Annotated in this window: 40 protein-coding genes (1 of these 40 only partly in view); 18 read left to right on the top strand and 22 right to left on the bottom strand. The window is 71.9% G+C overall.

The genetic code is table 11. From position 1 onward, the window contains the following. Nucleotides 1-574: 574 nt before the first annotated feature. Nucleotides 575-1,381: a DeoR/GlpR family DNA-binding transcription regulator gene (locus ABD481_RS29970; RefSeq protein ID WP_344669145.1), complete on the bottom strand. Its 807-nt coding sequence runs from the start codon at nucleotides 1,379-1,381 to the stop codon at nucleotides 575-577. A 239-nt stretch (nucleotides 1,382-1,620) separates the two neighbouring features. Between ABD481_RS29970 and ABD481_RS29965 the strand changes: the two genes are divergently transcribed. The 11 genes from ABD481_RS29965 (at nucleotide 1,621) to ABD481_RS29915 (ending at nucleotide 15,935) form a co-directional block, all read left to right on the top strand. Then, nucleotides 1,621-3,474, top strand: a complete 1,854-nt coding sequence (locus ABD481_RS29965) for an ABC transporter substrate-binding protein (protein ID WP_344669144.1) — start codon at nucleotides 1,621-1,623, stop codon at nucleotides 3,472-3,474. A 5-nt stretch (nucleotides 3,475-3,479) separates the two neighbouring features. Then, entirely contained in the window at nucleotides 3,480-4,547 is a 1,068-nt protein-coding gene (locus ABD481_RS29960; protein WP_425559319.1) for an ABC transporter permease, read from the top strand. Continuing rightward, nucleotides 4,544-5,383 (top strand): ABC transporter permease, encoded by an 840-nt coding sequence (locus tag ABD481_RS29955; RefSeq protein ID WP_425559318.1) that lies wholly within the window; start codon nucleotides 4,544-4,546, stop codon nucleotides 5,381-5,383. The genes ABD481_RS29960 and ABD481_RS29955 overlap by 4 nt, the downstream gene beginning before the upstream one ends. Then, entirely contained in the window at nucleotides 5,380-6,405 is a 1,026-nt protein-coding gene (locus ABD481_RS29950) for an ABC transporter ATP-binding protein (RefSeq protein WP_344669143.1), read from the top strand. The genes ABD481_RS29955 and ABD481_RS29950 overlap by 4 nt, the downstream gene beginning before the upstream one ends. A gap of 122 nt (nucleotides 6,406-6,527) precedes the next feature. After that, entirely contained in the window at nucleotides 6,528-7,571 is a 1,044-nt protein-coding gene (locus ABD481_RS29945; protein WP_344669150.1) for an ABC transporter ATP-binding protein, read from the top strand. A 62-nt stretch (nucleotides 7,572-7,633) separates the two neighbouring features. Next, nucleotides 7,634-9,733, top strand: coding sequence for an N-acetylmuramoyl-L-alanine amidase (locus ABD481_RS29940; protein WP_344669142.1), 2,100 nt, complete (start codon nucleotides 7,634-7,636; stop codon nucleotides 9,731-9,733). A 179-nt stretch (nucleotides 9,734-9,912) separates the two neighbouring features. Continuing rightward, complete coding sequence (locus tag ABD481_RS29935; protein ID WP_344669141.1) at nucleotides 9,913-10,995, top strand: N-acetylglucosamine kinase; 1,083 nt, start codon at nucleotides 9,913-9,915, stop codon at nucleotides 10,993-10,995. A gap of 686 nt (nucleotides 10,996-11,681) precedes the next feature. Beyond that, a complete protein-coding gene (locus tag ABD481_RS29930; protein ID WP_344669140.1) occupies nucleotides 11,682-13,082 on the top strand; it encodes an N-acetylglucosamine kinase in 1,401 nt (466 codons plus the stop codon). 184 nt (nucleotides 13,083-13,266) lie between these two features. Next, nucleotides 13,267-14,016, top strand: coding sequence for a lysozyme (locus ABD481_RS29925; protein WP_344669139.1), 750 nt, complete (start codon nucleotides 13,267-13,269; stop codon nucleotides 14,014-14,016). An 18-nt stretch (nucleotides 14,017-14,034) separates the two neighbouring features. After that, nucleotides 14,035-15,012 (top strand): GH25 family lysozyme, encoded by a 978-nt coding sequence (locus ABD481_RS29920; protein WP_344669138.1) that lies wholly within the window; start codon nucleotides 14,035-14,037, stop codon nucleotides 15,010-15,012. Between the two features lie 218 nt (nucleotides 15,013-15,230). After that, a complete protein-coding gene (locus tag ABD481_RS29915; RefSeq protein WP_344669137.1) occupies nucleotides 15,231-15,935 on the top strand; it encodes an RNA polymerase sigma factor in 705 nt (234 codons plus the stop codon). A 160-nt stretch (nucleotides 15,936-16,095) separates the two neighbouring features. On the opposite strand, the gene ABD481_RS29910 is transcribed toward ABD481_RS29915, so the two are convergent. Further along, nucleotides 16,096-17,217, bottom strand: a complete 1,122-nt coding sequence (locus ABD481_RS29910; protein ID WP_344669136.1) for a lactonase family protein — start codon at nucleotides 17,215-17,217, stop codon at nucleotides 16,096-16,098. A gap of 95 nt (nucleotides 17,218-17,312) precedes the next feature. Further along, the gene (locus ABD481_RS29905) at nucleotides 17,313-17,558 is read right to left on the bottom strand and encodes an anti-sigma factor family protein (protein WP_344669135.1); all 246 of its coding nucleotides are present in this window, start codon (nucleotides 17,556-17,558) and stop codon (nucleotides 17,313-17,315) included. A gap of 166 nt (nucleotides 17,559-17,724) precedes the next feature. On the opposite strand from ABD481_RS29905, the gene ABD481_RS29900 reads away from it, so the two are divergent. After that, the gene (locus ABD481_RS29900) at nucleotides 17,725-18,372 is read left to right on the top strand and encodes a nitroreductase family protein (RefSeq protein WP_344669134.1); all 648 of its coding nucleotides are present in this window, start codon (nucleotides 17,725-17,727) and stop codon (nucleotides 18,370-18,372) included. A 42-nt stretch (nucleotides 18,373-18,414) separates the two neighbouring features. On the opposite strand, the gene ABD481_RS29895 is transcribed toward ABD481_RS29900, so the two are convergent. Then, nucleotides 18,415-19,326, bottom strand: a complete 912-nt coding sequence (locus ABD481_RS29895) for a transglutaminase-like domain-containing protein (protein WP_344669133.1) — start codon at nucleotides 19,324-19,326, stop codon at nucleotides 18,415-18,417. Nucleotides 19,327-19,772: 446 nt separating this feature from the next. On the opposite strand from ABD481_RS29895, the gene ABD481_RS29890 reads away from it, so the two are divergent. After that, nucleotides 19,773-20,705 carry a hypothetical protein gene (locus tag ABD481_RS29890; protein WP_344669132.1) on the top strand — a complete coding sequence of 311 codons (933 nt, stop codon included), beginning with the start codon at nucleotides 19,773-19,775 and terminating at the stop codon, nucleotides 20,703-20,705. 326 nt (nucleotides 20,706-21,031) lie between these two features. Here ABD481_RS29890 and ABD481_RS29885 read toward each other — a convergent pair whose 3' ends face one another. The 3 genes from ABD481_RS29885 to ABD481_RS29875 all read right to left on the bottom strand — a co-directional run bounded on the left by ABD481_RS29885 (nucleotide 21,032) and on the right by ABD481_RS29875 (nucleotide 23,990). Then, the gene (locus tag ABD481_RS29885) at nucleotides 21,032-21,934 is read right to left on the bottom strand and encodes a PAC2 family protein (protein ID WP_344669131.1); all 903 of its coding nucleotides are present in this window, start codon (nucleotides 21,932-21,934) and stop codon (nucleotides 21,032-21,034) included. A gap of 350 nt (nucleotides 21,935-22,284) precedes the next feature. Next, nucleotides 22,285-23,592: a hypothetical protein gene (locus tag ABD481_RS29880; RefSeq protein WP_344669130.1), complete on the bottom strand. Its 1,308-nt coding sequence runs from the start codon at nucleotides 23,590-23,592 to the stop codon at nucleotides 22,285-22,287. Beyond that, nucleotides 23,589-23,990: a hypothetical protein gene (locus ABD481_RS29875; protein WP_344669129.1), complete on the bottom strand. Its 402-nt coding sequence runs from the start codon at nucleotides 23,988-23,990 to the stop codon at nucleotides 23,589-23,591. The genes ABD481_RS29880 and ABD481_RS29875 overlap by 4 nt, the downstream gene beginning before the upstream one ends. Nucleotides 23,991-24,118: 128 nt before the next feature. Between ABD481_RS29875 and ABD481_RS29870 the strand changes: the two genes are divergently transcribed. Then, on the top strand, nucleotides 24,119-28,507 hold the full coding sequence (locus ABD481_RS29870) for a CHAT domain-containing tetratricopeptide repeat protein (RefSeq protein WP_344669128.1): 4,389 nt from the start codon (nucleotides 24,119-24,121) through the stop codon (nucleotides 28,505-28,507). 9 nt (nucleotides 28,508-28,516) lie between these two features. On the opposite strand, the gene ABD481_RS29865 is transcribed toward ABD481_RS29870, so the two are convergent. The 11 genes from ABD481_RS29865 to ABD481_RS29815 all read right to left on the bottom strand — a co-directional run bounded on the left by ABD481_RS29865 (nucleotide 28,517) and on the right by ABD481_RS29815 (nucleotide 43,321). Continuing rightward, nucleotides 28,517-30,694 (bottom strand): tetratricopeptide repeat protein, encoded by a 2,178-nt coding sequence (locus ABD481_RS29865; RefSeq protein ID WP_344669127.1) that lies wholly within the window; start codon nucleotides 30,692-30,694, stop codon nucleotides 28,517-28,519. Between the two features lie 65 nt (nucleotides 30,695-30,759). Then, a complete protein-coding gene (locus ABD481_RS29860; RefSeq protein WP_344669126.1) occupies nucleotides 30,760-32,010 on the bottom strand; it encodes a cytochrome P450 family protein in 1,251 nt (416 codons plus the stop codon). A 169-nt stretch (nucleotides 32,011-32,179) separates the two neighbouring features. Next, complete coding sequence (locus ABD481_RS29855; RefSeq protein WP_344669149.1) at nucleotides 32,180-33,349, bottom strand: cytochrome P450 family protein; 1,170 nt, start codon at nucleotides 33,347-33,349, stop codon at nucleotides 32,180-32,182. 47 nt (nucleotides 33,350-33,396) lie between these two features. Then, on the bottom strand, nucleotides 33,397-33,990 hold the full coding sequence (locus ABD481_RS29850; protein WP_344669125.1) for a GTP-binding protein: 594 nt from the start codon (nucleotides 33,988-33,990) through the stop codon (nucleotides 33,397-33,399). Beyond that, nucleotides 33,968-34,315, bottom strand: coding sequence for a DUF742 domain-containing protein (locus tag ABD481_RS29845; protein ID WP_344669124.1), 348 nt, complete (start codon nucleotides 34,313-34,315; stop codon nucleotides 33,968-33,970). The genes ABD481_RS29850 and ABD481_RS29845 overlap by 23 nt, the downstream gene beginning before the upstream one ends. Next, complete coding sequence (locus ABD481_RS29840; protein WP_344669123.1) at nucleotides 34,312-34,722, bottom strand: roadblock/LC7 domain-containing protein; 411 nt, start codon at nucleotides 34,720-34,722, stop codon at nucleotides 34,312-34,314. The genes ABD481_RS29845 and ABD481_RS29840 overlap by 4 nt, the downstream gene beginning before the upstream one ends. A gap of 2 nt (nucleotides 34,723-34,724) precedes the next feature. Beyond that, nucleotides 34,725-36,215 carry an ATP-binding protein gene (locus ABD481_RS29835; RefSeq protein WP_344669122.1) on the bottom strand — a complete coding sequence of 497 codons (1,491 nt, stop codon included), beginning with the start codon at nucleotides 36,213-36,215 and terminating at the stop codon, nucleotides 34,725-34,727. Nucleotides 36,216-36,436: 221 nt separating this feature from the next. Continuing rightward, on the bottom strand, nucleotides 36,437-39,541 hold the full coding sequence (locus tag ABD481_RS29830) for an SAV_2336 N-terminal domain-related protein (protein ID WP_344669121.1): 3,105 nt from the start codon (nucleotides 39,539-39,541) through the stop codon (nucleotides 36,437-36,439). Continuing rightward, nucleotides 39,538-40,740, bottom strand: coding sequence for an AAA family ATPase (locus ABD481_RS29825; protein ID WP_425559317.1), 1,203 nt, complete (start codon nucleotides 40,738-40,740; stop codon nucleotides 39,538-39,540). Before ABD481_RS29825 ends, ABD481_RS29830 begins: the two co-directional genes overlap by 4 nt. 56 nt (nucleotides 40,741-40,796) lie before the next feature. Then, nucleotides 40,797-42,884, bottom strand: coding sequence for a VMAP-C domain-containing protein (locus ABD481_RS29820; RefSeq protein ID WP_344669120.1), 2,088 nt, complete (start codon nucleotides 42,882-42,884; stop codon nucleotides 40,797-40,799). Beyond that, complete coding sequence (locus ABD481_RS29815; RefSeq protein ID WP_344669119.1) at nucleotides 42,881-43,321, bottom strand: CU044_2847 family protein; 441 nt, start codon at nucleotides 43,319-43,321, stop codon at nucleotides 42,881-42,883. The genes ABD481_RS29820 and ABD481_RS29815 overlap by 4 nt, the downstream gene beginning before the upstream one ends. A 143-nt stretch (nucleotides 43,322-43,464) precedes the next feature. Between ABD481_RS29815 and ABD481_RS29810 the strand changes: the two genes are divergently transcribed. Beyond that, nucleotides 43,465-45,093: a tannase/feruloyl esterase family alpha/beta hydrolase gene (locus ABD481_RS29810; protein WP_344669118.1), complete on the top strand. Its 1,629-nt coding sequence runs from the start codon at nucleotides 43,465-43,467 to the stop codon at nucleotides 45,091-45,093. Between the two features lie 61 nt (nucleotides 45,094-45,154). Here ABD481_RS29810 and ABD481_RS29805 read toward each other — a convergent pair whose 3' ends face one another. After that, nucleotides 45,155-45,730, bottom strand: a complete 576-nt coding sequence (locus tag ABD481_RS29805; protein WP_344669117.1) for a TetR/AcrR family transcriptional regulator — start codon at nucleotides 45,728-45,730, stop codon at nucleotides 45,155-45,157. A 34-nt stretch (nucleotides 45,731-45,764) separates the two neighbouring features. Then, complete coding sequence (locus ABD481_RS29800) at nucleotides 45,765-46,781, bottom strand: aldo/keto reductase (RefSeq protein WP_344669116.1); 1,017 nt, start codon at nucleotides 46,779-46,781, stop codon at nucleotides 45,765-45,767. Nucleotides 46,782-46,891: 110 nt separating this feature from the next. Here ABD481_RS29800 and ABD481_RS29795 point away from each other — a divergent pair, with 110 nt between their 5' ends. Beyond that, complete coding sequence (locus ABD481_RS29795; RefSeq protein ID WP_344669115.1) at nucleotides 46,892-47,524, top strand: TetR/AcrR family transcriptional regulator; 633 nt, start codon at nucleotides 46,892-46,894, stop codon at nucleotides 47,522-47,524. Nucleotides 47,525-47,609: 85 nt separating this feature from the next. On the opposite strand, the gene ABD481_RS29790 is transcribed toward ABD481_RS29795, so the two are convergent. Together ABD481_RS29790 and ABD481_RS29785 are read right to left on the bottom strand one after the other, a co-directional pair. Continuing rightward, a complete protein-coding gene (locus ABD481_RS29790; RefSeq protein WP_344669114.1) occupies nucleotides 47,610-47,780 on the bottom strand; it encodes a hypothetical protein in 171 nt (56 codons plus the stop codon). A 418-nt stretch (nucleotides 47,781-48,198) separates the two neighbouring features. Further along, complete coding sequence (locus ABD481_RS29785; RefSeq protein ID WP_344669113.1) at nucleotides 48,199-51,486, bottom strand: AfsR/SARP family transcriptional regulator; 3,288 nt, start codon at nucleotides 51,484-51,486, stop codon at nucleotides 48,199-48,201. Between the two features lie 242 nt (nucleotides 51,487-51,728). Here ABD481_RS29785 and ABD481_RS29780 point away from each other — a divergent pair, with 242 nt between their 5' ends. Continuing rightward, nucleotides 51,729-52,034 (top strand): hypothetical protein, encoded by a 306-nt coding sequence (locus ABD481_RS29780; RefSeq protein WP_344669112.1) that lies wholly within the window; start codon nucleotides 51,729-51,731, stop codon nucleotides 52,032-52,034. Nucleotides 52,035-52,316: 282 nt separating this feature from the next. After that, on the top strand, nucleotides 52,317-54,053 hold the 5' portion of the coding sequence (locus ABD481_RS29775) for a non-ribosomal peptide synthetase (protein WP_344669111.1). 1,458 nt of this gene lie beyond the right edge of the window; only the first 1,737 of its 3,195 coding nucleotides appear in the window; it begins with the start codon at nucleotides 52,317-52,319; its stop codon lies off the right edge, out of view.

Genomic DNA, 54,053 nt, shown 5'->3' with positions numbered 1-54,053 from the left:
AAAAGACATCATGCGCTGCCTCAAACGCTACATAGCCAACGAAATCCACCGCATCCTCACCCACCAAAACACCACACAACCAACCCCCACACCTTGACATAGGAGCATCGGAAAGACCGGAACCGAAAACCTAACTTTGGCAGAAAGCGAGGCGGCCAGTCGCGATGACCACCGGTTTTGCTGGCCGCTGCCGGTTGTGGAGGTGGCGAGGCGGCCGGTCACGATGATGGTGCGGCAATGCTGGCCGCCGCCGGTTGTGATGTCGGCCCGGCGGCCAGTTGTAATGGCGATCCGTTCTGCTGGCCGCCGCCGGTTGTGGAGGTAGCAGGGCGGCCGGTCGCGATGACCACCGGTTTTGCTGGCCACTGCCGGTTGTGATGTCGGCCCGGCAGCCGGTTGTGATGGTGACCGGTTCTGCTGGCCGCCGCCGGTTGTGGTGCGGGCGGCGGCGCGGATGGCGTGGTGGTGGTGGGTTCTGCTGGCTGCTGGCCGGGCGTGCGTCTTTTCGCTCCCGGTGTGGTGGCGTTCCGAAACAGCGCTGAAATTGGGCCGATCGTGGTTGGTGCGCTGTGTCTCAGTCCAGTTCTGACCCCAGTGGGGCGATGATCACGCGGACTCCGGTTTGCTCCAGTGCGCGGATGGCTTCTGGGTCGGCGCCGGCGTCGGTCACTACTGCTGTCACTGCGGAGAGGGGGCAGACTCGGCCTACTGCTACGCGGCCTAGTTTGGTGGCGTCGGCGAGGATGTAGGTTTCGGCTGATTGGGCGAGGATTGCTTGGCGGATGGGGATTTCTTCGAGGTTGGCGCCGGTGATGCCTGCTTTGGGGTGGATGCCGGAGGCTGCTAGGAAGGCTCGGTCGGCGAAGAAGCGTTCGAAGAACTTTTCGGTGCCGGTGCCTACGCAGGCCAGGTCGGCGCGGCGGATTTGGCCGCCGGGGAGGTGGACTTCGACGCCTTCGCGGCCGGCTAGTTCGGCGGCTGTGGGGAGGGTTAGGCAGAGGGCTCGGCCGCTGAAGGTGGCGGGGAGGGCGCGGGCGGTTTCGGCGACGGTGGTGCCCGCGTCGAAGACGAGGGTTTCGCCGGGTTCGACCAGGGCGGCGGCTGCGGCGGCGATGGCGCGTTTGGGGTCCAGGCGGGCTATCGCGCGGTCGTCGGTGCCGGGTTCCCAGCCTCGGGTCTCCTGGGCGACGGCGCCGCCGTAGACGCGGCGGAGGATGCCGCGTTCTTCCAGGACCTGGAGGTCGCGGCGGATGGTCTCGCCGGAGACGCTGTAGCGCGCGGCCAGGTCCTCGACGCGTACCCGGGTGTCGCGGCGGAGCTGGGCGGCGATGCGCAGGCGGCGCTCCTCGGGGAGCACCGCGTCGAGCAGTTCTTCCTTCATCGGTGGGGACTCCACAGCCGGCCGCAGGGGGTGCGCGCGGGCGCGCGCTGGGACCAGCGTAGTGGGGAGCGCGGTGGTGGGTGGGTGTGGGCGGGAGGGGGTGGGAAATGTGTGGCTTCTTGGGCGAACAAGTCGTGGAGTCTTGACGACTTGTCGGGGAATTGCCACACTCGGCGCCACGACGACGCGCCAGACCACAACATCGCAAGGGACCACCCACACCTTGGAGTGAGGAAGCCATGTCCAGCCCGACCCCTCGACGACGCGCTTTCGCCCTGGCCGCGGTACTGGCCGGGGCGGCGGTGCTGAGCGCTCCGGCGGCCAGTGCCGCCGGGCGGGCCGACGCCGCGCGGAGTGCGTTACTCCAGCAGGCGCCGGTTTCCGGCCAGACGTTGACCGTGGCCACCAACGGCAGCATCGACTCGCTGTCGCCGTTCCTGGCCCAGCGCGCCCTGCCCACCGCGGTGCACCGCCTGATGTACGACTTCCTCACGAACTACGACGCCAAGGACGACCACGCGATCGACGCGCTGGCGAGCAAGTGGACGACCTCGCCGGACAAGCTGACGTGGACCTTCACCATCCGCGACGGGATGAAGTGGTCGGACGGTCAGCCGGTGACCGCCGACGATGTGGCGTGGACCTACAACCTGATGATGACCAATGACGACGCGGCCACGGCCAACGGCAACTTCGTCGCCAACTTCAGCAAGGTGGCCGTCGACGGCGGCAATGTCGTCATCACGTTGAAGCAGGCCCAGTCCACGATGCTGGCGCTGGACATACCGATCGTGCCCAAGCACGTGTGGGAGTCCCATGTCGCGGACATCGGCAAGTTCAACAACGACACCCAGTTCCCGGTGGTGGGCGACGGGCCGTTCATCCTGACCGGTTATCAGAAGGACCAGTACCTGACGCTGGACGCCAACCCCAACTACTGGCGCGGCAAGCCCGGCTTCGACCACCTGGTGTTCAAGTTCTACAAGGACGCCGACGCCGAGGTGGAAGCGCTGAAGAAGGGCGAGGTCGACTTCGTCTACGGCCTGACCCCGGCGCAGTACGACTCGCTGAAGGGCCAGTCGAACATCGCCACGAACAAGGCCCCCGGCAAGCGGTTCTACGCGCTGGCCGTCAACCCCGGCGCCACCACGAAGGACGGCCAGGCGTTCGGCGACGGCAATCCCGCTCTGCAGAACCAGCAGGTCCGGCAGGCGATCATGTACGCGGTCGACACCAAGACGCTCGTCGCCAAGACCCTCGGCGGCTACGGCACCGTGGGCGGCGGCTACATCCCGCCGATCTTCGGCACCTACCACTGGGACCCGGACTCGGCCGGCGCCTACTCCTACAACCCGGACAAGGCCAACCAGCTGCTGGACGCCGCCGGGTACAAGAAGGGCTCCGACGGGATGCGCACCTCCCCCGACGGCAAGCCGCTCTCCTTCCGGATCCTCGGGGAGACCAACCGGCCCGACGACACCCAGAATGCCGCCTACCTCACCGAGTGGCTCAAGGCCGTCGGGATCGGCTCCAGCACCACCGTCGTGGACCAGGGCAAACTCGGCGACACCGAGACCGCCGGCACCTTCGACCTGGCCTTCGACAGCTGGACGGTGAACCCCGACCCGGACTACGTGCTGTCCATCCAGCAGTGCGACCTGCGGCCCAAGACCGCCGGCAAGAGCTTCGCAGGGGACGACTTCATCTGCGACAAGGACTACGACGCCCTCTACCAGAAGCAGATCACCGAGTACGACCCGGCGGCGCGCGCCGACGACGTGAAGCAGATGGAGCAGAAGCTCTACTCCGACGCCTACATCAACGTCCTGTACTACGCGAACGCGCTGGAGGCCTACCGCTCCGACGTGATCGGCAGCTGGGACAAGCAGCCGCAGCCCGAGGGCGCCTACTGGGGCCAGGACGGGTACTGGGCGTTCTGGTCGGCCAAGCCGGCGTCCGCCTCGTCCTCGTCGTCGAGTTCGAACACCGGCCTGGTCGTCGGCATCGTCATCGCGGTGGTGGTGGTCGTCGGCGGCGGCGGGGTGTTCCTGATGCGCCGGCGGCGTACCGCGACCGCTGAGGAACGCGAGTAACAACAGTGTCGATCTCCCTCCCCGCTCTGCCGGACGCCGCGACCCCGCCCCCTCCCCCCGACGGGGCCGCGGTGGTCCGGCGGCGCGGCCTCGCCATCTCGCCGCGGTACGCCGCCGGCCGGATCGGCGGGGCCGCGGTGAGCATGCTCGCCGTCGTCTTCATCGGTTTCTTCCTGTTCCGCATCGTGCCGGGCGATCCGGTGCGGGCCATGACCCGCGGCCGTCCGGTCGACGCCGACCAGCTGGCGGCGCTGCGGCACCAGTTCGGCATCGACAAGCCGCTGCTCTCGCAGTTCGCCGACTACGCCTCGCGGGTGGCCCGGGGCGACCTGGGCACGTCGTATCAGTACAAGAGTTCGGTCAGCGCACTGATCGGCAGCCACGTGTGGCCGACGGTCTACCTGGTGGGCACCGCGACCGTGATCGCGGCGGTGCTGGGGATCCGGATCGGGATCCGGTCGGCGTGGCGGCACGGGAGCCGCGCGGACCGCGCCAACAGCGGGATAGCGCTGGTGCTGTGGTCGATGCCGACGTTCTGGCTCGGGCTGATCCTGATCGTGGTGTTCTCGGTCGGGTTCGGGCCGATCCCGGGGCTGTTCCCGACCGGCGGGATGAGCGCGCCGGACGTGCACGGCTTCTTCCCGGTGGTGTGGGACCACCTGCGGCACCTGGTGCTGCCGTGCCTGACGCTGGTCGCGGTGCTCTATGCGCAGTACCTGCTGACCATGCGGGCGACGCTGCTGGAGGAGCTCGGCGCCGACTACCTGACCACGGCGCGCGCCAAGGGGCTGCGCGACGACGACGTGCGGCGCCGGCACGCGGTGCCGAACGCGATGCTGCCGGCGGTGACGCTGGTGTTCCTGAACCTGGGCACCGCGGTGTCCGGCTCGATCCTGGCCGAGACCATCTTCTCCTGGCCGGGGCTGGGGTCGCTGTTCTACGAGGCGCTGACGGTTCCGGACCTGCCGCTGCTGGAGGGGTTGTTCATCTTCTTCGCGGCGGCGGTGATCGTGATGAACCTGCTGGCCGAGCTGCTCTACCCGATCCTCGACCCGAGAGTGCGGACCACGTGATCGCCGACTTCCGCCGGCTGCGCGCCGGGATGGCCGGCCTGGCCTTCCTGGTGCTGACCGCCCTGGTGGCGGTGGCGGCCCCCTTGTTCATCTCCGGGCACGATCTGTCCGCGGCGTTCGCGCCGGGGGCGCCGCGGCAGGCGCCGTCGAGCGACTTCCTGTTGGGCACCGACGCGTTCGGGCGGTCGATGGTCGACGTGACGATCTGGGGCGCCCGGATCTCGCTGACCGTGGGGCTGCTGGCCACGCTGCTGGCGGTCGGGATCGGGGCGCTGGTGGGCATCACCGCCGGGCACTTCGGCGGCTGGGCCGGCACGGTGCTGATGCGGGTGACCGACTGGTTCGTGGTGCTGCCGGTGCTGGTGCTGGCCACGGCGCTGGCCTCGGTGCTCAGTCCGGGCATGGGGACGGTGGTGGTGGCGATCGGCGTGACGTCGTGGCCGCGCACCGCGCGGGTGGTGCGGGCGCAGACGCTGTCGGTGGAGGCCCGGCCGTACATCGAGCGGGCGAAGGCGCTGGGCGGCGGGCACGGGCACGTGATGGGGCGGCACATCCTGCCGAACGTCATGCCGCTGATGCTGGCGCAGGCCACCTTGACGGTCTCGGAGGCGATCCTGGCCGAGGCGACGCTGGCGTTCCTGGGGCTGAGCGATCCGACGAAGGTGTCCTGGGGCACGACGCTCCAGCTGGCGCGGCAGGTCGGCGCGGTGAGCGCGGACGACTGGTGGATCCTGCTGCCGCCGGGGCTGGCGATCGTGGCGGTGGCGCTGGCGTTCACGGTCGTCGGCCGGGCGCTGGAGCAGGTATTGAACCCGCGGCTGCAGGAGCTCATGTGAACGCCTCGACTGTCATCGGGCCGGCCGCGGCCGGCGAGCCGACCGGTACCGACGTCCTGCGGTTGGAGGACCTGCACGTCTCCTACCGGACGGCCGGCGGGGCGGTGCCGGCGGTGCGCGGCGTGAGCCTGGCGCTGCCCGCCGGCGGCCGGCTCGGGCTGGCCGGGGAGTCCGGCTGCGGCAAGTCCACGCTGGCCTCGGCCGTGCTGCGGCTGCTGCCGAGATCGGCGGAGGTCGGCGGGCGGATCCTGCTGGAGGGCGAGGACGTGCGGGAGATGGGCTGGGGCCGGCTGCGCGCCGTGCGCTGGGCCCGCGCGTCGATCGTGTTCCAGGGCGCCATGCACTCGCTGAACCCGGTGCGCCGGGTCGGGGACCAGATCGCCGAGCCGATCCTGCTGCACGAGAAGGTCGGCCGCGCCGAGGCGGACCGGCGGGTGGCGCGGCTGCTGGACCAGGTCGGGCTGGTGGCCGCGCGCGCCGGGGCGTATCCGCACGAGCTGTCCGGCGGCCAGCGGCAGCGGGTGGTGATCGCGATGGCGCTGGCCTGCTCGCCGCGGCTGATCGTGGCCGACGAGCCGACCACGGCGCTGGACGTGATGATCCAGGCCCAGATCCTGCGGCTGATCGGGGAGCTGGTGGCCGAGCACGGCATCAGCCTGCTGATGATCAGCCACGATCTGGCGGTGCTGGCCGAGAACTGCGACCGGCTGGCGGTGATGTACGCCGGGCGGATCGCCGAGGAGGGCCCGGCCGACCAGGTGTTCGCCGCGGCCCGGCATCCGTACGGCCGGGCGCTGGCCGGGGCGTTCCCGCGGATCGGCGATCCGGCGTCCCGGCACGGTCCGCGCGGGCTGCCCGGCGACCCGCCGGACCCGGCGCACCTGCCGGCGGGCTGCGCGTTCGCGCCGCGCTGCCCGATCGCGGCGGACGCGTGCCGGGAGGCCGAGCCGCCGCTGATCGCGGCCGGGGAGCAGCGGCTGGCGGCGTGCATCCGCATGGACGCGTGGCAGGAGGCGAAGTGACGGAGTCGGGGACGGGGACAGAGCCGGGGACGGAGTCGGAGTCGGAGTCGGAGTCGCGGACAGGAGAGCGTGTGGAACCGCGGGTCGTCGTCACGGATGAGGGCTCGAGCAGTGAGCAGCGGATCGCCCAGCAGCGACGCGCCGACAGCGTCTCCGGCCGGCCCCCGGTCCTGTCCGTCCGGGACCTGCGCGTCACCTTCCGCTCCCGCCACGGCCGGGGTCAGGCGCTGGCCGTGGACGGGGTCGACCTGGACATCGCGCCCGGGGAGATCGTGGCGCTGGTCGGGGAGTCCGGCTGCGGGAAGTCGACGTTGGCGCGGGCCCTGACCGGGTTGGTGAAGCCGACGTCGGGCCGGGTGCTGCACGACGGGACTCCGGTGTCCTACAAGCCGCGCGCGCTGAAGGCGTACCGGCGCGGCGTGCAGCTGATCCTCCAGGACCCGACCGGGGCGCTGAACCCGCGGCGGACCGTGTACGAGGCGGTCGCCGAGGGACTGCGGATCCACGGCAAGTCGGCGTTGGGTTCGTTCCCTGATGAGCGGTCGAAGGTCGCCGACGCGTTGTCGCGCGCGGGGCTGCGGCCGCCGGAGCGGTTCTTCGCCCTGCACCCGCATCAGCTCTCCGGCGGGCAGCGGCAGCGGGTGGTGATCGCCGGCGCGCTGGTGCTGGATCCGGAGGTGCTGGTCGCCGACGAGCCGGTGGCGTCGCTGGACGCCTCGGTGCGCGGCGAGATCCTGCGCCTGCTGCTGGACCTGCGGGCGGCGGCCGGGCTGTCGGCGCTGGTCGTCACCCACGACCTGGGGCTGGCGTGGAACATCGCCGACCGGGTCGCGGTGATGTATCTGGGGCGCGTGGTGGAGACCGGGACGGTTGAAGAGGTTCTCACCGATCCTCAGCATCCGTATACCAGAGCCCTGCTGTCGGTGGTGGCCGAGTCCGGGCGCGAGCCGGTGATCCTGTCCGGGGAGACGCCGGACTCCGCCGCCATCCCCTCCGGGTGCCGGTTCCATCCGCGCTGTCCGCTGCTGGCCTCCGGCGAAGCGGAGCGGCTGGGCATCGCAGAACGCTGTCGCACCGTCGATCCCGCGCCGCTGTCGGCCGAGGGTCGGCACGCCGCCTGTCATGCCGTCGTGGCCCCGACTACTAGCACGAACACGGCCGAGTAACCCGCGAACGCCCTGAGCACCAACCCCTCCCTCCCCTCCTCTCCGCACCGCGAAGGAGCACCATGCGTCCACCCCGGCGAAAAGCCCTGATACCAGTGCTGGCCTCGGCCCTGGTGGCGGCCACCGCCGCCTTCGGCCCGGCTTCCGCGCACAGCGCGACCCCGGCGACGGCGGCGCCCACCGGCCCCTCCACCCCCGCCGACCCCACCACCCGGCAGGCCGCGTTCGCCGCCGCGGCGGCGGAGTTCGGCGTGCCGCTGCCGGTGCTGATGGCCCTCTCCTACAACGAGACGCTGTGGGAGGCCCACGGCGGCAAGCCGAGCTTCTCGGCCGGCTACGGCCCGATGAACCTCACCGACCTCACCCAGGCCGACCTGACCCGGGCCGGCTTCGGCAGCCAGTTCCGGGCGCCGGACCTGCTCACCGCGCCGGCGCTGCACACCGCCGGGAAGGCCGCCGCGCTCGCCGGGATCGACCTGGCCACGGCCGAGACCAACGACGTACAGAACATCCGCGCCGGCGCGGCACTGCTGGCCTCCTACGAGAAGCAGTACAACCACGGCGTCCTGCCCCCGGCCGCGGACCTGCCCGGGTGGACGGTCGGGGTGGCCCGCTACTCCGAGGCCTCCGAGACCAAGGTCGCGCAGGTTTTCGCCGATGACGTCTACGCCACCATCCGCTCCGGCCAGGCGCTCACCACCCAGGACGGCCAGACCCTGACGCTGCCGGCCCGGCCGTGGACCTTCGACCAGGGCGACGGCGCGCGGCGCCTCGGGCTGGTGAGCGTGGTACCGCCGGCCGACGCGGTGCACGACCCGGCGCAGCTGGACGCCCCGGAGTGCCCGGCCGAGATCTCGTGCAGCTACTCCCCCGACGGGTTCTTCCAGCTCGATCCGAACGACAAGTCGAACTACGGCGACCACGACCCGGCGAGCCGACCGACGACCACCGACGTCCGCTACATCACGCTGCACGACAACGAGGAGACCAACGACGGGACGCTGTGGCTGTTCCACGACCCGTCGTACCAGGCCTCGGCGCACTACGAGGTGCGCAGCGAGGACGGCCACGTCACCCAGATGATGCCGACCGGGGACATCGCCTGGGACAGCGCCAACGAGTCCTTCTACCAGCACTCGATCGGCATCGAGCAGGAGGGCTACGCGATCGACGGGGCCACCTGGTACAGCGAGGCGATGTACCACTCGACGGCGGCGCTGGTGCGCTACCTCGGGGCCAAGTACGGCATCCCGCTGGACCGGCAGCACATCCTGGGCCACGACAACATCCCCGGCAGCAGCGACAGCCGGATCGCCACCCAGCACTGGGATCCGGGGCCGTACTGGGACTGGTCGCACTTCATGGCGCTGGTCGGCGCGCCGATCCACCCGGAGGCGCCGCCGACGTCGAACGTGGTGGCCGTCAACCCGGTCTTCCAGCTGAACCAGCAGGTGGTCTCCGGGTGCCAGAACATCCAGGACCTGACGCCGTTCCCGGGGCCGTACCACGGCGCCGAGTGGCCGAACCTCAACGGGCCCTGCCCGGACGCCTACTACCTGACCATGCCGAAGCAGCCCACGAACTTCGTCTGGCTGCGCACCGCGCCCAGCGACAGCGCGCCGCTGATCGCCGACCCCTACATCCACGCCGACGGCTCGGCGGGCAGCACGCGGGCCGCCGACTGGGGCGACCAGGCCAGTGCCGGGCAGGAGTTCGTGGTGGCCGACCGCGCGCCGGACGGGTGGATCGCGATCTGGTTCGCCGGGCAGAAGGCCTGGTTCCACAACCAGTTCGGGCCGCTGACCGCGGCGCCGGTGAAGGCGCTGACGGTGACGCCGAAGGCGGGCCGGGCGTCGGTGCCGGTGTACACCGAGTCGTTCCCGGAGGCCGCGGCCTATCCGAAGGCGTTCACCGACTGGTACGGCGGGATCCCGCGGGCGCAGCGCATCGCGTCGAAGTACGTGCTGGCCGCCGGGCAGGCCTACGTCACCGACGGCAAGGCGCTGACCGGCGACTGGTTCGACGCCTACAACATCGACGGGTCGGCGTTCATGGACCAGACCGACTTCAAGGGCGGCACGCAGTACTACCTCATCACGTACAACCACCGGATGGCGTTCGTGAACGCCGCCGACGTGGACGTGGTGGCCTCCACGTCCTGACCGGACGCGGAGGGCGGCGGTAAGGCGCGGCGCGCGGGTGGACTGCTGGAGCGGTCCACCCGCTCACGCCTGGCCAGGGGCCGTTCTCAGGCCCGGTATACCGTGACAGACTGCCTTAGGGCACCATGTCAGGCACCGACCATCACCGGCAGTTCACGCACCCCGCGCCAGGAGGATCCATGCCGCCCGTATCCCCCGCCGCCTCGGCGTCGGCCCCGGCTTTCCCGACCGCGGGCCCGGACCTGCGGACCGGCGTGGTGCTGGGCGTGGAGGCCGGCTCGACGCTGGTCGAGGCGATGGTGGCGACGGTCGAGGGCGAGGTGGTCGGCCGCGGCCGCTCGGCGCTGGCCAACCCCACGGCCCTGCCGATCGCGGACGTCGTGGCCCACCTCGGCGACGCGGTCCGCCAGGCGCTGGGCGGCCTGGGCGGCCTGGGCGGCGCGGTGGCGCCGGACTCGGTGGCCGGCGTGGTCGTCGGCGCGGCCGGCATCCTGCGCTACTCCCGCGGCCCGAGCGCCGAGGCCCTGGCCAAGACCTGGATCGACGCCGGCCTGACCTGCCCGGTGCACGTGGTCGCGGACGCCGTGACGGCCTTCGCCGCGGGCACCCCCCGACCGGCCGGCTCGGTCCTGATCGCCGGCGTCGGCGCGATCGCCGCGCGGGTGGAGGGCGAGGAGGTCACCGCCCGCATCGACGGCAACGGCTGGCTGGTCGGCGACGACGGCTCCGGCTTCTGGATCGGCCGCCAGGCGGTGCGCGCGGTCTTCGCCGCCCTCGACGGCCGCGGCGAGCCCACCCTGCTGGCCGAGGCGGTGCTGGCCACCGTCACCGGCGACGAAGCCGTACCGCGCGCCACCGGCGACCAGATCTCCGCCCTGCGCGACGCGGTCTACGACGGCCCACCGATCGCCCTCGCCGCACTGGCCCCCCTGGTGTCCGCCGCCGCGACCGCCGGCGACCGCGTGGCCCAACGCATCGTCGACCGCTCGGTCAGCCTCCTGATGGCCACCGCCACCGCCCTCACCGGCGACAACCCGGACGAACCCCTGGTCCTGGCCGGCTCCCTGCTCACCGCCCCCGGCCCCATCGGCGCCGAAGTCCAACGCCGCCTCGGCGAACACCACGGCGGGACACCGCTGATCGCGGCACCGGGCGCGGTCGGCGCGGCATGGCTGGCCGCACGGGTGCTGGACCCCGGGCTCGACGCGTCGGTGCATGCGCGGCTGGCGGCGGGGGCTACGGCGGCGAAAGTGGCGGAGTAGGTACTTGGTGGAGTAGGTACTTGGCGGGGGGCAGCTTCGCTCGCGGGTCGGGCTTGGGCTGATGCTCGCCTGCGCTCGACCTCTCGGCACTGCTTGTTCTAGGCGCTCGCGGTAAGTTCCGGCTTTGCTCGCAGGTCGGACTCGGTGGCACTGCTTGGCCCTGGCGCTCGCGGTAGGCGCTGGCTTTGCTCGGCAGCACTGTTTGGTCTCGGCGCTTGCGGTGAGCGGTGGCTTTTGCGCGCGGGTCGGGCTCGATGGCACAGCTTGTTCTCGGCGCTCGCGGTAAGCGCTGCACTCTGCTTGCTCTCGGCGCTCGCGGTGAGCGGCCGCTTTGCGGAGTCGGGTTGGTGTCGCGCGAGCGTGGCGGTAGGTGGTGTCGGGGCTCGTGGTGGGTGGTGGCTTCGGGCTCGGGTCGGGTTCGTCGGGTTCGGGCGTAGTGGTCTCCGGCCAAGAATCCACATCACCCCAGATCGCTTGTGCCTTCTCCTCCGTGTTGGCGGTGCGTCGGTGATTCGTGCACGCCATTGGTGGTGCGGCGGTTTGATCGGGAGCGTCGCAGATCGGGGGGAGGTCGTCAAGGGTCTGCGATGGCGTTGAGTTGTCGTGCATACTCTGGCAAGATCCCACACAACGCCACAGCGGCACATCGGGTGCCCGCCGGGGGCGATCCGGAAGGTGGCGGATTCATGGCCGACCCGTGCGTGGTGGGGCTCGACGTCGGGGGGACGCACTCGCGGGCCGTGCTCGCCACCGTCGGTGGCCGCGTTCTGGGGACCGGGCGGGCCGGGGGCGGGAACCCGACGGTGCTCGGGGCCGGGGCGGCGATCGCGAACATCGTGGCGGCTTTGCGGGCGGCGTTGGGCGACCGGGCCGGGGGGCGGGTCGAGGCCTGTGTCGTGGGTCTGGCCGGGGTCAGTACCCTGATGGCCGATCCGGGGGCGGCCGGGGTGCTGGAGCAGGCGTGGGCCGACGCCGGGCTGGTGTGCCCGGTGCGGGTGGTCTCGGATGTCACCGTCTCCTTCGCCGCCGGGACTCCGCACGCCGACGGCACGCTGCTGGTCTCCGGGACCGGCGCGGTGGCGGCGCGGATGCACGACCGGCTGCCGGCGCTGTTCCGGGACGGCTACGGCTGGCTGCTCGGCGACGACGGGTCCGGGTTCTGGATCGGGCGGCAGGCGGCGCGCGCCACGATAGCCGCGGCCGACGGCCGGGCGCCGATGGCCGAGCTGGCCAAGGCGGTGCTGGAGGCGCTGCTGGATCAGAGCCCTGATTCCTCGCCCACCACCGGGCGCACCGGGTCGGCGACCAGCGGGCGGACCTGGCCGGAGTCAGGGCTCGGACTCGGGCTCGGAGGCGGAGGCGGCGAAGGCGGCGGCGCGGGCGGCGGCAGGGGCGAGGCCGGGCTCGGAAACGGCGGCGACGGCCGCAATGGCGGTGCGCCGACAGTGGTGCGGGTGGCCGGGCAGGCGTCCGACCGCGCGTCCGACCGCGCGTCCGACCACGCGTCCGACCACGCGTCCGACACCGCCCCCGGCACGTCCGACGCCGGCACGTCCACCACCCCGTCCACCATCGCCCCGTCCAACTCCGCGGCAACTCCCGGTAAAGAATCCAACCCGCCCGACCAACAATCCCCATCCCGCTCCGCCGCCATCGGCGAGGGCTTCGGCCTGCGCGGCCGCCGCCGGGCCTCGGAGCTGGTCCGGGCCGTGTCCGCGCAGCCGACGGTGGCACTGGCCCGGCTGGCGCCGTTGGTGATGGCGGCGTACGAGCTCGGGGATCCGGCCGCGCGGCGGATCGTGGAGGAGGCGGCGCGGGTGCTGGTGGACAGCCTGGCCGGGGTCGGGCCGGTGGCCGGGCAGCCGGTGGTGCTGGGCGGATCGGTGCTGGTCAGCCGCTCGCCGGTGTTCGACGCGGTGGCGGCGGCGGTCGGCCGGCGGTGGCCGGACTCGCCGATCGGGCTGGCGCACGACGGCGCCGCCGGGGCCACCTGGCTGGCCGCGCGGGAGGTGCTGGGGGCGCGGGACGGGGCGCTGGTCCACGCCGCGTTCACAAACGACGACCGATGGTCAGCAAAATTCTCATAAACAGTCGTTGACTGTTGTTGTTTTAGAGCTACTGTGACTCCTGCCGCCGACGGTAGGAGCAGGGTGAGGCAGAACCCTGACGATGGCCCGGCGGCGCCGGGACGCCGGTGTGTTCGGGCGTCAGCACCGCGTCCCTGTCGTGGCTCCACCGTCAGGCTCAGGCCGCACCCCACAGGAGAGCTCCATGCTCAAGCACACGTCCGCCCGCCTGCTCGCGCCGCGCGCCAAGCGCCGCGCCCTGTCCGCCCTCGCGATCGGCGCGCTGGCCGCCGGCGCGGCCCTGCTGCCCGGCACCGCACAGGCGGCCGGCAACCCGATCGGCGACGACGTGTCCTCCCACCAGGGCAACGTCAACTGGTCGGCGACCAAGTCCGCCGGCGCGCAGTTCTCGTACTCCAAGGCGACCGAGGGCACGTACTACACCAACCCGTACTTCGCTCAGCAGTACAACGGCGCCTACAACGCCGGCCTGATCCGGGGCGCGTACCACTTCGCCACCCCGAACACCACCGGCGGCGCCACCCAGGCCGACTACTTCGTCGCGCACGGCGGCGGCTGGTCGGCCGACGGCAAGACGCTGCCGGGCGCGCTGGACATCGAGTACAACCCGTACGGCGCCGAGTGCTACGGCCTGAGCCAGGCGAGCATGCGCAGCTGGATCGCCTCGTTCCTCAACGAGTACCACGCCAAGACCAGCCGCTGGGCCGTCATCTACACCACCACCGACTGGTGGACCACCTGCACCGGCAACTACAGCGGCTTCGCCGCGAACGACCCGCTGTGGGTGGCCAAGTACGCCAGCAGCGCCGGCACCCTGCCGGCCGGCTGGAGCTTCTACACCTTCTGGCAGTACGCGGACTCCGGCTCGATGGCCGGCGACCAGGACACCTTCAACGGCGCCTACAGCCGCCTCCAAGCGCTGGCCCTCGGCTAAGGACTACGGAGTACCGCGATGACCCTCGCATCCGGATCCCGTTCCCCGCTCCGCTCCCGCCGCCTGGCCGCCCTGGCCGCCGCGATGGCGACGATCGGCGCGGTGTTGATTCCGGCCGCCAGCGGTTCGGCGTCGGCGGCGGCCCCCTCGGGCCCCGCGGCGTCGGCCGCCGGCGCGGCCGCGCCCGGCAACCCGCACCCCGGCTGGGCCCGCACCGCCACCGGCCGCCTGGTCAAGGTCGCACCCGCCCACGACGACACCCCGGTCCACCCGAGCCGGGCCACCCACCCGGAGTCGGACTACCTGGGCTCCACGATCGCGGCGCACGAGCCGCTCGCGGCGAACGCCGTGACCCCGGCCTCGGTGCCGCAGCTCCCCGGCATCGACGTCAGCGCCTACCAGGGCAACCTGAACTGGGCCGCGATCGCCCCCTACATCGACTTCTCGTACGCGAAGGCGACCGAGGGCAACTATTACACCAACGCGGACTTCTACAACCAGTACGTCGGCCCCTACAACCAGGGCCTGATCCGCGGCGCCTACCACTTCGCCACGCCCAACGACACCGGCGGCGCCACCCAGGCCGACTACTTCGTCAACCGGGGCGGCGGCTGGTCCGCCGACGGCAAGACCCTGCCGGGCATGCTCGACATCGAGTACAACCCGTACGGGTCGGAGTGCTACGGCCTGAGCCGGTCCCAGATGACGAGCTGGATCTGGTCGTTCGTGAACGAGTACGCCTACCGCACGGGCGTCTACCCGGTGATCTACACGACCACCGACTGGTGGAACACCTGTACCAGCCAGGACCCCGGCTTCGCGAACTACGACCCGCTGTGGATCGCGAACTACGCCGCCTCCGGCGGCGGGCCGCTGCCGAACGGCTGGGGCTTCTACACGTTCTGGCAGTACGCCGACCACGGCTCGCAGCCCGGCGACCAGGACGTGTTCAACGGCCCGTACTCGCAGCTCCAGGTCCTGGCCACGCGAGGCTGAGCGCCCGGCCCCGCGCCCGACCCGGCGCCCGACCCACACCCGACCCCGCAGCGAACAGCGCACCCCGCGTCCCCGCCTCCACCCCCCGGAGGCGGGGACGCCGCCGTTCCCGAGGCGCACATCAGTTCCCTGCCACGGATCCTACGGAGTCCTTACGAAGCCCTTTCAAGGGCGTTTCACGATCACCGGCGGCCCCCGGGACGGCTAGGGTCGTCGACGTGGGCCCAGACAGCACCCTGCCCTCCGACGCCGATCTCGTGTCCGGTCTGCGCGCCGGCGACGAGACCGCGTTCCGGCAGGTCCTGGACGCGTGGTCGCCGTCGATGCTGCGGCTGGCACGCTCGTTCGTGGCGACGCCGGCCTCCGCCGAGGAGGCCGTGCAGGAGACCTGGCTCGCGGTGATCCAGGGCGTCGACGGATTCGCGGGCCGCTCCTCGCTGAAGACGTGGGTCTTCCGCATCCTGGTGAACACCGCGAAGAACCGCGGGGTGAAGGAGAGCCACACGCTCCCGTTCAGCAGCCTCCTGCCGGAGGACGAAGGACCCTCGGTGGATCCCGCCCGCTTCCGGCCCGCCTCGGACGCGCGCCCGGGCCACTGGAACGCCGGGCAGAAGCCGCAGCCGTGGTCGCTGCCGGAGACGGCGGCACTCCAGGCGGAAGCGCGCACCGTGCTCGGCGCCGCGCTGGCCACCCTGCCGGACCGGCACCGGATCGTGGTGACGCTGCGCGATGTCGAGGGCTACAGCTCCGAAGAGGTCTGCGGGATGCTGGGCATCTCGGCCGGCAACCAGCGCGTGATACTGCATCGGGCGCGCAGCGCGGTGCGGGCGCGGTTGGAGGCGTACTTCGCCGAGCGGGTTCCGCTTCCCCGCCAGGGGACGGCGTCCGGGCCCCGGTCCTCGTCCACGCATCACGGAGCCTGACAGGACACTGCCGATGCACCGCATCGATCGATGTCTGCTCGGCACGACAGCACCCTGACGGGCTTCTTCCACCCCCTGGCACGGCGACGCGGTCCGGCGGCCGAAGCCGACCGGACCGCGTCGTGCGCGCCTCCCCCAGGGCGTCAAACCCCCGCGGCGACTACCGCGTCACCGCGGCCAGCCCCGCCGCGCTTGCCGGAAGCCCGGTCGCGGTGACGCTGGTCGCGACCGGTGTGCCGTCGCCGGCGAGCGCCACGTCGTCGATGCGGCCGTTGGCGTTGTCCAGGATCCACAGCGCGTGGCCGCTGACGGCGGCGTCACCGGCGTGGCCGCCGGGGCTCGCGGCGGTGGCGTTGAGCAGCCGCAGCGAGCCGTCGGCGCCCACCGCGTAGGTGGAGACGGTGCCCGAGCCCGCGTTCTCGACGTAGGCGATGCGGCCGTCGGGGCCGACCGCCACCCAGCAGGCCGCCGTCTGCCCGTCCGGCACCGCCGCGGCGGTGTTGTGCAGCACGCCGTTCCGCAGCTGGTAGCCGCTGGCCGAGCTCGCGCCCGCGCCGGGGCCGACGTTCGACACCACGGCGGTGGCGCCGCGCCCGAAGGCGAAGCCGAAGGGCGTCTGGCCGACCGAGGCGTTCTTCGACGCCGGGCCGGGCACGCCGAACTGGTCCAGCGCGAACACGTCGATCGTGCTGGAGCCCTTCTCGGTGACCAGCAGCGCGCGGCGGTCCGGCGTCACCGCGACCTCCGCCGCGCCGGAGGTGCCGGCCGACAGCGGCTGCTGCCCGATCTGGACCAGGGCCCAGCCGTGGCGGCAGTAGGTGGTGACGGTGTTCTCGCCCAGGACGTAGACGCGGCCCTCGGACACCGCGACGCTGACCGGCATGGAGCCGGTCGCGGCCGTGCCGAGCAGCCGCAGCGCGCCGGAGCGCTCCACCGAGAACGCCGAGACGGTGTCGGACCCGGCGTTGACGGCGTAGAGCGTGCGCCCGCCGTCGGCGACCGTCACAGCCCCCTGCGATCCGAGGCCGCCCCCGTTGCCGGCGCCGCCGGTCGAGTAGCGGCCGACGAGGGTGCCGTCGCCGTGGTAGGCGACGACCTCGTTGCCGGCGGCGGCGTTGGTCTCGACGTAGACGGTGGTGCGGCGCGCCGAGGCCTGGGTCTGGTTCTGGGTCTGGGTCTGGTTCTGGGTTTGGGCCTGGGCCTGCGCCGGTACCGCCACGGCCAGGGCGCTCAGCGCTCCGGCCGCCACCGCGATCCTGGACAGCGCGTACTTGGTGTTCACTGCGATTCCCTCCGAAGAAGTGCTCGGATCGTCTGACGGAGGGGCAGTGTCGGCAGGGCGGCCAAGCGTTACAGCCCGATCAGCGCTGGTTCCGATCAGCGCTGGTTCCGATCCCGGAACGCTTCGAGCAGCCGGGTGCGCACCGGTCCGGACAGCGCGTCGGCGGACAGCGCGTCGGCGGGCAGGCCGCCGAGGGTGTCCACGGTCTGGCGGAACTGCTCCAGGTAGGTCTCGCAGCCGTCGCACTCGGTCAGGTGTGCGACGAACCGCTCCTCGTCGTCCGCCGGCAGCGCGCCGTCGAGGAAAGCCGTGACCAGCTCGACGAATTCGTCGCAGTCCATGCTTCCCGTCCCTTCTCGCGCCCCGTCGCCCGACCATTGGATCACATCGCGCACCGCGCCCGCCGTGGTTCGCCGTCGTTGGTGCCCGGGACCGGACCCGGCGTTACAACGGCGCGGCCCGGCCAGTCCCGGCGGGTCGCACTGGCGGCCCCCGCGGCCGTCCTGCATGATCGGTGTCGTGACCCCCGATGAGCTGCTGACCACCACCCGCACCGTCCGCAAGCGCCTGGACCTGGAGCGGCCGGTGCCGCGCGAGGTCGTCGAGGACTGCGTCCGCATCGCGCTCCAGGCGCCGAGCGGCTCCAACCGGCAGACCTGGCAGTGGATCGTGGTGACCGATCCGGACCAGCGGGCCGCGGTCGGCGCGGTCTACAAGAAGTCCTGCGAGACCTATCTGGAATCGCAGGGTGCTGCCGGGAGGCTGTTCGCCGAGGACCCCGAGCGCAGCAAGGTCCAGAAGCGCGTGCACGACAGCGTGGCCTTTCTCGCCGACCGGATGGGCGACGTGCCGGTGCTGGTGCTGCCGTGCCTGCGCGTGGCCTCCGGCCGCCTGCCCTCCGGGAACCAGGCGGGGATGTGGGGCTCGATCCTGCCGGCGGCGTGGAGCTACTGCCTGGCGGCCCGGGCCCGCGGGCTCGGGACCGCGTGGACGACGCTGCACCTGGCGTACGAGAACGAGGTCGCCGAAATCCTCGGGCTGCCGGAGGACGTGTTCCAGACGGCCCTGATCCCGACCGCCTACTACACCGGGGACACCTTCAAGCCGGCGCCCCGGCAGCCGGTGTCAGAGGTCTTGCATTGGGACCGCTGGTAGCGAGGGCGGCGGTCCGGGGCGCCCGACGGGCCCGCGCCCTTCTCAGCCCCGGAGCACAACCTCGGCCGGACCGTTGAACGGCGCCAACGACAGCACCGTCCTGGGCGCCCGCAGCCCCTCGTTCTCCGCGTAGGCCGCGCGCACCGCGTCGAACGGCACCTCGCCGGCGGTCAGCTCGGCGATCGGGTCGAATTCGGCGCGGACGTCCTCGGCGAAGTCCTCGTCGCTGTCGGCGCCGATCCCCCACACGTCCCACAGCAGCGTCTCCACGCCGTTGAGCGCCGCCAGGTCCAGCCGCACACTCCCGGCCGCGAACCAGGCCCCGACCAGCGGCACCTTCTCGTCGTGGTGGCCGAAGTCGGCGGCGTCGGCCTTCCCGGAGCGGATGGCCCGCCAGGCGTCGCCGCCCACCAGGAAGCGGTCCCGGGGCACGTCCATGGGGGCGAAGTCGATGGCGTGCGCGGTCGCCGCCCTCGGGTCGGTCAGCTGCGCGTCGGCGAACCGCCAGCCGTGCTCGGCGTCCCAGTACTCGGTAACGACGTGGTCGTCGTGGCGCGCCGAGAAGTAGGTCGCGAAGCCGATCCGCAGGCGGGCCGGGATCCCGGCGTGGCGCAGCAGCGAGCAGTGCAGCAGCGAGAAATCGCGGCAGACGCCGACGAACCGGTCGCCGGGCGCGCGCTCGGCGGTCAGCGGCGCGCCGTCGCGGTCGACGAGAAGGCGCAGGATGTCGTCGACGTAGCGGGTCTCGGCGTCGTCGCGCATCCGGTCGTCGGCGATGGTGTGACCGAACAGGCCGCCCTCGGCCCGGTGGATCAGCAGCCCGCGGACGATCCGCGCCAGGGCCGCCGGATCGGCGGGCAGGCCGGCGTAGCGGCCGGCCAGGGCGCCGGGGTCGGAGAAGACGCTCTGGGCGCGGTAGAACGCCGACTCGTCGGGCGAGAGCTGCGCGGGCATGGAAGTCCTCCGTGAGCCGTGGCCGTCGGCGGGGCGCCGGGCCGTCGCCGCCACGCTGCCAAATTTCGCGGCCCAAAATCAACATCCCGGGGCGGTCCGGTATCTGTACGACGTTTCAGGCCCCTGATTGCCGGCCTGGACTCAGGACCCTGATTCGATCAACGCGCGCTGAGCTTCCGGCCGGCCGCCGAAGCCCTGTGACCAGTCACGCAGCCCTTTATACAGCCCTGAACCTCAACATCCGCCGACACCGCTCCTGATCAGCCGCAGGCCATTGATGTAGTCCGGAATCTACGTCAATTGTCACCCTCGCGCCCGCCTTCCGGACGCTGTTCGGACTCGGCTAAGCTCCAGCGCTGTCCACAGGCAGCTATTGCTGATTGACAACCGTTATATCAATGTGCACCGGACGCGAGCGCTCGCGTCCGGCACGGAGAAGAGTCACCATGACTTCCACCAAAGCGCGCGGCGCCGGACTCGGGGCGGTCGCGACGTTCGCCGGGTTCGCGGCGTCCCTGAGCGCCGGGACGGCGCACGCCGACGCGCCCGTCGTCTACCACCCGCGCGACGCGGCCAAGACCTGCACGATCGGCCGGGACGACGTCGAGTTCACGGCGCTGGACAAGGCCGGCCGGCCGACCACCTGGCTGCCGGCGAGCTACCACAACCTCGGCACCGAGCCGGCCTACGGCTTCCAGGTGCGGCTGAAGGACGAGGCGAAGGAGTGCGACGGGAGCATAGCCGTCTCCCTGGCCTCCTACCTCGCCGAGGGCCCGGACTGGAAGGGCTCCGGCCCGCAGCGCTTCCTCGCCTACGCGACGACGACGCTCAAGAAGGGCCAGGACGTCCAGACCCTGACCGTCTCGCTGCCCGGGACCGACGGCAAGAAGGTCGCCTGCTTCGGCCAGCTCGACCTGTACTTCGGGACCACGATCTTCGACGGCCAGCAGAAGGAGGGCCACGGGCCGCTGCCGGAGAACGACGACAAGAAGGTCGTGGCCTCGCCGAACCCGCACGACCTGATCGCGGGCTGGAACGGCGGCGAGACGAAGTGCGAGACCGCCCCGCCGCCGGTGACTCCGCCGACGTCCCCGCCCTCGACCCCGCCGGTCTCGCCGCCGCAGTCGCCGCCGGTGACCCCGCCGGCCGCGCCGCCGTCGACGCCGCCGGTCTCGCCGCCGGCCCCGCCGGTCAAGCCGACCAGCACGCCGCCGACCACGCCGAGCACCAGCACGCCGCCGCCGGCCAGCCCGGGCACGCCGACCCTGGCGCACACCGGGTCCGACGCCGGGGCGCTCAGCCTGGTGGCGCTGACGTTCTTCGGCGCGGGCGGCGGCGCGATCGCCTTCTCGCGCAAGGCCGGCGCGCGCAAGCACTGACCGAACACCGGGGACTGGCCGAACACTGAGGACTGACGGAACACCGGGGACTGACCAGACACCGAGGTTCGGGCGGCACTGACGGCAAATTTACATAGCGTGCAGTAGCGTCACCCCACACGAGAGCCGCCGACCGGAGTCCCAGACCGGTCGGCGGCTCTCGTTGCGCGCCGAGGTGTCACACGGCGTACTCGCCATTCTGCGCGCTCGGCGCTCAGTGCGCTATGGGTCATGTCAGTGCGCGACGGATTCGGTGTGCCCGACGGCGGTTGGCCGCGCTCGACTGGGGTTGGCCGCGCTCGGCTCAGCCCGCGGCCGCGCCCGGCTCAGCCCTCCTCAGACCCGCGCCGCCGCTCCTGGCGCCGCAGGTAGCGCTCGAACTCCCGGGCGATCGCCTCGCCGCTGGCCTCGGGCAGGTCCGCGGCGTCCTCGTTGTCGCGCTGCTCCTCCAGCGTGCGGACGTACTCGCCGACCTCGGCGTCGTTCTCCGCCAGCTCGTCGACCCCGGCCTCCCAGGTCTGCGCCTCCTCGGCGAGGCGCTTGGTGGGCACCGACAGGTCGAGCACGTCCTCCAGCCGCCGCAGCAGCGCCAGCGTCGCCTTCGGCACCGGCGGGTGCGCCACGTAGTGCGGCACGGCGGCCCAGAACGACATCAGCGGGATGCCGGCGTAGCGGCAGGCCTCCTGGAACACGCCGGTGATCCCCACCGGCCCCTCGTACGTCGGCGGCTCCACGTCGAACAGCGCCTGGTACGCCTCGTCCGCGCTGGTCCCGGTGACCGGGGTGGGGCGGGTGTGCGGCACGTCGGCCAGATACGCGCCGAGCGTGATGATCTGCCCCACTCCCAGATCCCGCGCCAGGCCCAGGATCTCCTCGCAGAAGGACCGCCACCGCATGTTGGGCTCGACGCCGTGCACCAGCACCAGATCGCGCGGCTCCTCGTGGGCGTCGCCCGGCAGCAGGCGCGTGGGCGCGCGCACGATCGAGAACCGCGTCGTGGGCCAGATCACCTGCCGCACGTCGTCCATGGCGGCCATCACCGGCCGGTGCACCTGGTAGTCGTAGTAGTCCTCACCGTCCAGCGCCGCGAACACGCGCCCGCCGCCGGCGTAGGCCTCGGCCAGGTGCTTCACCGCGTTGGACGCCGCCTCGCCGGCGTCGTTCCACCCCTCGAACGCCGCCACCATCACCGGATCCGCGAGCTCCGGGATCCCGTCCAGCTCGATCACCGACCGGCCCGCCCTTCGCCTCGTACGGCCAAGCCACCCGGCACCCCGGGCAGATCCAGCCGCTCCACGTTCGTGTTGAGGTCGTCTCTGGTCATGGTCGCCCCCCTCGAGCCGGTGTCGCACCGCTTGGCGGATGGACCGCGGACAGTTGTGAGTACGCAGTGCACGCCTCAAGCCTACTTGGCCGGTGCGGCGGGCGACCGGTCGGCGTGGCAACGCCGGAGTCGTGGACCTGCGCGGCTGATGCCTTCCCGCCACCAGGAACGGCCTGCGCGACGACCGCCGCACCCGCTGCGAAGCCGCCCCGGAGACCAGCCCGCAGCGGCCCGGAGCCGCTCCGCTCCGCGCGATCACCGACCCCGCGACCCCCGCCGCTTCCGGAGCCGATCAGTCACCGCCGCACCGGCCGCGACCAGGTCCGGATCATCGAGATCGAGCCGCCGGGCCAGGTCCCGGAGGTGGAGGTCCACGGTGGTCTCGACGAGCTCGGCGAGGACCCCGGCCGCCGCGCGCGCCCGCACCCACGCAGTCCCGAGCGCCGCGACACCGACCACGGCGGCGGGCCACCACCACAGACCCAGGCCCGAATAGAGCAGACCCCAGCCGGTCAGGCGCGCGGCGGCGGCGTACGAGTCCTGCGCCGCGCCCAGATCCGAGCGCAGATCCGGACCCGCGATGCTCCACAAGCGCGGCCACGCGGACTGCAGATCCAGGCTGTAGGTCCGCCAGACGCGAACGTCGACCGCCCGCAGCCGATCGGCGATCCAGGTCGGACGCTCAGGCGGGACAAGCGACACCGCATCACGACGCGCGATCGCTTCGGCGAGCGACCGGGCCGGGAGGACAAGTTCGCCGCGGGGGCGGTGGGGGCGGGTAGCGGCGGCTGCGGTTGGATTCGCTGAGGGCAGGTTCGGGGCGGTCGAGGAGGCAGCTGCGACCGGGTTGCTTGAGGGCAGCTTCGGGGCGGTAGCGGCGATCGGACTCGCTGAAGGCAGGTTCGAGATAGTCGAGGCAGCTGAGATCGGGCTGGTTGAGGGCAGGTTCGGGGCGGTAGCGGCGACCGGATTTGCTGAAGGCAGGTTCGGGCTCGTCGAGGCAGCTGCGATCGGGGTGGTTGAGGACAGGTTCGGGGCGGTTGCGGTTGCGGCGATCGGGTTCGCTGAGGTCGAGGTGCTGCTGGCTGGGCTCGCGGCACCCATGCCCACCGCCGTCTTCACCGCCGCCTGGGCCGCCGTCTTCACCGCCGCCTTGGCCGCCGCCTCGGCCGCAATCCGATCCTCCTCAACGCGGACCCGCTCATCCGCCGCGTTCCATCGCCGCTCCCGTCGGGCGCGCAGGATCCGGCCTGGTCCTCGGTCGCCGCGCAGCAGCCATGCCCGTTCGACCAGTCGGCCGAGTGCCGAGGCGATCAGGCCGATCGCCGTCGAGGCGCCCAGGGTCCCGGCCGCGATCACCAGGATCGCGCCGGTGCTGTGGCTCGCCGGTGCGGCGGCCAGTTGCGTGATCCATCGGCTGATGCGTCCGGCGTGCAGTGCGGCGCCTTGTCCCAGGCGGGTCGCCAGGCTGAGGGCGCCGAGGAAAAGCAGGCCCGGTGCCAGGATCGCGGCGGCCCAGCGGTCGGCGAGTTTGGTGCCGAGCTCGCTCAGGAAGGTGGTCACAGGTCGAGCCGGACCTTGGTGAGGGGGCCGCCGGCCACCGCGCATTCCTCGGGGAGCGGGTCGGCCTGGTACTCGATCACGCGGCGCGAGCAGACGCGCGTCGGGCACACGAAGACGTAGGCGACGGAGTGGCCGTCCGTGGTCTCCTGCACCTTCACGTAGGCCCGGGACGACGTCGTCAGGCCGCCCAGCCCGGTGCCGACCGCCAGCCGCTCCAGCTCGTCGAGGTCCTGCTCCAGCAGGGCCGGATCCGGCGCCCCGCCGCGCACCGCGCCCAGGATCCGCTCCGTCAGCCGGGCCGCCTCCAGGCCGCCCCGCTCGGCGAGGTCGTCGAGCTCCCCCTCGGCGCCGTGCCGGCACAACAGCTCGATCCGGCGCGCCAGGTCCGCTGATTCCATTGCCACCATCGCTCTCCGAGCCGAAGCCGACCGCCGGATTCAGGCCTCTGATGGACACTCTGGTGGGAGCATAGTTCCAGGGCCGCCGTCGCGGACCCGGTTCCGGTGCGGTGAATGGAGCGGCTGCTATGACCGCGTCAGAGAGCTTCCACCACATTGAAGACGTGCTGCTTCCCCGGTATGTCGAATCCGGCGATATCAGCGTCCTGGACGAGGCCTTCGAGGCCTGGCGGGCCGCGGCCGAGTCGGCGCGGGAGCCGGACGGAGATCCGGACGGAGATCCGTCCCTGGCCGACCGGCTGCGCTGCATGCTGCTGCGCGAACGCTACTGGATCACCGACGATCCCGACCTTCTACAAGCGGCCGTGGACCGTGGTCGCGCCGCCGCGAACAAGGCGGTCGGGGACGAGGAGCGAGTACGAGCCCTGTCAGAGCTGGGCTACACGCTGCGAATACTCGACGCCGATCCCGACGCGGCTGTGGCCGTGCTCCGCAGCGCGGTGGAGAACGCGCCGTCCGATTTCCCGGACCGGGCGCAGCTTCTGGACCGGCTCGCCGCGGCCCTGGTCAGCCGTTCGCGGGCGGCCGACTCGGCGGACGACGCCCACGAGGCCGTCGGCCTGGCCCGCGAGGCCCTCGCGATGAGCGCGAACGGCCGCCACGCGATCCTCGCCCACTATCAACTCGGCTACGTCCTCGGCCGGCTGCACGAGCTCGACCCGGATCCGGCCACCGCGGCCGAGTCCGTCGCGGAGTTCCGCACCGCCGCGGCCTCGCTACCGACCACCCACACCCACTACGCCCTCTACAACGATCGGCTCAGCAACGCCCTGTACCACCTCTACATGATGACGGAAGACGCCGACGCACTTCGCGAAGCCACAGCCGCCGCGCGCGCCGCCGTCGCAGGGTCCATCACACCGCACGACCGCCGCCACTATCTCCGCCAACTCGCGACCCAGATCGGCTTCATGGCCGTCCGGCTCGGAGAACCCGAAGCGTTCCGCGAAGCCGCGACACTGCGCCGCGAGGACTTCGAGGCGACGGCCGAGGACGACCCCGAGCGCTGGAAGCGGCTCGAGGGCGTGGGCGACATTCTCGCTGCCGCTTGGGAGATCACCGACGACGTCACGTGGCTGGACGAGAGCATCGAGGTGTTCCGCGAACTCGTCGCGAGGACCCCGCCGGAGTCGGACGCCCATACCGAAGGGGTGAAAAACCTGCGCGGCGTGATGTACAGCTCTGCGCGCCACCACTACGACAAGGCATGGGAGCGCTGGCGCACCTACGAGGAGTCCGGCATGCTCGATCATCTGCGGGAAGCAGTGGCGGCCGGGCGGCTGGCGCTGGAGGCCACTCCCATCGACGACCCCGACTACGCGTCCCGCGCCGACAACCTCGCCGACGACCTGTTCACGCTGTCCTTCGAGGTCCGCGAGCCCGAGCTGGTGCTGGAGGCGATCGCCGTCCGCCGCGGCGTGCTGGACAACGCGGCCGACGACGATCCCGAAACCGACACCAGACGCCAGAAGCTGGCCATGTATCTGCTGATGCACGGCGACCGGTCCGGGGATCCGACATCGCTGCTGGCCGCGGACGAACTCTTCGAATCGTGGCTGGCCGACCTTCCCCCGGACGGGCCGACCCGGGCATCGCTGCTCGGGTTCCGGACCGCGGCCACGGCCCGCCTGTTCGAGCGGGACGGCGATCCGGACACCCTCGCCCGAGGCATCGCCCTGGGGCGCGAGGCCGTGGCGGCGCTCTCCGACCCCGACGACATCGCCATCGTCCACGACTCGCTCGGAAGCCTGCTGTACCGCAGGTTCGAGACCGCGGGCGACCCGGGCGACCTGGAGGAGGCCATCGCGCTGGGCCGGGTGCTCGTGGACGACGGCACCGATCCCCAGCGGCTGTCGATCGGCAGCGTCAACATCGTGAACTCGCTCGTCGCCCTCTTCGAGCGGACCGCCGACCCCGGCCGTCTGGAAGAGGCCATCGAACTGGGCCGCCGGGCGGTGGCCGCCACGCCGGCCGACGCGCAGCACCGCGGGTTCGTCCTCAACGCGCTGGGGCACGCGACGCTGACCCGCGCACTCCATCTCGGGGACATCGACGCCCAGGCCGAGAGCCTCCAATACCTTCAGGAAGCCGCGACAGCGCTCGGACCGGAGAATCAGTCCTTTTCGGTGGTCGCCGGCGGTCTCAGTTCCCTGCATCGGTTGCGGTACGTCGCCTCGGGCGACGTCGCGGACCTGAACGACATGGTGCGGTACGCCCGACAGGCCGTCGCCGCCAGCCCGGCCGGGCACTTCGGCCACGCCATCCACCTGATGACGCTGGCCGGGAGCCTGACGTCGCTGGCGGGGCGCACCGGCTCCGGCCAGGCGGCCGCCGAAGCCCTGGAGGCGGCGCGCGAGGCGGTCGCCGACACACCGGCACAGCATTTTCTGCGGCCGGTGGCGATGAACGTCCTGGCCAGTGTCTTGTACGGCTGGTACCAGCGGACCAACGATCTGACCGTGGCGCGGGAAGCCATGGCGATCCACGACGCGGTACTGGCTTCGCTGCCCGAGGACAACGTCCGCTATGTCGGGTCGATCGAGACGGCTGCCAGAACCCTCGAACTGGTCTACAGCAACACCCGTTCCAAGGACGTCCTTGAACGGCTCATCGCCATCGTGCGCCGCGGGCTGGCCTCGGGGAGCCTCAACAGTGAGGTGACCGGACGGCTGAACTACCTGCTGGCCTCGGCGAGCCTCTTCCGCTTCGAGGACTACGGCGACACGGCCGCGCTCGCTGAAGCAGGCGTCCACTACCGCGCGTCGGCCCTGGTGTCCGCCTCCGTCCCCCGGCAGCTCGTCGGCTGGCAGGCGAGCAGCCATGTGCTCGTGCTGTCGGGGCTGGGCCGCGAGGCGCTGGCCGCGATGGAGAAGGCGGTCGCGCTGATGCCGATGGTGGCGCCCCGCGAACTCACCAGCCGGGACCGCGAGGTCCGGCTCACGGAGACGCGCAGCACCGCCGCCTCCGCCGTAGTCGCGGCGCTGGCCGCCGGCGATCCGGTGCGCGGCGTGGAGCTGTTCGAACAGGCGCGGGGCGTGTTGCTCGGCGAGGCGATGGCCCAGCGCGCCACGCCCTCCACGCTGTACGTGGACGCCCCCGCGCTGGCCGAGGAGTTCGAGCGGGCCTGCGACGACCTCGCCGAGCTGGCCGCGGATCCGGGCAACCCGGCGGTCGAGGATCCGGTCGCGGGTCTCGGCGACCGAGCCGAACAGCAGCGGAGCACGCAGCGTCGGGACGCGTCCGCACGGTGGCGGGCGGCGGTCGAGCGAATCAGAGAGCTGCCGGAATACTCCGACTTCCTGCTGCCCGTTCCGGTCGGCCGGCTCCAGGCCCAGGTACAGCGCGCGCCTGTCGTCCTGCTGACCGCGCATCCTGATCGCTGCACCGCGCTCGTTCTCACCGACGACACCGCGGATCCGGTTCGTGTGGTGACGTTCCCGGACCTCGACCCGTCGGCCGTGGCCGGGCAGGCCAACCGGTTCACGGCGGCGACTCGTACGACGCAGTCGGGCCAGGAGGCCGCCGACGTCCAGCGCCGGGCTCAGCGGACGGCTTCGGCGATTCTTGAGTGGCTGTGGGACGCGGTCGCCGAGCCTGTGCTGTCAGCACTCGATGTCGGCACTGCGCCGCGGCCGGGCGAACCGTGGCGGCGGCTTTGGTGGTGCCCGTCGGGAGCGTTCGTCAGTCTGCCGCTGCACGCAGCCGGGTACCACGGCGACGTGGCGGCCGGTGACGTCGCAGCCGGTGCCGCCGCGCCGCGTACGGTGCTGGACCGCATCGTCTCGTCCTACGCGGTCACGGTTCGAGGACTGGCTTATGCGGCGCGGAACCCGGCACGGTCCGCAGCCGACGGCGGGGCGCTCATCGTGTCGGTCCCCGAGGCGGACGGGGCGGTGCCGCTGCACGGGATCCGCGACGAGGTCGCGGATCTCATGGCCCTGATGCCGCACGCGACGCTGCTCGACGGCCCGCGCGCCACCCGCGACGCCGTGCGGGACGCGCTGCCCGCGCACGCGATCGCCCATTTCGCGTGCCACGGCATCTCGGATCTGACGACGCCGCGCGACAGCAGACTCCTGCTGGCCGACCACCGGCACCACCCGCTGAGCGTGGAGGCTGTCTCGCGGCTGGAGCTGAAGGCGGACCTGGCGTTTCTGTCCGCGTGCGAGACCACCAACACGCCGGCGCAGCTGACGGAGGAGGCTCTGCACATCACCTCCGCCTTCCAGCTGGCCGGATACCGGCATGTGATCGGGACGCAGTGGCAGGTCAACGACACGGCGGCACGGCAGGTGGCCGCCGAGTTCTACCGGAGGCTGACGGCCGGCGGGACCCGGAGTCCTGATCCGGAACTGAGTCCCTTCGCGCTGCACGACGCGGTGCGGCTGGTGCGGAGCAGCGGACAGGCGGTGGCGACGCCGACGCGGTGGGCGGCGCATGTCCATGTGGGGCCGTAGAGCCGGCCGTCATCCCGGTCCCGGCTCAGGGCTCCCGAACCGGTCGGCGAGTTCGGAGACGATCGCGGAATCGACCGCCGGAGCGCTGGATCGCAGTGCTCGAAGGTCCAGCCGCACCGCGACGCCGAACGCGGCGTTCCGCTCAAGCGCGGTCAGCCGCTCCACCAGCGCGCGGCCCCCTTCGGCGTCGCCCTGCGCGAGCCGGGTCTTGATCAGCCCCCAGACATGGTCGGGGTCGGCTGCGTCCCCTTGGTCGGCCAGCAGGGCGCTGTACGACTCCGCGACGTCGGCGAACGCCTCCGCGGCCGCCGCGGTATCACCGCGGGCAAGGAGCGTCAGGGCACGTTCATAGCGGAACTGGGCACTGGCGGAGGTTCCGTCGCCGATGGGCTGGTCGAAGGCCTCCAGCGCCTCGTCGAGCCGCCCCGCCGCGCGCAGGTTCTCGCCCAGCACGCGCTGGAGCCAGCGTATGCCCGGCGCGATCTCCGTCGCCGTCCTCAGGTCGGCGATGGCCTCGTCGTGGCGTCCGAGAGCCTGGTGGACCTGGGCGCGGCTGCCGAGGCCGAAGGGATAGCTCGGCCACAGTTCGAGGGCTCGGTCGAAGTCAGCGACCGCTTGGTCGTACCGTCCGAGGAGGCGGTACACCTCGCCGCTGCCGCCGTAGGCGCTGCCCAACTCGGAGAACAGCTCCGCGGTCCTTTGGAAGGCGGCCAGGGCTGCGTCGTGCTCACCGAGGCTCAGGTGGGAGTGCGCTCGCTGGACGCGATGGGGACCGTCCAGCGAGTCCGCCTCGACCAGGGGGGCGGTGTCCTCCAGGACGCCGCGCCAGTCGCCCAGCTGGTAGCGGCTGTTGGCACGGTCCTGGAGCAGCCAGACGGTCCCGGGCGAGAGCTCCAGCGCGCGGTCGAAGTCGGCCAGCGCCGCGCGGTGCCGACCGGCCGCGGCGTAGGCCTGGCCCCGGCTTCCCCACAGCCACGCGTCGTCCTCGGCGAAGGGGAGGACCTCGCTGAAGTCCGCTATCGCGCCCTCGAAGTCGTCCGCCTGACGGCGGGCTTCGCCGCGCTGACGCAGAACCCACATATAGCCGGGGCGCAGGTCCAGGGCGCGGTCGAAGTCGGCGATCGCCTCGGCGAACTCGCCCGCTTCGCGGTGGCGCTCGCCGCGATGGCTGAGCGTCCAGGACTCGTCGGGCGTCGCGGTGGCCTGCTGCTGCTCGGCGATGCGCCGGCGGACCTCGGCCAGCTCCGCCGCCACTTCTCCGTCCCCTGGGGCGAGTTCGTGGGCCCGCCGCAGGTCGGCGAGCGCCTGGGTCAGGTCGCCGAGCCTGCTGTGCGCCTCGCCGCGCCGCTGGAGGGTCCAGGCCCGGTCCGGGTTCAGGCTCAGCGCCTGGTCCAGGTCGGCGACCGCGGCCCGGAGCCGGCCCAGCGCGATCAGGGCCTCCGCCCTGCGGACCCACATGGCGTCGACGCCCGGCCTCAGGCGCACCGCGCGGGTGAAGTCCGCGAGCGCCCGCCGGTCCCGTCCCAGGAGCTGGTAGCAGATTCCCCGGTTCAGGAGGGCGTAGCTGTCGCCCGGGCTCAACTCGACGCAGCGGTCGAAGTCGGCGACGGCGGCGTCGAGCCGGCCGGCCACCCGGTGGGCGTCGCCGCGCTCGGCGTAGGCCCAGGAGAACAGGGGGTGGCGGCGGATCACGTCGTCGAAGGCCGCGATGGAGTCGGCGTCGCGTCCCAGCTGCTTGAGCAGTTTGGCCCGCTCGCCGAGGGTGTCGCGGTCGGCCGGGCTGGATTCGAGGACCTGGTCGAGGTCGGCCAGGGCGCGTCGGCTGTCGTCGGCGGAGCGGTGGGTGTAGCCGCGCTGGCGCAGGACCCAGGGGTCGTCGGGGGTCAGCGCCAGGGTTTGTTCGAAGCCTGCGACGGCCTCGGAGTACCGGCCGGCCTGGCGCAGGGCGTCGGCCCGGAACCCGAGGGCCCAGGCGTGGTCCGGGTCGTCGGCCAGGACGCGGTCGAAGTCGGCGACGGCCTCGGCGTAGCGGCCGGCGACGGCGTGGCCCTGGGCTCTGACGCAGAGGGCCACGTGGTCCAGCCGGTCCGGCTGTTCCGGCGGTTCCGGCTGTTCCGAGCGGTCTGCGAGATCAGCGGGGTCTGCCGGGCCTGCGAATTCTGCGGGGTCCGGGCGCTCCAGATCCATGCTTGATTATCTCGGGGTGCGGGTGGGACCGACATCGTCGATAACCCCACCCGCGCTCCCGGATATCAGCCCTCGTTGACGCCCGCCGCCGGCTCCAGGATCACCGGCAGCACCTGGTGGCCGTTGGAGATCAGCGATTCCACCGGCACCAGTTCGGCGTCCGGGACGAAGGCCAGGTCGGGGAACCGCTGGAAAAGCTTGCTCAGCACGGTCGCCGCCTCCATCCGGGCGAGCTGGGCCCCGAGGCAGAAGTGCACGCCGTGGCCGAAGGCCAGGTGGTCCTTGTCCGACCGCGTGACGTCGAACTCGTCGGCGGTCGCGCCGTGCAGGTCGGGGTGGCGGCCGACGGCGCCGTAGGAGGCGAGGATCGCCTCGCCCTTTCGGATCGTCAGGTCGCCGGGCAGCTCGATGTCCTCGACCGCGTAGCGCAGCGGAAGGTGGGCGACCGGGGCCTCGAAGCGCAGCGTCTCCTCGACCACGTCCTGCCAGCCGGCCTGGCCGGCGTCGACCTTGGCGCGCTGCTCCGGGTGCGTCAGCAGGGTGGTGATGCCCTGGTCGATCAGGTTGACGGTGGTCTCGTAGCCGGCCGAGATGATCAGCAGCAGGGTGTCGAGCAGCTCCTGCTCGGTCAGCGCCGAGCCGTCGCCCTCGTCGTCCTCGTCGTCGCGGGCGGCGATGAGCAGGGAGGTCATGTCGTCGCCCGGGTTCTGGCGCTTCTCGGCGACCAGGCCGGCCAGCACCTCGTAGAGCTTCACGGCGTTGGCGCCGGCCTCCTCCGGGGACAGCGTCGTGTCGAAGACCGCGTCGACCAGGCCGCGGAAGGCCTGCTGGGCGGCGGCCGGCAGCCCCATCAGGGAACTGATGACCTGGATCGGCAGCGGCACCGCGAGCTGCTCGCGCAGGTCGACCTGCTCGCCGCGAGGGGTGGCCGCCAGCGCGTCGAGCAGCCCGTCGGTCATCTCCTCGATCCGCGGCGCCAGGGCGGCGACCCGGCGGGCGGCGAAGGCCGGGCTGACCAGGCGGCGCAGGCGGCGGTGCTCGGCGCCGTAGGCGGTGAACATGTTGCTGACGCCGACCCACAGCGCCAGCGGCCACTTCCCGATGATCTCGTCGGGGAACTTGGGCCAGTGGGCGGCGGCGTCCTTCGACACCCGGGGGTCGACCAGCAGGGCCTTGAGAACCGCCGGGTCGGCGACCGACCAGGCCTGCTGGCCCAGGATGTCGACCAGGGTCGCGGGCCCGCGGGCGCGCAGGCGGTCGTTCTCCTCATGGCGGTTCGCGCCGGTCGGGTCGAGGGTGAGCACGGTCTGGTCCATGGTGGGGCCTTCCATCGCGGGCGGGTGCCGGACCTGCGGGTGCAGCCGGGGCGGTGCTCGAATCGGATCAGGGCTCGAATCGGATCCGTGGGCGAACCGGATCAGCGCTCGAACCGAATCAGGGCTCGAACCGGATCCGTGGGCGGAACGGGCCGGGCCCGGACCGGGTTCAGCGCGGCGGCGCCGGCGGCGGCCCCGGGATCAGGACCGGGAGCGCGGCCAGCGCCCGGGCGAAGGGGCCGGGCCGCCACAGCAGCTGGTCGGCGGGCACCGCGAGCTCCATCTCGGGCAGGGCGTCCAGGATCTGGTCGATCGCGGCCTGCGCGATCAGGTAGGCGGCGGACTGCGCCGGGCAGGCGTGCGGGCCGGCGCTCCAGGCGAGGTGGGCCCGGTTGCCGGCGCGCTGGTCCGAGGCGATGGCCGGGTCGTTGTTGCAGGCCGACATGCTGATCAGCACCGGCTGGTCCGCGGGCAGCCAGACCCCGTCGATCTGCACCGGGTACGGCGGGTAGGACACCGCGTAGTTGGCCATCGGAGGGTCCTGATACAGCACCTCGTCCAGGGCGTCGCGGACCGTCAGGTTCCCGTCCAGGACGTCGCCGGAGAACCGCTCGTCGGTGAGGATCAGCAGCAGGGCGTTGGCGATCAGGTTCTGCTGCGGCTCGATGCCCGCCCCGTAGAGGGTGGCCAGCTGGTGCACCATCTCGGTGACGTCCAGGCCCGACTCGTGCTGGAGCAGCCGGGTGGTGACGTCGTTGCCGGGCCGCTCCTTCTTCAGCAGGACCAGCTCGGCCAGCGCGCCGGCGAGCATCGCGTTGCCGGCCTCGGCGTCGATGCCCTCGAAGATCTTGGCCATCCCGACCGCGACCCGGTGCCCGATCTCCGAGGGGCAGCCCAGCAGGGTGTTGAGGACCTGGAAGGCCAGCGGGTAGGCGTACTGGGAGATCAGGTCCGCGGTGCCGGCCCGGCCGAGTTCGTCGATCAGGCCGATCGCCACGTCCTGCACCACGGCGCGCAGCCCGTGCAGGTCGACCCCGCCGAGGCTGAAGACGTTCGCCTTGCGGTAGCGGGCGTGCTCCACCCCGGAGCTGCGCAGCGCGTTGGGCCGCCACTCCATCATCGGCTTGACCGGGCACGAGTCCGGGATGTCCTTCTCCCAGCGGCGCGGGTCGGCCGGGAACCGCTCCTGGTCGTGCAGGATCCGCAGCGCGGTGTGGTAGCCGATCACCAGAGTGGCCGGCACGTCCGGGTCGAGCAGCACCGGGACCAGGGATCCGTGCCGGCGCCGCATCTCGGCGTAGGCGCCGTGCGGGTCGGCGGCGAACTCCGGCGTGTACATGGGGACGTGCGAGAGCTCGGAGGTGGCGGCGGCCGCGGCCTGGGTGGTCACGCGAGCATCTCCCTTCGGGTGGTGAGGTGTTCGACGAGCACGATCAGCGCCTTGGCGGACGAGGACTGGTCGCGGGCGTCGCAGACGGTCAGGGGGGTGGTGGGGGCCAGGTCCAGCGCCTCGCGGATCTCCTGCGCCGGATACCGGCGGGCGCCTTCGAACTCGTTGACGGCCACGGTGTAGGGCAGCCCGCGCTTCTCCACCGCGCTGAGGATCTCGTCGCAGTGGTCCAGCCGCCGGGTGTCGACCAGCACCAGCGCGCCGAGCGCGCCGCGGGCCAGCTCGTCCCACATCGGCAGGAAGCGGTGCTGCCCGGGCGTGCCGAACAGGTACAGCGCCACGCCCCCGAAAGTGCGGCGCCCGAAGTCCATCGCGACCGTGGTCGAGGTCTTGGCGGGCAGCCCCGCCAGGTCGTCGACGCCGACGCTGGCCTTGGTGATCGGCTCCTCGGTGCGCAGCGGCCGGATCTCCGAGACGCTGCCGACGAAGGTGGTCTTGCCCACCCCGAACGGGCCGGCGACGAGCAGCTTCACCGATCTGGTGACGGTGTCCGGCAGGTAGGCGACCTCAGACAAGTTGGCGGAGCCCACGGAGCACCTCTCTGAGCACATCGATGTCGGGGGCCCCGGCGTCCGGGACCGGGACGGCCAGGTGCCCGGAGTCCAGCAGGGCGGAGGCGAGGATCGTCACCACCGAGGGCGGCAGGTCCAGATGGGCGGCGACCTCCGCGACCGACAGGGCCCCGTGCCGGCTGCACACGCCCAGCACCCGGCGCGGCTCCGGGGCCAGGCCCTGGACCGGGGCCTCCCGCGCCACCAACAGGGTGACCAGCCCCAGCTCGCGACTGGGGCGCAGCACGCCGCCGGTCATGACGTAGGCCCGCACCAGGCCCGGATCGCGCCGCCGCCGGCTCATGGCCGGCGGTTCTCGCTGCCGAGCTCGTTGCCCAGCCGCGAGGCGAGATCGTTCATCCGGTGCACGATCAGCCCCGCGTCGGCGGTCGGCACGGCGCACACACCCAGCATCGCGTTCTGGCCGGCGGCGGTCACCAGCACCAGCGCCTGGTCGTACTCGATCAGGTTCTGGCGCAGCCGGTTGTCCTGGTCCCCGCACAGCCCGGCCAGGGCCTTGCCCAGGGACTGGACGCCGCTGACGGCGGCGGCGAAGGCGTCGGCCTCGTCGCGGGTGATGGACTCCGAGTGCGCCATGCGCAGCCCGTCCCCGGAGATCAGGACGGAGTAGCGGACCCCTTCGATGTCCAGGCTGCTGAGCATCCAGGTCAGCTTGTTGTTCGCGTCAGCCGGCGGGGCGGTGGTGCTCACGGCTATCGGGTCCCTTCTGCTGCTGCGGGGTCGGAGGGCGGGGCCGCGGGGCCCTCGGCCCGGTGGGCGCCGCTCTGCCAGGCCGCCGCGACGCTGGCTCGCGGGGGTGTGGTGCTCAGCACGGGCGGGAGCGGCTGGGTGTCGGCGGTCGCGGACTGGCGACGGCGGCGCGGGAGGCCGGTCCCGGTGAGCTCGGGTTCGGGGGCGGGGCGGGTGGGGCCGGTGGTGGGGGCGCTCGGGTTCGGGTCCGGGTTCTGACTCGGGTTCGGGTCCGGGTTCCGGGTCGGCGCGGCGGTCGCGGCCGGAAGGGCGTCGGTCGCATCCGTGTTCGTGGTCGTATTCGCGCTCGCGAGCACGGCCGGTGCGGCGTCGGTCGCGCTCGCGTTCGGCGCGGCGTTCGGCGCCGTGTTCGGGGCGGCGTTCGCGGTGGCGTAACCGTTTCCGCCGCCGCTCCCGTTGCCGCCCGCGGAGGCGAGCAACGCCTCGGGGATGAACAACGCCGCGCGCGTGCCGCCGAACGGGCTGCCCGATCCGTCGACCGACGCCTGGAACCCGTAGCGCCGGCTGAGCGCGGCGACCGTCGCGAACCCGACCTTCGGGTGCGGGCCGAACCGGTGCAGGTCCACCGGTTCCTGCCCGGAGAGCACCCGCCGCGCGGCGTCCAGCTGCTCGCTGTTCATGCCCACGCCGGCGTCGTCGACGATGATCGTCACGCCGTGGTGGCCCTCCTGGAACGTGACGTCCACGAACGACCCGGGCGGCGAATACCGGGCGGCGTTGTCCAGCAGCGTGGCCACCGCGTGCACCGCCGGCTCCACGGCCGGCCCGACCACCTGCCGCCCCAGCTCCCGGGGCCGGATCCGCCGGTAGTCCTGGATCCGGCCCATCGCGCCGCGCACCACGTCGGTCATCGTCTGGGCCGGCCACCGCCGCCCGGGCAGGCCGCCGCAGACCACGACGTAGGACTGGGCCTGCCGGATCATCTGCTGCACCGTGTGGTCGATCAGGGTGAGCGTCTCGAAGGTCTCGTCGCCGCGATGCCGCCGCATCGCCTCGGTGACCACCTTGCTCAGGCTCGCCCCGAGGCTGACCACGGTCTCGGCGAACGACCGCACCGACGACTCAGTGGTCTGATGCGCCTCCTCGGAGACCCGCCGCCGCACCGCCCGCGCCACCTCGCCCTGGAGCTCCCGAACGCCCGCGGTGTACCGATGTGAGAGGACTGCGATGTTCTGGGCGAAAGGCGTTCCCTCAAGCGATCGCCCGATGGCCGGTTCGATGCGCGGCACCGACGTTTCGTCCATCACCTCGGCGACGGTCGGCAGCCCCACGGCGGCCAGCCGCGCCACCGCGGCGTCCCGGGCCCGGCAGGCCTCCTCCAGTCCGGCGACCCGCGTCCGCAGATGCCGGGCGCCGCGGACCAGGTACCCGACGGCCGCGATCGCGGCTACGAGCGCGACCGCCGTGCACCAGAGCGCTATCTCAGAATTCATACGTCTTCTCAATCAGGTCTGCGCCGGGGGGGGACGGAGCATGGTGGGGCCGGTGGTGGGGTGGCGCGGGGGATGGTTCAGGGCAGGTCGGAGAGGCGGTCACCACTGCCGGTGCGACGCCGCCGGCGCGCGTGGGGGCAACTACGGCCCCTGACACTACCGCAGGGTCGCGAGGAGCATGGACGGACAGGTGTTCGAGGATTTGATCTAGCGGGGCCGGATCATTGCGGCTGGACCCGCGGGGTGCCCGGGCTGTCCTCGCCGTCCTCCCAGGACAGGCCCCAGCCGTAGCGGCGGTCCAAGTCGGCCTGGTAGCCGGTGACGTATTTGAGCTCGCGCTGGAGGACCAGCTTGCGGCGACGCCAGGTCAGCAGGGCGACCGCGCAGGAGCGGGCCTCCGGACCCGGGTTGTCGAGTCTGGTCCGGTACACCGTCCGGTCGAGCAGGCTGACCCGCACCTCGGCCCGCGCGCTGTCAAATGCCCCCGAGTAGGCCACTACGAAGAACAAGACTCGACGCATCTCTGAAATGTGTTCGAGGTTGAGGAAGAGGTTGTCGTCGTAGAAGTAGATGAAGGGCGGCCGACGATAGCCGCCCGTGTACTGGCCGAAGTCCTGGACCACACCGCGCTGACCGGAGTTCGTCTCGTACAGGCATCCGAGCCCCAGCTCGATCATCCGGCTGTGAAATACCGGGGCGGGTACGAGCCGGCGGCTCTTGGTGCCCACCGCCACGGATGGGAATTGGTTCCACTGCATCCCGATCTGGAACGCGCCTGTGGGCGCGACAGGGAGCATCGAGGGCAGCTTCCGCGCGGTGCGCCGAAAGAGCTCATACTTCTCGGTCACGACATCGGGCAGGGCATCAGACCGGACCCAGGAAGCCTCGGCGCTCTGCGCAGCCTTGACCGACAACAGGAAATCGTCGCCGAATCTGCCGGCCAGCCGTGCGGAAAGCTGGCGGTATCCCTGTTCGTTGGGCGCCCTGGTCACCAGGAGCCGCAGTGCTTCGCGCGCGGAATGAAGCATGTTGGTACCGATCCCGTCCACCTCAGCCTGGGTGAGACGCGCTACCAAGATTCTGGAGACGTTTTCGAGCGCACCCCGATGAGCCTCGAAATCCTCGGAAGCCAAGCCCATCAGGATCTCGGTGGCGTCACGCAGAGTGGACAGTTCCTCCAACTGCCTATCGGGGAGCGTGTAGATGCAGGAGGCGAGCTTGATCAGCAGTTGCGCCGCCCGCAGATCGTCGGTCGGGAGGCCATCGGCCACGTTGGCCGTCTTGTGCTTGGCGATCGCGGTGCGCAGAGCGGCCACCGCGTCCCCGTTCTGGCGAGCCATGCCGACGCCCGCCAGCTTCTCGTAGGCCGCGGACTGGCCGTGGAGGTCGCCGAATCGCGAGGCGATATTAAGGGCCTGATAGTAACTGTCGTCGGCGTGACCGTACCGTCCGGCTGCCAAAGCCGCGTCCCCGGCAAGGAGATTCGTGGTGACGACTTGTGCGTAGTTGTCCAAGGCGATAGTGAGCGGCGGCCTCGGATCCGAGTCGACGTAGTCGTAGTCGTAGTGGGCCACTCCCTGAAAGCGCCAGAATTCCTCCATATCCATCGGCTCGTACGGCCGGTACGGCCGGCGCGGCGGCTCCGGTTCGGCCACGGCGGGAGCCACCACCACCGGCCGCTCCGACCGGCTGAGATGCTCCTGCATCGGCGAGCCCGACACGGCGAACGGCCGCGCGTCCGGCGGCAGGTTGATCAGTCCGGCGGCGGTGGATCGCAGGGCCTTGGCTTCGGGGCCGACGCCGTTCCAGGCGTCGATCCGCCTGCCGACCGCCGCGATCATCGAGAAGACCTGGTCCGGGACCAGGGTGTCCAGGAGCAGCGGCCGGGTCCCCGGCTGGAAGTCGTAGACCTCCTCTTCGGCCGTGCGGCGGATCAGGCCGCCGAGGAAGACCTCGGCGAGGTGGGTCCGAGTCGCGTCCGGGAGGACGCTCTGCACCAGGTGCATCACCGGCAGCGTCAGCGGCGAGACCGCCGCCAGGTGCGCGGCCAGCCGGTAGGCGCCAGGTGACGCGGCGCCCCGGAAGTCGTTGAGCAGGCGCGCGGCGTCGGCCGGAGGGGCCGGGTGGCCCGGGTCATGGTCTGAGGCACTCCCCGATTCCGACTCACCAAAGAGCATCTCGAGAGTGTCGCTCCAAGGAACCTCCGGGCCCCCGTCCACAACAATGGCCAGCGCGTCATCGATAAAATCGAATAGCTCCTCATCTGCTTGGCTGTGCACCCCCGCGTCGACCACCGCGTCGATCACCGCCAGGTCCGCCTCGGACCCCGGACCCGTCGCCATCCGCGCCCACTCGCGGAACGACGCGGGCGTCGCCTCCAGCACCGGGACCGGCAGCGTCAGTGTCGGGGCAAGCGCGGCGGGGATCAGCGGGTGCCCCACCTCCAGGCGCCCGTTCCGGGCGCCGCGGGTGCGGCTGCGGACCCGCAGGCGGCGGGGGTCCAGCCCGGTTGCCGGCCACAGGCGCTGCGGCAGGGCCTGGACCACGGCGATCGGGTTGTGCCTGGCCCACTCCGCCATCCGGCGGTGCGCCGCGCCGTCGCGCCAGGCCGGGCCGACGCCGTCGGTCAGGACCAGCAGGATCCGGCGCCCGGAAGGGTCGACCACCGCGTTCGGCAGCAGGGGTGTGGACGTGCGGCTGAACGGGGTGCTGTGCAGGCGGGCGCGGCCCGGGGTGCCGGTATCCAGGCCGAACAGGCGGACCGTGCGGAAGGCGCCGAGCTGGATCATCAGGGTGTGCAGTTCGCGGGCGAGATGCTGCCACAGCAGCATGGACAGGCTGTCGTCGACGATCAGAGCGAGGTCCAGCCAGCGGTCGGCGCGGGGGCGCATGACTACGTCGAGCACGCCGGTCTCGGCGATGGCGGTAACGGTGGCGGCGATGTCGACCTCGGTGCGCCAGGCCGAGGGCTCGGAGCGCTTGAGGGGTTTCAGGACGCGGGCCACGGCCACCGGGTCGGCGATCGCACGGACGGCCGGCACCCGCGCCGGGTGGGACAGGGCACTGCTTCGCACCTTGCCCGGCACCGGGGCGAAGTAGGAGACCGGATCGGGGACCGCGTCGTCCGGCGCGGTGTGAGCCAGCTCGTCCTGGTCCTCGTCCAGGAAGTCGGCGCCCACCGGTTCCGGCTCCGGCCGGGCGACCGCGGAGTCGGAGCCGGCGTCGGCGGCGGCCATCCGCGTAGCCAGCAGGAGGATGTCCGCGACCTCTTCCGGCGAGATGTCGTCGACGATCGACGCCAGCAGGTACGCGAACTCCTCGATCATCGCGAGCCCAGTCCGTCCAGCCGGTGCAGGACCGAGTCGACCAGGTCGGCGTGGGACATGTCGACGCCGGTGCGCCGCAGGTGGATCGCGTTGAGGAGCTGGTCGGCGGCCAGCTCGCCGGTGGTCCGCTGCTCCAGGAAGGCGGTGATCAGCCCCTCGGCGGCGGCCAGCGCCTCCGGTCCGAGGTGGGCCTCCACGATCTCGCACAGCCGCCGGTGGTCCAGGTCGGGCAGGTCCAGGCGGACGCAGCGGCGCAGGAACGCCGGCGGGAACTCGCGCTCGCCGTTGCTGGTGACCACCACGATCGGGAACTCGGTGCAGCGCACGACGCCGTGGGTGACGACCGTCCGCCGCCGCGAGCCGGTCACCATCACCTCGACCTCGGCCTGCTCCTCGGGCAGCCGGGCCAGCTCGGGGATCTCGAACTCGCCGTCCTCGAACACCGCCAGCAGGTCGTTGGGCAGGTCCAGGTCGCTCTTGTCGAGCTCGTCGATCAGCAGCACGCGGGGCCGCGCGGACGGGACGAGCGCGGTCCCCAGCGGCCCCAGGCGGATGTAGGTGCCGATGTCCGCCTCGGCCTGGCCCCGGGACTCGCTCATCGCGGCCTCGCGCAGCCGCCCCACGGCGTCGTAGCGGTAGAGGGCGTCAGTGAGCTGCGACCGGCTGGTGATCGGCCAGCGCAGGACGGCGCCCAGGCCCAGTTCGTCGGCGACGGCCTCGGCGAGGGTGGACTTGCCGGTGCCGGGCCGCCCGGTCACCAGCAGGGGCCGGCGCAGATGGAGGGCGGCGTTGACGACGTCCGCCTCCTTCGGGCTGATGACGTAGGGGCGGTTGCGCAGGCTACTGCGATGCTCCGGTGAGATCGTGCGCCAGGGCGGAGCCGGCGGCAGCACGACGGCGGCGGGCTCCGGGTCGTGGTCGGGGTCGGCCTCGGCGCCGATGTCGGAACCAACACCGACATCCGCCGCAGAGCGGCGGCGCGCGCCAGTGCCTCGGAAGATCCGCCAGTCGCCGGTGAACACAGCGGTGGCGGGCGCGACGTCACTACCCGCCGGACTGTCCTCCGGCTCGGCCGGCTCAGCGCCGCCAGCGGCCTCAGTGCCAGTGGCGGCCTCAGTGTCAGTGGCGGCCTCAGTGCCGACTGCGTCCTCGGCGCCCGCGACGTCCTCGCCGTCCTCGGCGCTGCTGATCTCGTCCATACCGTCCGTCTCCCGCCCTCTCCCGCTGGTCCCGGTCCGATCGCCAGAGCGAGGGATCAGCCCGGCGGCCCCAGACGCAGCTGCTTCGGGTACTGATGCGGGTCGTCCCACAGCAGCGCCACGTGGCCGCCGAAGTGGTTCTCCTGCCCGGAGGCCATCCCGCGCAGTTTGCGCACCGCCCGGGGCAGCACGGCCTGCCGCTCCCTCGTCGTCAGCTTCTCGATCCGGCTGCGGTCGTCCGCCGGAGCGGGCCGCCGGGCCCACAGCACCGCCGGCACTCCCGCATAGACGCACCCTGCGATGACACTGACACGATCCGCCTCCGAGGGGAACGCGACGACGCACGCCACCTCGGACTCGGCGGCGGCCAGGGCCGCGTAGACCGCGGTCGGCGTCGTGTGCCCCTCGTCCAGCACCACCGCGTCGTCCGAGCCCAGCCGGTGCCAGGAGCGGAGCCAGTGCGGACGGTTGACCAGCCGCGGCTCGACGCAGCGCAGCACGACGTCGAACTCCACCCCGAGCATCCGGTCCACGACCCCGGGCAGGATCCAGCGGTCCACGTCCAGGTCCAGCTCGTCGGGGTCGAGGAAGAACTCCAGCATCACCGACTCGACGCCGTCGTGGACCTCGCCGCGCAGCACGCTCTCGATACAGGACACGATCTTGTCGAGCGGAACCGCCGTGTCCTGCGCGCACACCGTCCGCGATCCGCCGCCGTCGTCGACCCACACCGTGTGCTCGAACCCGGTGCCGCCCTTGCGCCGGAGCTGGACCTGGACGCGCACGACGCTGCCGCCGCGCGCGGCGTCCGCCCTGGCCTCGGCGCGCCGCTCGGCCAGCGCGCCCTCGGCGACACCGATGCGCTCGGACACGCCGCGGCACCACGCGCGGAGGTCCTCGCGCAGCGTGTCGTCGGTCAGCCGGGCGGCCAGGAACTCCATGGTGCGGATCAGGCTGGGCACCGTGCCGGGCCGATGGCTCAGCTCCTCCAACGCCGCGAGCGTCGGCAGCAGTCCGCCGTCCGGCGACGGCAGGCTGTGCAGCCCCGGGATCGCGCGGTGCGCGGCGGATCGGACCTGCGCGGCGGGGGTCTCGGCCAGCAGCCGTCTGGCCAGGTGGGCGTATTCGCGGTCGGAGAGGAACTCCCCCGGCCGGACGGCCAGCGCCTCCGCGGCGAGCACCTGGCGCAGCCGCGGATCGCGGGTGATCGCGGCGGCCTCGGCGGCGAGCGTGGCCATGCCGCGGTGCAGGCGCAGGGCCAGGACGACGAGCGCGTCGACCTCGTCGTCGTCGAACTCTGCGAACGGCCGCCGGGTGTGGCGCATGCGCCGGACCAGGTGCTGGGCCCGCTCCTGCCGGGAGCGCAGTCCGGCGTGGGGAGCGGACGCCGACAGCACCGCGTCGAGCGCCTCGCGGAACGCTTCGAGGGACGCCGATCCGGCGACCACATGGCCGGCGGCCCGGTTCAACGGCATGTTGCCGGCGATCCAGCGCAGGATCTCCCGGGTGCTGATGGCGAAGCCGCGCGGCAGGTTCGGCTCGACGCTGACCACGATGCCGACGACGGCCCGCTGGGCGCGATCCCAGATCGGGGCCCCGCTGAAGCCGTTGGTGAAGTTGCGCGCGCTGCTCGCGGTGTCCAGCACCAGCCACGGTCCGGCGAGCGTCTGGACGTCCGCGACGACCGGTGTCGTGGCCTCGCCGCTGCCGTACCAGGAGAACACTGTGGAGCCCAGGCGGTGGTCTTCGAGCCGCACCGGGCGAATGCCGGGCGGCGGCGGGCCGGTGATCTTCAGAATGGCGACATCGCCGTACCAGGTCCGGCGCCCCGCGCCGAGCGCGCTGCCGTCCTGGTTGCCGCGCCGGGGGAACCAGCCCAAGACCTTGGCGCGGACCCGGCCGCCGTTCTCGGAGAAGGGGAAGGAGAGCTCGACGGAGCGCTGTTCGTCGGTGAGGTCGCCGGTGACCTCATGGCCCAGCGCGCTGGTCACGACGTGGGCACAGGTGACGACCACGTTGTCGTCCACCAATACGCCGCCGCCGCACGCCTCGGAACCGGTGAGACCGTGGACGCTGACGAACGCGCGCTTGACGTCCACGTCGGCGTCGAGATCCAGGTCGGCGGCCCAGGAAGGAGACGTCACTCCTCCGTTTCCGCGGCGGGGTCGGACCCGGAGCCCTCGTCGGCCTGGACGTCCTGGTGCTGGGCGTCCCCGTGCTGGGCGTCCCGGTGCAGATCCCACTCGGCCTTCACGGTGAGGCTGGCCTCTCCGTTCGCCCCGACGATCATCAGATGCATCTCGCTGGTGAGCTTGAGCCCGAGCTCCACGCTCACCTTGTCCGGGGGCCGAGCGGCCTTCAGTACCGTGCGGTGCACCGACTCCAGCACCGGGACCAGCGGCCGCAGCGACTCGGCCAGCGAGCTCCCGGCCTTGGCCAGCGTGTCCTTCACCCGCGAGACCGGCTCCAGCGGCTCGGTCCCGGGCGGCAGGTCGAGCTCGGCGGCGGGAACCGCTTTCATCAGCACGGATGTGCCGTCGTCGAAGTCGAAGCGCAGGAAGTCGGGCACGGATCCCATCATGGCATCAGGGTCCTGGTTCGATCTAGAGAATCGGCGAGGGCGCGGATCCGGGGAGGGATTCCCCTAGCCGTGCTTCTTACCGTTTGCTTACCGGCGCGATCACAGGCCCCTGAGTCCGTCGCGAGGTCGCTATAACGATTGTTATGACATCAGTTATCGGGCGTCGACGCCCGCTGCTCGCCGGCCTCGTCGCCGCCGTGCTGTCCGCCGCCGTGGTACCGATCGCGTGGTCCGAGGCCGCCGGACCGGCCGGCCGCGGCGCCACCGCTGTTTCCTCCGCCGCTTCCGCCGCCACGCCCGCCGTCGCCCCCGTCCGCGACTGCGGCACTCTCACCGCTATCGACCTCACCGGAGTGCCGGAGGCGCCAAGCCGCATACTCTCCGCCGCGCCGATCACCACCAGCGGGACAACGTACTGCGATGTCCGCGGCTACATAGCCCCGCAGACCCAGTTCGAGGTCAAGCTGCCGGTCTCGACCTGGCACGGCCAGTACGTCCAGGACGGGTGCGGCGGCTTCTGCGGGGACGTGCCCACCGAGGGCGCAAATCCCGTGCCGCAGCAGGCCACCGGGTGCGGTGCCGTCACCAACGGCGAACTCGTCGTCGCCTCGGACAACGAGGGGCACGTGGGCGCCAACCGCCTCGACGGGTTGTGGGGGCTGAACGAGCCTCGGCTGCGCACCGTCTTCGGCTACACCTCCGAGCACCAGCTCGCGTCCGTCGCGAAGACCATCATCCATGGCTACTACGGCCAGTCGGCGTCCCACTCCTATTACGACGGCTGCTCGGACGGCGGACGCGAAGCGCTCATCGAGGCGCAGCGCTACCCGGACGATTTCGACGGCATCCTCGCCGGTGCGCCCGCCCTGGACGCGACCGACTTCGCCGGCGAGCTCTCAGCCTGGGTCTACCGTTCGAACACTGACAATCAGGGCCGGCAGATCCTCGGCACCGACAAGCTTCCCGCGCTGCACGCGGCTGTCCTGAAGGCCTGCGCGGGCCCGGACGGGATCATCGCCGACCCGCGCACGTGCGAGTTCGACCCCGCGACCGTCACCTGCCCGCCGAACACCGACGCCGCCGCCTGCCTCACCCCGGCGCAGGTCACCGTGGTGCGCAAGTTCTACTCCGGACCGCAGGACCCAGCGGGACGCGCGCTCTATCCCGGCGGCCTGCCCTACGGATCCGAACTCGCCTGGGCCGGCTGGGACATCTCCCCCACCGGCAACGTGCTGGGCACGAACGCCGCGCAGTTCGCCATCAACTTCCTGAGTTACCTGGTCTCCGACCATCCCGCGAAGACCGACCTCCAGGACCTCACCTTCACCGACGGCGAGTACTTCAAGCTCCAGCAGGCCGCCGCAGCCAACAACAGCACCGATCCGGACCTGACCGCGTTCCGCCGGCACGGCGGCAAGATCATCCTCTACCACGGCTGGGCGGACCAGGCGATCCCCCCGTTCGGCACCGTCGCCTACTACAACGCGATGACCACACAGACCAAGGACGCCGCCTCCTTCTCAAGGCTCTACATGATCCCGGCGCAGTACCACTGCCTGGCCGGCGGCGACCCGCAGGCGTCCGCCGACTTGCTGACACCGTTGATGAACTGGGTGACGACCGGATCCGCGCCGGGCGCGCTCACCTTCCCGACGGTGAATCCGGCGCCGGACCGGCCGGCCTCGCTGACGGTGGAGCCGTTCGACCCGCGCCAGAAGGTGACCGGCCACGGCGCCAACAGCGACTACGACTGGATCGGCCGCTTCCACTGATGCCGCTGCTGATGCCACTGATGCCGTTGATGTCGCTGATGCCGCTGATGCCGCGCCGGTTCTAAAGGCCCAGCCCGGCAAGCACCGCCTGCACGCCCGAGCGGTACATCCGCTCCCCCGCCCCCTCGTCGGGAGTCACTCCCCACGAGGGCGGCGGCGCGTCCAATACGCCGGCCGACTCCAGGCCGACGAGGCCGTGCATCGTTCCCCACAGGGCGTAGGCCTTGCGCAGGTCGCCGCCGACAGCGCCGATCAACGGACCCGACATCAGGTCCAGGACCTCGGCACGCAACTCCGGCGACGGGACGAAGTCCGGCACCACGCGGTCGAACATGAAGGCGTAGCGCGACGGGCTCGCCAGGGCGAACACACGATAGGCACAGGCCAGCTCCAGCAGATACGCCGTGGCCGAAGCCTGGGCCGGAACCGCCCGCAACGCCTGCCCGAGCATGTCGTAGGCCCGGCGGAACAACGCCTCCAGCACTCCCGCGCGACCGCCGAAGGCGCTGTAAACGGCCATCGTCGACGTCCCCGCCGCCTCCGCGATCCGCCGCACGGTCAGCTCGCGCGGACCGTGCTCCACCGCGACCCGCAACGCCGCCACGACCAACTGTTCCCGCTGCTCCTCCCGCGCCATCGGACCAGGATAGGACCGCTGCGCGGACCCGGCGTCACCGCCGCGGTTCGAAGTCGTTGACCGCCGGGCCGTAGACGAATTCGCGCGCCATCGCGATGAAGTCCTGCGGGAATCCGAGATCGAAGACAGCGGCGGCTTCCAACCGGAGCACCGCCTCGGGCGGCAGCTCCACCTCCAGAGCGGCCAGGCTGTCCTTGAGCTGCTCGTGGGTCCGGGCGCCGATGATGGGATGGATCCACCGGTGCCGCGACCGGGTCCACGCCAGCGCCACCTGCGACGAGGTCACGCCCAGGTCGTCGGCGACCGCGTCGACTTCCGCGGCGATGCGCAGATCGCGCTCGGAGATGTCGTCCAGCTTGATCCGAGACCCTTCGGTCGCCCCGTGCCGGGTGTATTTGCCGGACAGCACACCCCGGGCCAGCGGCGCCCATGCCGCGACGGAGAGCCCCAGCGCCTCCGCCATCGGCAGCAGCTCACGCTCGATGCCGCGTTCCACCAGGCTGTAGTTCAGTTGCAGGCCCGCGAACGGGGTCCAGCCCCGCAGCTCGGCCAGCGTGTTCGCGCGGCTGGTGCTCCACGCCGGAGCATCCGACACCCCGAGGTAGAGCACCTTGCCGCTGCGGACCAGGTCGTCGAGCGCCCGCATCGTCTCCTCGGCCGGCGTGTGGGCGTCCCAGATGTGGACCCAGAGCAGATCGATGTAGTCGGTGCCCAGGCGCCGGAGGCTGTCCTCCACCGACCGTCGCAGGTTCTTGCGATGGTTCCCCGAGGCGTTGGGGTCGCTGCCGTCCATCGTCAACGTGTACTTGGTGGCTATCACGAACCGATCGCGGTCGGCGCCGACGAGTTCGCCCACGATCCGCTCGCTGGCGCCCTCCGTATAGCGGTTCGCGGTATCGATCACATTGCCGCCCGCCTCGGCGTAGGCGGTGAAGATCTCGCGGCATTCATCGACATCGGCGCCCCAGCCCCACTCGCGGCCAAAACCCATGGTCCCGAGAAAGGCCTCTGAGACGCGCAACCCGGTGTTCCCGAACGTGGTGTGTTTCACGGCTCGAACATACCCGGCGCTAGACACGCTGTCTAGACACTCCGTCTAGACGTGTCGTATGGATGATCCGTATGGACAGTCTGTCCAGGCCGCCCGCTAGCATCGACGCCATGGCACCAGAAGCGACGTCGCCCCGACGACCAGGCAGCCGACGCGACGACGCCCAGGTTCGGGAAGCGATCCTGACCGCGACCCGCCACCTGCTCGACAGCCGGCGCTTCGACGAACTCAGCGTCGCCGACATCCTGGGCGAGGCCGCGGTCGCGCGCGGTAGCTTCTACTTCTACTTCGCCTCGAAGCATCAGGTCCTCGCCGAGCTGATCCGCCGCGCCGTGGCCCGCGGCCAGGAAGCCGCCGAACCCTGGCTGGCCAGCCCCGACGACCCCCGCGCGACCGTGCGCCACGGCATCCGCGAGGGAGCGAAGCTGTGGCGGCAGGAAGCACCCCTGCTCCGCGCGATCGTGGAGAACTGGCGCAGCGACGCCGAACTGAGCGCCTTGTGGCTGGACCTGATGGGCGCTTTCACCACCGCGACCGCCGACCGCATCACAGCGGACCGCGACGCCATCGGCAGCACCGCCGCACCCGGCGTCGACGACGCCACCCTGGCAGCCACGCTCACCTGGCTGGGCGAGCGGCTCTACTACCTGGCCGCGATCGGGGTCGAGCCGTTCACCGACGAGGAGGCGCTGGTGGAGGTGCTGACCCTCATGTGGATGAGCACGCTCTACCCGGGGAAGTGACACGGCCAGGGCGTGTTTCAGTAGCCGTTGAGTAAGCGCGGAGGATCCAAGCTTTGAGAATGCCGACTGCGGCCTGCGCGTCCGGTCAGGTCTCGGGGCGGAATCCGAAGCGTTGGTTGACAGCCCACATCACCTCGTCGTCGACGCCGACCGACGTGTGCAACCGGCGAGTCTGAGGAGAATTCTCGGCGAGGTGCCGCAGGTTGGCGACCTTCGCCAGCGTGCTCAGCCGATGCCCACGATGCGCGCCAAGCACGGTCGTCGTGTTCTGGCACGCCCATTCGTGGGGAGCTTTGGTGGCAGGGGATCGCGGTCATCGCTCCACGAGGACGATCATCGTGGTGCAGGTCTCACGCCATGCCGCCGGGGGCAGGCCGGACCACGTGACCGGCCTGTACCCGGCGGACTTTTCCCACCAGCGTCGCTTCAAGATCCAGAACAAGCAAGTCGGGCTCCGTGCCGCCTCACCGCACCCGAAGGCCACCGGAACAGGTGGTGGGCCGTCAGTTCAAGCAGCGCGAGCACAACAACTCCAACAATCCACGTCATCGCAAAGCGGATCGGTGTCTCCTGCGACCTCGGCCAGTTCCGGACGCCGGTCACTATGCGGAGAAACAGGGCTCTGAGCCAGGGAAGCAGCAGCGCCAGGCGTTCGCCGGCCGCCGGTTCGCAGCTCACCCGAAAACCAGCCGCACCCGCTCCAGGAGTTCGTCGGCCCCGACCGTCGCACCGCGTTCCGCCGCCCGGTCGAACGCCTCATCGCCGAGCGCACTGCGCACCGCTCGCACCACTCGCATCGTGTTCGGCCCTCCGCCAGGCCGCTCCTGATGAAGCGCGGTAGCCGCTCCCACCAACGTCGCCGCGACTTCGGCGTCGCCGGACTCCAGCGCGAGTGCCGCGGCGGCGACCGCCGCGCCCAACAACAGCGGCAAGTGCCGCGCCGTCCGCACATGCTCCAACAGAACCCGTAGTTGCTCGCGCGCCGCATCGGGTTCCTCGTTGTCGATGAGCGCGAACGCGTAGGTCAGGCGCGACCAGAGCGCGACCGCGTTCGCGACCTGATACTCCTGATAGCCACCCTCCTGCGGAAGACGTCCCGGGCCGCCCGCTCCCGAAACCTGCAAGGTCGCGACCGGATAGACCCCCACCGGATCGTCCGCCGACAGTCCCGCGTCCAGCATCCGGATCACCACGCGGTACCGCTCCAACGCCCCGCGCAGATCCCCGCGTCCCCGCAGCACATCGGCCTCGACGACCGCGATCGTCATCGACGTCGCCCCCGACAGCTCCGCCGGCCGGTGGCTGCGCGCCCGGTCCAGCGCCGCCTCGGCGGCGTCGAAATCCCCATCCCAACAGTGCAGATGAGCGATCCAAGCGAACGCGTTGACCGCTTCCTCGGGCGCCGACCATCGCGCCACCAAGCCGGCCGCCTCGGCGAGCAGCCCGGCCGCGACAACGGTGCCGGCCGTACGCACCCGCACCGTGGCCAACGTCAACAGAGCCCTGATCAAGGTGAAGTGGTCATCGATCCCCCTCAGCACCTCCACGGCAAGCGCCAGATCTCCCGAGGCCTCCGCGTACCGCCCTTCGTTGAACCGCGCGCCACCCCGCAACAGCAGCGCATTACCGGACAGCCACGGATCGGGCGCCGCGACCAGGTCGTCCAGCTTTCGCGCGATCCCCTGACCAGGAGCATGCACCGCGGTCACCAACTCGAACACCGGATGCGGCTTCCGATCCTCGCTCACGGCCTGCTTGTACAAGACCAGAAACCCGGGGCCCTCCTCCCCGATCCGCCGCCACCGCTCCGGATCCAGGAGGTCCTGAACGTCCGCCGCATAGGCGCACGCAAGATACGCCGACGCAAGGCCCGCAGGCGGTCCCTCGGCCTCCCTCTCAGCCTCCGCCACCAACCCCAACACCCGACGCCGCCACGTCATCAGCTCGCCGCGCCGCCCCTTCAGCAGCAAGTACCAGCTCAAGCTCCCGAACAACCGCAGCGCGAGCTCCACCTCGCCCTCCGCCACTGCCCACTCCAGCGCCGCCGCCGCGTTCCCGTGCTCGGCCGCGAGCCGCGCCATCCAGACCGGCTGCTCGGCGGTCCGCAGCGCGGGCTCACTCTCCTCGGCCAACCTCGTGAAGTACTCCGCGTGCCGCCGCGCCGCAACGCGCAGAACCCCAGCCGCCACGGCGTCCTCCGCGACGTAGGCACGGATGGTCTCCAACATCCGATACCGCGCCCCGTCCCAGGCTACGAACGACTTGTCCACCAACGCCGCCAGCATGCTCGACCCGTCGCCCGCCACCCGTCCCACGGCTTCGGCTGTGCCTCCGCCGACGAAGACCGCGAACCAGCGGGCCAGCTCCCGCTCCTGCTCGGTCAGCAACCGCCACCCCCACTCGACGACCGCCCGCAACGTCCGATGCCGGGCCTCGCCGGCCCGCCGCCCGCTCCCCAACACCCCGAACCGATCCGGCGACCCCGGCCCCAGCCCGGCCGCCAGATCCCCCGGGCTCATCGCCCGCATCCGACCGGCGGCCAGTTCCAGCGCCAGTGGAATCCCGTCCAGCTCCCGGCAGACCGCGCACACCGCCGCGCAGTTCTCCGCGTCCAGCCGAAACCCGGCCCGGACCTTCGCGGCCCGTTCCACGAACAACCGCACGGCCGCGGACTCCGAAGCCTCCGCGACGCCCGCGCCCATCACCGCCAACCCCAACGCCGGCACCGCCAGCACGTGCTCGCCGGGCACGTCGAGCGGCTCACGGCTGGTCGCCAGCACCCGCACGCCCGGGCACCGGATCCCCACCTCGTGGACCAGCTCCGCGGCCGCCGCCAGCAGGTGCTCACAGTTGTCGAGCACCACCAGCATCCGCCGCCCGGCCAGCGCCTCCGCGACGGCCCGCGCGCCGTCCGACTCAGGCCCCTCATTCTCCCGGATCCCGATCGCGGCCAGCACCGTCCCGCCGAACAGCGCCGGATCGGTCACCCCCGCGAGCTCGACCAACCAGACCCCGTCGGCGTAACCCCCGCCCAACCGCCCCGCGCACTCCACCGCCAGCCGCGTCTTGCCGGTCCCGCCCGGGCCCACCAGCGTCACCAGCGCCGTCGCGTCCAGCAGTGCACTGATGACCCCGATCTCCTCCTCCCGCCCTATGAACGAACCCTGTGTCCTCGGCAGGTTGCTCGCGCCCACCAGCTCGAACGCCTGCTCCCGCTCTCGGCTCAGGACCTCCGCATAGGCCGCCGCGAGTTCCACCCCGGGACCCACTCCGAGCTCCTCGACCAGCAGCTCCCGCGTCCGATGGAACACCGTGAGCGCCTCCGAGCGCCGCCCCGCCTCCGCCAACGCGACCATCAGCCGGGCCGTCACCGACTCGCGCAGCGGATGCGCCGCGGCCTCGGCACTCAACATCCCGATCGACTCGGCCGCCCGCCCCGAACTCCGCCGGCGATCAGCCAGCATCTCCACCGCTGCGAGCCGGGCCTCGTCCAGATCCGCGGCCACCGCGCCCAACCCGGGCCACCCTCGCAGCCCGGACAACGCCTCCGGCCCGGACCACTCCCCCAACGCCAGCGTCAGCTCCTCGGCCGCGGCCCGGTCGCCGTCGCCGTCGCTATCACCGGCCGCCGCGTATCGCCCCGCCTGTGCCACCCGCGCCAGGAACCGCGTAACGTCCACGTCATCCGGCGCGACCTCCAGCGCGTAACCGCCGCCACGCGCCAACACCGACGCCGGGCCGCACGCCGCTCGAAGCCGCTTCACCAACGTCTGAAGCGCGTTGGCGGCGTTCGCCGGCGGCTCCTCGCCCCAGATCCCGTCGACCAGCCGGTCCGCCGGGACGGCCCGCCCCGGCCGCAGGGCGAGCAACGCCAGCAGCACCATGACCTTGGGTCCGGCGACCTCCACAACAGTGCCGTCGTCCTCGATCACGACAAGCGGACCCAGCAGTGCTATGCGCATGAATGTTCCTTGCCTCCCGGAACATTCTCAGGACTCGTTCACACCGTGGTCAACTTCGTCCGCCCCGGCGGCACGGCCCCGCGATTACCGCGATATGGCTAACCGGCGGGCGGCACGAACAGCGCTTCCGCCGGATCTGGCGGAAGCTGGAGGTGCGCCCGGCGGGCCCGCGTCACCCACACAGCGCAGCCACCGGTCGGCCCGACCAGCCTGAGCAGCTTGAGCAGCCCGAGGAGATGGCGATGAACAACAGCGAACCGGACCCGAACCCCGCCGAGCCGGCGCCGGACGTACCCGACTCGTCCGACTCGTCCGACTCGTCCGACGACTTCGAGGCCACCCAGGAATCCTTGGAGAGGCTGAGCGAGCACACCGCCGAAACGCTGGCCGAGGCCCGTCAGGAGGTCGACAAGGCCATGGCCACCTCCCACGACCAGATCATGCCCGCCGCGGACGGCGGGCAGGACGACGACTGGGAGGACGACGAAGGCTCCCCCGAGAAGGACGACACCCGCGGCGCGTGGCCCAACTGGACCAAGGACAAGTAGGGTCCGAGAGGGTCCAAGGCCGCCAAGTGGCGATCACCGCCACTGGAGCGGTGTATCACAGCCTCTTGTCAAAGCAGCAATGGGTCGTAGAGCACTGATTCCCTGCGAATTCCACACTGATTCCACACCCATTCCACACGGATTCCTCCCTCGTCGAAGCCCCGGCCGGTGCGCCCCGTGTCCTGATTGCGAGTAGCCATCGCGGTCCGGTACCAAGTCATCCAGCCGGCGCCACACGGCCTCGACCACCCCCTGAGCCTGGTTTTGACCTGGGAGGACTCCGTGAAGACCGTTGCCTCGCCGTACGCACGGCGCATCGGTGCAGCCGAGTGGCTATACCTCGGGATCGACGTGCCGAACGTCGTACAGCACGTCTTCGAGGGCGAGGGGGATCTGGATCTCGGCACCCTCGCCACCGCCGTCGCCACGACGGCCGAAGCCTGTCCGGGCACCCGGCTGCGGCGGCGGGGGCGGCGCTGGGTCGACAGCGGCCTCGCCCCGGTCACCCGGCTGGTGCACGTGCCGCCCGGAACGGACCTGCTGGAGCACCCGGCCCTCCAGACGACGCTGCACACCGGCGGGCCGACCTGCGAGGTGCTGCTGGTGCCCGGGATCCCCGGCGCCCCCGGAACGCCCGGCACCCCGCAGCGCATCGTCTTCCGCGGCTTCCACGGCGTGACCGACGCCCGCGGCGTCCTGCTCTGGGCCGCCGACGTGTTCCGGGTGCTGCGCGGCGAGCAGCCGCTCGGCGCCACGTCGACGCTGAACGGCGACGAGTTCCTCAGCGAGCTGATGCCCGACGGGCTCCCGCCGATCGCCCGCGGCCAGGGCGAGCTGTCGTGGCCGTCGTCGATGGCGCCGATCACGCCCGGGACGCACCCGCTGATCTGGCGGCGGCGCACCGTCGAGGGCACGCAGGCGGCGGTGGCGGCCAAGATCATCGCCGCGCTCGGCTCCGACGCGGTCCGGGCCTCGCTCACCGCGTGGCCGACCGGCACCGGCACCGGCACGGGCACGGGCACCGAGGCCGGCACCGGCGCCGGCACCGAGCCGACGCCGCAGCCCGGGCGCTTCTTCGTCCCCGTGGACCTGCGGCGGCACCGCCCCGAGATCCGCTCGACCGGGTTCCTGTCGCTGGCCCTGCAACTCGACGTCGCGCCGGGCACCGGCTGGGAGGAGATCCACCGGGAGCTGCTGACCGGGCTGACCGAGCGCCAGGAGATCAGCTACCGCACGCCCACCTGGCTGCGCCGCACGCCGCTGCCGCTGGTCCGGGTGATCACCGGCATCATGGGCAAGGACTCGATGCGCAAGCAGCGCTACCTGGGGACGGCCTACGTCACCAACCTCGGGTTCACCGACCTCGCCGAGTACAGCGCCGAGTCGTTCCGCACCACGACGGTCTACAACCTCGGCGGCTCCGGGCCGTCCTCGCCGCCCGGCATCGACGTGATCGAGACCGCCGGCCGGACCGAGATCGTGGTCACCTGGCAGGACGTCCCCGGCGCCCCGGAGCGGATGGAGGAGCTGCTCGACGTGATCGTCGAGACGCTCTCGCCCCGGGCGGACCGCGAACCGGCGGCCAACCGCACCGACCGCGCGCCGGTGTCGGACCGGTCGCTGCTCCAGCTGTTCCGCGACCAGGTCGAGCGCCGCCCGGACGCGATCGCGCTCGACGGCCCCGAGGGCCCGGTCACCTACCGCGAGCTGAGCGAGCGCGCCGACATCGTCGCCGCCGCGCTGCGGGAGCGGGGCGTGGGCCGCGGCGCGATCGTCGGGCTGCTCGCCGAGCGCACGACGGCCGCCATCGCCGGCATCTGGGGCGTGCTGCGCACCGGCGCCGGATACCTGGCCCTGGACGTCCTGCACCCGGACCGGCGCCTGGCCGACCTGCTGGCGGACTCCGGCGCGAGCCACTGCCTGGTGCAGGCGCCGCACGACGCCCGGGCCTGCGTTCCCGAGGGCTGCGCCCCGCTCAGCCTCGACGACCTGCTGTCCGGCGACGGCCCGGCGGCTCAG

The organism is Catenulispora yoronensis (assembly GCF_039531695.1).
GTDB classification, from domain to species: Bacteria; Actinomycetota; Actinomycetes; order Streptomycetales; family Catenulisporaceae; genus Catenulispora; species Catenulispora yoronensis.
This window is presented reverse-complemented; position numbering and strand designations above follow the sequence as displayed.

What these genes read in the sequence shown, in the direction of transcription:
- ABD481_RS29935 (WP_344669141.1), top strand. Translation starts at nt 9,913, where the DNA reads ATGCCGCCCGTATCCCCCGCCGCCTCGGCGTCGGCCCCGGCTTTCCCG.
- ABD481_RS29860 (WP_344669126.1), bottom strand. Translation starts at nt 32,010, where the DNA reads ATGGACCAGACCGTGCTCACCCTCGACCCGACCGGCGCGAACCGCCAT.
- ABD481_RS29865 (WP_344669127.1), bottom strand. Translation starts at nt 30,694, where the DNA reads ATGGATCTGGAGCGCCCGGACCCCGCAGAATTCGCAGGCCCGGCAGAC.
- ABD481_RS29870 (WP_344669128.1), top strand. Translation starts at nt 24,119, where the DNA reads ATGACCGCGTCAGAGAGCTTCCACCACATTGAAGACGTGCTGCTTCCC.
- ABD481_RS29890 (WP_344669132.1), top strand. Translation starts at nt 19,773, where the DNA reads ATGACTTCCACCAAAGCGCGCGGCGCCGGACTCGGGGCGGTCGCGACG.
- ABD481_RS29835 (WP_344669122.1), bottom strand. Translation starts at nt 36,215, where the DNA reads ATGAATTCTGAGATAGCGCTCTGGTGCACGGCGGTCGCGCTCGTAGCC.
- ABD481_RS29785 (WP_344669113.1), bottom strand. Translation starts at nt 51,486, where the DNA reads ATGCGCATAGCACTGCTGGGTCCGCTTGTCGTGATCGAGGACGACGGC.
- ABD481_RS29965 (WP_344669144.1), top strand. Translation starts at nt 1,621, where the DNA reads ATGTCCAGCCCGACCCCTCGACGACGCGCTTTCGCCCTGGCCGCGGTA.
- ABD481_RS29875 (WP_344669129.1), bottom strand. Translation starts at nt 23,990, where the DNA reads ATGGAATCAGCGGACCTGGCGCGCCGGATCGAGCTGTTGTGCCGGCAC.
- ABD481_RS29810 (WP_344669118.1), top strand. Translation starts at nt 43,465, where the DNA reads ATGACATCAGTTATCGGGCGTCGACGCCCGCTGCTCGCCGGCCTCGTC.
- ABD481_RS29855 (WP_344669149.1), bottom strand. Translation starts at nt 33,349, where the DNA reads ATGTACACGCCGGAGTTCGCCGCCGACCCGCACGGCGCCTACGCCGAG.
- ABD481_RS29905 (WP_344669135.1), bottom strand. Translation starts at nt 17,558, where the DNA reads ATGGACTGCGACGAATTCGTCGAGCTGGTCACGGCTTTCCTCGACGGC.
- ABD481_RS29780 (WP_344669112.1), top strand. Translation starts at nt 51,729, where the DNA reads ATGAACAACAGCGAACCGGACCCGAACCCCGCCGAGCCGGCGCCGGAC.
- ABD481_RS29925 (WP_344669139.1), top strand. Translation starts at nt 13,267, where the DNA reads ATGCTCAAGCACACGTCCGCCCGCCTGCTCGCGCCGCGCGCCAAGCGC.
- ABD481_RS29830 (WP_344669121.1), bottom strand. Translation starts at nt 39,541, where the DNA reads ATGATCGAGGAGTTCGCGTACCTGCTGGCGTCGATCGTCGACGACATC.
- ABD481_RS29805 (WP_344669117.1), bottom strand. Translation starts at nt 45,730, where the DNA reads ATGGCGCGGGAGGAGCAGCGGGAACAGTTGGTCGTGGCGGCGTTGCGG.
- ABD481_RS29940 (WP_344669142.1), top strand. Translation starts at nt 7,634, where the DNA reads ATGCGTCCACCCCGGCGAAAAGCCCTGATACCAGTGCTGGCCTCGGCC.
- ABD481_RS29970 (WP_344669145.1), bottom strand. Translation starts at nt 1,381, where the DNA reads ATGAAGGAAGAACTGCTCGACGCGGTGCTCCCCGAGGAGCGCCGCCTG.
- ABD481_RS29845 (WP_344669124.1), bottom strand. Translation starts at nt 34,315, where the DNA reads ATGAGCCGGCGGCGGCGCGATCCGGGCCTGGTGCGGGCCTACGTCATG.
- ABD481_RS29900 (WP_344669134.1), top strand. Translation starts at nt 17,725, where the DNA reads ATGATCGGTGTCGTGACCCCCGATGAGCTGCTGACCACCACCCGCACC.
- ABD481_RS29795 (WP_344669115.1), top strand. Translation starts at nt 46,892, where the DNA reads ATGGCACCAGAAGCGACGTCGCCCCGACGACCAGGCAGCCGACGCGAC.
- ABD481_RS29920 (WP_344669138.1), top strand. Translation starts at nt 14,035, where the DNA reads ATGACCCTCGCATCCGGATCCCGTTCCCCGCTCCGCTCCCGCCGCCTG.
- ABD481_RS29815 (WP_344669119.1), bottom strand. Translation starts at nt 43,321, where the DNA reads ATGATGGGATCCGTGCCCGACTTCCTGCGCTTCGACTTCGACGACGGC.
- ABD481_RS29895 (WP_344669133.1), bottom strand. Translation starts at nt 19,326, where the DNA reads ATGCCCGCGCAGCTCTCGCCCGACGAGTCGGCGTTCTACCGCGCCCAG.
- ABD481_RS29825 (WP_425559317.1), bottom strand. Translation starts at nt 40,740, where the DNA reads ATGGACGAGATCAGCAGCGCCGAGGACGGCGAGGACGTCGCGGGCGCC.
- ABD481_RS29930 (WP_344669140.1), top strand. Translation starts at nt 11,682, where the DNA reads ATGGCCGACCCGTGCGTGGTGGGGCTCGACGTCGGGGGGACGCACTCG.